The 46806-nt window shown below is 71.7% G+C and carries 43 protein-coding genes and 8 tRNA genes; 15 read left to right on the top strand and 36 right to left on the bottom strand.

The window, feature by feature from the left end; genetic code table 11:
* Positions 1–119: 119 nt before the first annotated feature.
* The 4 genes from AB0E98_RS28965 to AB0E98_RS28950 all read right to left on the bottom strand — a co-directional run bounded on the left by AB0E98_RS28965 (position 120) and on the right by AB0E98_RS28950 (position 4264).
* Positions 120–1469: a replication-associated recombination protein A gene (locus tag AB0E98_RS28965; RefSeq protein ID WP_361708211.1), complete on the bottom strand. Its 1350-nt coding sequence runs from the start codon at positions 1467–1469 to the stop codon at positions 120–122.
* Positions 1470–1574: 105 nt separating this feature from the next.
* Complete coding sequence (locus AB0E98_RS28960; protein WP_361708208.1) at positions 1575–2219, bottom strand: vitamin K epoxide reductase family protein; 645 nt, start codon at positions 2217–2219, stop codon at positions 1575–1577.
* Positions 2220–2279: 60 nt separating this feature from the next.
* The gene (gene hisS, locus AB0E98_RS28955) at positions 2280–3542 is read right to left on the bottom strand and encodes a histidine--tRNA ligase (RefSeq protein ID WP_361708206.1); all 1263 of its coding nucleotides are present in this window, start codon (positions 3540–3542) and stop codon (positions 2280–2282) included.
* Between the two features lie 11 nt (positions 3543–3553).
* On the bottom strand, positions 3554–4264 hold the full coding sequence (locus AB0E98_RS28950; protein ID WP_361708203.1) for an MBL fold metallo-hydrolase: 711 nt from the start codon (positions 4262–4264) through the stop codon (positions 3554–3556).
* A 199-nt stretch (positions 4265–4463) separates the two neighbouring features.
* On the opposite strand from AB0E98_RS28950, the gene AB0E98_RS28945 reads away from it, so the two are divergent.
* Entirely contained in the window at positions 4464–5273 is an 810-nt protein-coding gene (locus tag AB0E98_RS28945; protein WP_361708201.1) for a peptidylprolyl isomerase, read from the top strand.
* A gap of 213 nt (positions 5274–5486) precedes the next feature.
* Entirely contained in the window at positions 5487–6716 is a 1230-nt protein-coding gene (locus AB0E98_RS28940; protein ID WP_361708199.1) for a DUF349 domain-containing protein, read from the top strand.
* A gap of 67 nt (positions 6717–6783) precedes the next feature.
* On the opposite strand, the gene AB0E98_RS28935 is transcribed toward AB0E98_RS28940, so the two are convergent.
* From AB0E98_RS28935 to AB0E98_RS28880, 12 genes are all read right to left on the bottom strand, one after another.
* A complete protein-coding gene (locus tag AB0E98_RS28935; protein WP_361708197.1) occupies positions 6784–9342 on the bottom strand; it encodes a bifunctional (p)ppGpp synthetase/guanosine-3',5'-bis(diphosphate) 3'-pyrophosphohydrolase in 2559 nt (852 codons plus the stop codon).
* Positions 9343–9508: 166 nt separating this feature from the next.
* Positions 9509–10057, bottom strand: a complete 549-nt coding sequence (locus tag AB0E98_RS28930; RefSeq protein WP_361708195.1) for an adenine phosphoribosyltransferase — start codon at positions 10055–10057, stop codon at positions 9509–9511.
* On the bottom strand, positions 10054–11172 hold the full coding sequence (secF, locus tag AB0E98_RS28925) for a protein translocase subunit SecF (RefSeq protein WP_361708192.1): 1119 nt from the start codon (positions 11170–11172) through the stop codon (positions 10054–10056). The genes AB0E98_RS28930 and secF overlap by 4 nt, the downstream gene beginning before the upstream one ends.
* Position 11173: 1 nt before the next feature.
* Positions 11174–12970 carry a protein translocase subunit SecD gene (gene secD, locus AB0E98_RS28920; protein ID WP_361708189.1) on the bottom strand — a complete coding sequence of 599 codons (1797 nt, stop codon included), beginning with the start codon at positions 12968–12970 and terminating at the stop codon, positions 11174–11176.
* A gap of 148 nt (positions 12971–13118) precedes the next feature.
* On the bottom strand, positions 13119–13622 hold the full coding sequence (gene yajC, locus AB0E98_RS28915) for a preprotein translocase subunit YajC (protein WP_361708186.1): 504 nt from the start codon (positions 13620–13622) through the stop codon (positions 13119–13121).
* Between the two features lie 163 nt (positions 13623–13785).
* Positions 13786–14859 (bottom strand): Holliday junction branch migration DNA helicase RuvB, encoded by a 1074-nt coding sequence (gene ruvB / locus AB0E98_RS28910; RefSeq protein ID WP_361708184.1) that lies wholly within the window; start codon positions 14857–14859, stop codon positions 13786–13788.
* Positions 14860–14980: 121 nt separating this feature from the next.
* A complete protein-coding gene (gene ruvA / locus AB0E98_RS28905; RefSeq protein ID WP_361708182.1) occupies positions 14981–15598 on the bottom strand; it encodes a Holliday junction branch migration protein RuvA in 618 nt (205 codons plus the stop codon).
* Positions 15595–16146 (bottom strand): crossover junction endodeoxyribonuclease RuvC, encoded by a 552-nt coding sequence (gene ruvC / locus AB0E98_RS28900; RefSeq protein WP_311610372.1) that lies wholly within the window; start codon positions 16144–16146, stop codon positions 15595–15597. The genes ruvA and ruvC overlap by 4 nt, the downstream gene beginning before the upstream one ends.
* Before the next feature lie 125 nt (positions 16147–16271).
* On the bottom strand, positions 16272–17024 hold the full coding sequence (locus AB0E98_RS28895) for a YebC/PmpR family DNA-binding transcriptional regulator (RefSeq protein ID WP_361708181.1): 753 nt from the start codon (positions 17022–17024) through the stop codon (positions 16272–16274).
* 60 nt (positions 17025–17084) lie between these two features.
* On the bottom strand, positions 17085–17678 hold the full coding sequence (gene pdxT / locus AB0E98_RS28890) for a pyridoxal 5'-phosphate synthase glutaminase subunit PdxT (protein ID WP_361708178.1): 594 nt from the start codon (positions 17676–17678) through the stop codon (positions 17085–17087).
* Positions 17679–17813: 135 nt separating this feature from the next.
* Positions 17814–18725: a pyridoxal 5'-phosphate synthase lyase subunit PdxS gene (gene pdxS / locus AB0E98_RS28885; protein WP_311610680.1), complete on the bottom strand. Its 912-nt coding sequence runs from the start codon at positions 18723–18725 to the stop codon at positions 17814–17816.
* 82 nt (positions 18726–18807) lie between these two features.
* Positions 18808–19350 (bottom strand): hypothetical protein, encoded by a 543-nt coding sequence (locus AB0E98_RS28880; protein WP_361708176.1) that lies wholly within the window; start codon positions 19348–19350, stop codon positions 18808–18810.
* Positions 19351–19567: 217 nt separating this feature from the next.
* Here AB0E98_RS28880 and AB0E98_RS28875 point away from each other — a divergent pair, with 217 nt between their 5' ends.
* Positions 19568–20266 (top strand): VC0807 family protein, encoded by a 699-nt coding sequence (locus AB0E98_RS28875; protein ID WP_361708173.1) that lies wholly within the window; start codon positions 19568–19570, stop codon positions 20264–20266.
* A 176-nt stretch (positions 20267–20442) separates the two neighbouring features.
* Here AB0E98_RS28875 and AB0E98_RS28870 read toward each other — a convergent pair whose 3' ends face one another.
* Genes AB0E98_RS28870 through pgsA form a run of 3 tightly spaced genes read right to left on the bottom strand, consistent with a single transcriptional unit; the run spans position 20443 to position 23185 of the window.
* Entirely contained in the window at positions 20443–21603 is a 1161-nt protein-coding gene (locus tag AB0E98_RS28870; RefSeq protein WP_361708171.1) for a glycosyltransferase family 4 protein, read from the bottom strand.
* On the bottom strand, positions 21600–22529 hold the full coding sequence (locus tag AB0E98_RS28865) for a phosphatidylinositol mannoside acyltransferase (protein WP_361708168.1): 930 nt from the start codon (positions 22527–22529) through the stop codon (positions 21600–21602). The genes AB0E98_RS28870 and AB0E98_RS28865 overlap by 4 nt, the downstream gene beginning before the upstream one ends.
* Entirely contained in the window at positions 22526–23185 is a 660-nt protein-coding gene (pgsA, locus tag AB0E98_RS28860) for a phosphatidylinositol phosphate synthase (RefSeq protein WP_361708165.1), read from the bottom strand. Before pgsA ends, AB0E98_RS28865 begins: the two co-directional genes overlap by 4 nt.
* Positions 23186–23428: 243 nt before the next feature.
* Between pgsA and AB0E98_RS28855 the strand changes: the two genes are divergently transcribed.
* Both AB0E98_RS28855 and AB0E98_RS28850 read left to right on the top strand, forming a co-directional pair.
* The gene (locus AB0E98_RS28855; protein ID WP_361708163.1) at positions 23429–25636 is read left to right on the top strand and encodes an elongation factor G-like protein EF-G2; all 2208 of its coding nucleotides are present in this window, start codon (positions 23429–23431) and stop codon (positions 25634–25636) included.
* A 166-nt stretch (positions 25637–25802) separates the two neighbouring features.
* Positions 25803–27458: a hypothetical protein gene (locus AB0E98_RS28850; protein ID WP_361708161.1), complete on the top strand. Its 1656-nt coding sequence runs from the start codon at positions 25803–25805 to the stop codon at positions 27456–27458.
* 70 nt (positions 27459–27528) lie between these two features.
* Here the strand turns inward: AB0E98_RS28850 and AB0E98_RS28845 are convergent, their stop codons facing one another.
* The 8 genes from AB0E98_RS28845 to AB0E98_RS28810 all read right to left on the bottom strand — a co-directional run bounded on the left by AB0E98_RS28845 (position 27529) and on the right by AB0E98_RS28810 (position 38224).
* Entirely contained in the window at positions 27529–28785 is a 1257-nt protein-coding gene (locus AB0E98_RS28845; RefSeq protein ID WP_361708158.1) for a YncE family protein, read from the bottom strand.
* Positions 28782–29594 carry a polysaccharide deacetylase family protein gene (locus tag AB0E98_RS28840; protein WP_361708155.1) on the bottom strand — a complete coding sequence of 271 codons (813 nt, stop codon included), beginning with the start codon at positions 29592–29594 and terminating at the stop codon, positions 28782–28784. Before AB0E98_RS28840 ends, AB0E98_RS28845 begins: the two co-directional genes overlap by 4 nt.
* Before the next feature lie 152 nt (positions 29595–29746).
* Positions 29747–30001, bottom strand: coding sequence for a hypothetical protein (locus AB0E98_RS28835; RefSeq protein ID WP_361708152.1), 255 nt, complete (start codon positions 29999–30001; stop codon positions 29747–29749).
* Positions 30002–30081: 80 nt separating this feature from the next.
* Positions 30082–33468, bottom strand: a complete 3387-nt coding sequence (locus tag AB0E98_RS28830; RefSeq protein ID WP_361708151.1) for a hypothetical protein — start codon at positions 33466–33468, stop codon at positions 30082–30084.
* 284 nt (positions 33469–33752) lie between these two features.
* Positions 33753–34313, bottom strand: a complete 561-nt coding sequence (locus AB0E98_RS28825; RefSeq protein WP_361708150.1) for an HIT domain-containing protein — start codon at positions 34311–34313, stop codon at positions 33753–33755.
* 67 nt (positions 34314–34380) lie between these two features.
* Positions 34381–36357, bottom strand: coding sequence for a threonine--tRNA ligase (gene thrS, locus AB0E98_RS28820; RefSeq protein WP_361708147.1), 1977 nt, complete (start codon positions 36355–36357; stop codon positions 34381–34383).
* Positions 36358–36458: 101 nt separating this feature from the next.
* Positions 36459–37625 (bottom strand): hypothetical protein, encoded by a 1167-nt coding sequence (locus tag AB0E98_RS28815; protein WP_361708144.1) that lies wholly within the window; start codon positions 37623–37625, stop codon positions 36459–36461.
* Positions 37625–38224, bottom strand: a complete 600-nt coding sequence (locus AB0E98_RS28810; protein WP_361708142.1) for a DUF4365 domain-containing protein — start codon at positions 38222–38224, stop codon at positions 37625–37627. The genes AB0E98_RS28815 and AB0E98_RS28810 overlap by 1 nt, the downstream gene beginning before the upstream one ends.
* Before the next feature lie 175 nt (positions 38225–38399).
* On the opposite strand from AB0E98_RS28810, the gene AB0E98_RS28805 reads away from it, so the two are divergent.
* Entirely contained in the window at positions 38400–39125 is a 726-nt protein-coding gene (locus tag AB0E98_RS28805; RefSeq protein ID WP_361708139.1) for a 3'-5' exonuclease, read from the top strand.
* Positions 39126–39199: 74 nt separating this feature from the next.
* On the opposite strand, the gene AB0E98_RS28800 is transcribed toward AB0E98_RS28805, so the two are convergent.
* The 4 genes from AB0E98_RS28800 to AB0E98_RS28785 all read right to left on the bottom strand — a co-directional run bounded on the left by AB0E98_RS28800 (position 39200) and on the right by AB0E98_RS28785 (position 40460).
* Positions 39200–39271 (bottom strand) — tRNA-Val (locus AB0E98_RS28800).
* A 61-nt stretch (positions 39272–39332) separates the two neighbouring features.
* Entirely contained in the window at positions 39333–39812 is a 480-nt protein-coding gene (locus AB0E98_RS28795; protein ID WP_361708136.1) for an SRPBCC family protein, read from the bottom strand.
* A gap of 69 nt (positions 39813–39881) precedes the next feature.
* Positions 39882–39953, bottom strand: a tRNA-Val gene (locus AB0E98_RS28790).
* Between the two features lie 75 nt (positions 39954–40028).
* Positions 40029–40460, bottom strand: a complete 432-nt coding sequence (locus AB0E98_RS28785) for a TIGR02611 family protein (RefSeq protein ID WP_361708134.1) — start codon at positions 40458–40460, stop codon at positions 40029–40031.
* A gap of 191 nt (positions 40461–40651) precedes the next feature.
* Between AB0E98_RS28785 and AB0E98_RS28780 the strand changes: the two genes are divergently transcribed.
* Positions 40652–41065 carry an SsgA family sporulation/cell division regulator gene (locus AB0E98_RS28780; RefSeq protein WP_003959770.1) on the top strand — a complete coding sequence of 138 codons (414 nt, stop codon included), beginning with the start codon at positions 40652–40654 and terminating at the stop codon, positions 41063–41065.
* Positions 41066–41270: 205 nt separating this feature from the next.
* On the top strand, positions 41271–41804 hold the full coding sequence (locus AB0E98_RS28775) for a CGNR zinc finger domain-containing protein (protein WP_361708131.1): 534 nt from the start codon (positions 41271–41273) through the stop codon (positions 41802–41804).
* Between the two features lie 21 nt (positions 41805–41825).
* Here AB0E98_RS28775 and AB0E98_RS28770 read toward each other — a convergent pair whose 3' ends face one another.
* Together AB0E98_RS28770 and AB0E98_RS28765 are read right to left on the bottom strand one after the other, a co-directional pair.
* The gene (locus tag AB0E98_RS28770; protein ID WP_164737750.1) at positions 41826–41966 is read right to left on the bottom strand and encodes a hypothetical protein; all 141 of its coding nucleotides are present in this window, start codon (positions 41964–41966) and stop codon (positions 41826–41828) included.
* Between the two features lie 79 nt (positions 41967–42045).
* Positions 42046–42489, bottom strand: coding sequence for a hypothetical protein (locus tag AB0E98_RS28765; RefSeq protein WP_361708128.1), 444 nt, complete (start codon positions 42487–42489; stop codon positions 42046–42048).
* A gap of 167 nt (positions 42490–42656) precedes the next feature.
* Between AB0E98_RS28765 and AB0E98_RS28760 the strand changes: the two genes are divergently transcribed.
* The gene (locus tag AB0E98_RS28760; RefSeq protein WP_361708125.1) at positions 42657–43163 is read left to right on the top strand and encodes a DsbA family protein; all 507 of its coding nucleotides are present in this window, start codon (positions 42657–42659) and stop codon (positions 43161–43163) included.
* A gap of 93 nt (positions 43164–43256) precedes the next feature.
* On the opposite strand, the gene AB0E98_RS28755 is transcribed toward AB0E98_RS28760, so the two are convergent.
* The 3 genes from AB0E98_RS28755 to AB0E98_RS28745 are packed head-to-tail and all read right to left on the bottom strand — an operon-like array spanning position 43257 to position 45998.
* On the bottom strand, positions 43257–44078 hold the full coding sequence (locus AB0E98_RS28755; protein ID WP_361708122.1) for a GNAT family N-acetyltransferase: 822 nt from the start codon (positions 44076–44078) through the stop codon (positions 43257–43259).
* Positions 44079–44136: 58 nt separating this feature from the next.
* Positions 44137–44958 carry an aminodeoxychorismate lyase gene (locus tag AB0E98_RS28750; protein ID WP_361708121.1) on the bottom strand — a complete coding sequence of 274 codons (822 nt, stop codon included), beginning with the start codon at positions 44956–44958 and terminating at the stop codon, positions 44137–44139.
* Positions 44955–45998, bottom strand: a complete 1044-nt coding sequence (locus AB0E98_RS28745; RefSeq protein ID WP_361708228.1) for a chorismate-binding protein — start codon at positions 45996–45998, stop codon at positions 44955–44957. Before AB0E98_RS28745 ends, AB0E98_RS28750 begins: the two co-directional genes overlap by 4 nt.
* A gap of 230 nt (positions 45999–46228) precedes the next feature.
* Here AB0E98_RS28745 and AB0E98_RS28740 point away from each other — a divergent pair.
* The 6 genes from AB0E98_RS28740 (at position 46229) to AB0E98_RS28715 (ending at position 46764) form a co-directional block, all read left to right on the top strand.
* Positions 46229–46301 (top strand) — tRNA-Gly (locus AB0E98_RS28740).
* Positions 46302–46336: 35 nt separating this feature from the next.
* Positions 46337–46410: transfer RNA gene (locus AB0E98_RS28735), tRNA-Cys, on the top strand.
* A 1-nt stretch (position 46411) separates the two neighbouring features.
* Positions 46412–46486, top strand: a tRNA-Val gene (locus AB0E98_RS28730).
* Between the two features lie 19 nt (positions 46487–46505).
* Positions 46506–46577: transfer RNA gene (locus tag AB0E98_RS28725), tRNA-Val, on the top strand.
* A 21-nt stretch (positions 46578–46598) separates the two neighbouring features.
* Positions 46599–46673 (top strand) — tRNA-Val (locus AB0E98_RS28720).
* Positions 46674–46692: 19 nt separating this feature from the next.
* Positions 46693–46764, top strand: a tRNA-Val gene (locus AB0E98_RS28715).
* Positions 46765–46806: the final 42 nt, after the last annotated feature.

The raw sequence follows: 46806 nt of genomic DNA, 5'->3' as shown, positions 1-46806 counted from the left end.
CTCTGGGCGGGGGCCCACCCACCGTGGCGCCCCGGGGTTGTTTCTCACACACACCCCCCCCGCGCGGCGCTCACCCCCCCCCCCCCCCCGGCCTCCCAGGACCGGGGTCCGGGGCGAGATCACTCGCCGCGCAGCCGGGCACGCACCCGGTCCACGACATCCGCGTACCGGGCCTCCGCCCCGTGCCGAGTGGGCTCGTAGTACCGCTTGCCGTGAACCGCGTCCGGCGCGTACTGCTGGGCAGCGATCCCGCCGGGGAGGTCATGGGGGTACTGATACCCCTCCCCATGCCCCAGCTTCTCCGCCCCCTTGTAGTGGCTGTCCCGCAGATGCGCCGGCACCGGCCCCGCCAGCCCCGCCCGTACATCCGCCAGCGCGGCGTCGATCGCCAGATACGCCGCGTTGGACTTCGGGGCCAGTGCCAGCGCCACCGCCACCTGGCTCAGCGTGATCCTCGCCTCGGGGAAGCCGATCAGGGCGACGGCCTGCGCCCCGGCCACCGCCGTCTGGAGGGCCGTGGGGTCCGCCAGGCCGATGTCCTCGCTCGCCGAGATCATCAGCCGGCGGGCGATGAAGCGCGGGTCCTCGCCCGCCTCGATCATCCGCGCCAGATAGTGCAGCGTCGCGTCCACGTCCGAGCCCCGGATCGACTTGATCAGGGCGCTCGCCACGTCGTAGTGCTGATCGCCGTCGCGGTCGTACTTCACGGCCGCCCGGTCGACCGCGTCCTCCAGCGTCTCCAGGGTGATCTCGTCCTCGCCCTTGGCGATGGCCGAGCCCGCGCCCGCCTCCAGCGCCGTGAGCGCGCGGCGGGCGTCGCCGCCCGCGATGCGCAGCAGATGGGCCTCGGCGTCCGCGGAGAGGGAGACCGCCCCGCCCAGCCCGCGCTCGCCGGTGAGGGCGCGCCGGATCAGGCCGCGCAGATCGTCGTCCGTCAGCGCCTGGAGCGTCAGCAGCAGGGAGCGCGAGAGCAGCGGGGAGATGATCGAGAAGTAGGGATTCTCCGTCGTGGCCGCGATGAGCGTGACCCAGCGGTTCTCCACGGCGGGCAGCAGGGAGTCCTGCTGGGCCTTGCTGAAGCGGTGGATCTCGTCCAGGAAGAGGACGGTCTCCTTGCCGTAGCCCCCGGAGGCGCGGCGGGCGCCGTCGATGACGGCCCGTACCTCCTTGACGCCGGCGGTGATCGCGGAGAGCTCCACGAAGCGCTTGTTGGTGGCCTGGCTGACCACATAGGCGAGCGTGGTCTTGCCGATGCCGGGCGGGCCCCAGAGGATCACCGAGGAGGGCCCGGCGGGACCGCCGCTCCCCTCCCCCACCAGGCGGCGCAGTGGGGAGCCCGGCTTGAGCAGATGTCCCTGCCCCACGACCTCGTCGAGGGTGCGGGGGCGCATCCGGACGGCCAGCGGGCTGCCCGCCGGATCCTTCTCCTGGCGGTCTTCCGCGGCGGCGGTGAACAGGTCGGGCTCCACGCTCGAAACCCTATGCCACCCCACTGACGACGCCGCCCGAACGAGCGATGCCGCCGGTCCCCGAAGGGTCCGGCGGCATCGTTCACGAGCCTGGTGCGGGGCGGATCAGGCCGTGCCGCCCGTCCAGAACCACCACCACTTGGTGAGGATCAGCATCCCGATGATGCCGACGTGCAGCACCGGCAGCACCCAGTGGAACTCCAGCAGCGCCCGCTTGAGCCCGTCCGGCGCGGGGATGAAGCCGTGCCGGACGTTCTGCACGGTGACATACCAGAACATCACGATGGTGGCGACCCAGGCCAGGCAGCACCACAGGCAGAGCGAGCCGATGGCGTACAGCGACTGGTACTGGAGCCAGGTGACGAAGCCGACGCCGAAGAGGCAGCCGGCCTCCATGCCCAGCCAGTACCAGCGCGGGAAGCGGGCGCCGGAGAGCAGCGCCAGCCCGATCGCGATGATCGCGCCGTAGCAGACCAGGCCCAGCATCGGGTTGGGGAACCCGAAGGCCTCGGCCTGCTCGCTCTGCATGATGCTGCCGCAGGAAACGATGGGGTTGAGGCTGCAACCGGGCTTGAAGTTCGGGTCCTTGAGGAGCTCGATCTTGTCCAGTGTGATGACCCAGGAGGCGAGCAGGCCCATGGCGCCAGTGATCACCAGCATCAGCGCGAACGCACGGCTCGCGCCACCACGGCCGGGGCCGTCCCGCTCCGTGCCGTCGAGGTCGGAACGGTCGAGTGCCGAAGTCGTCATAGCGCTGTCGATCCCATCAGTAGGTCGTTGCCGCCCCATTCTGCACCAGTAGCCTGTGAATCAGCCCTGGGCCGAAAGGACCTCACCCACAACGGTGTCGAGGGCCACGGCCTTCTGCTCACCGCTCTCCAGGTCCTTCAGCTGCACCACGCCCTCGGCGAGATCCCGCTCGCCGGCGACGAGCGCGAAGCGCGCGCCGGAGCGGTTGGCCGACTTCATGGCGTTCTTCAGGCCCTTGCCGCCGAAGGCGAAGTCCGTCGCCACACCGGCCCGGCGCAGCTCGGTCACCACGCCGAAGAGCACCCGGCGGGCCTCCTCGCCCAGCGGCACCGCGAAGACCTGGGTGGCGGCGGGCAGTTCGAGGTCGATCCCCTCGGCCTTGAGGGCCAGCACCGTGCGGTCCACGCCGAGCGCCCAGCCGACGGACGGCAGGGCGGGGCCGCCGATCATCTCGGAGAGGCCGTCGTAGCGGCCGCCGCCGCCGACGGCGGACTGCGAGCCGAGGCCGTCGTGGACGAACTCGAAGGTGGTGCGGGTGTAGTAGTCCAGGCCCCGGACCAGCTTCTCGTCGTCCTCGAAGGCGACGCCGGCGGCGGTCAGCAGCGTGCGGACCTCCTCGTGGTACTCCTTGCACGCCTCGCACAGGTGGTCGCGGAGCATGGGGGCGCCGACGAGCTGCTTCTGGACGTCCTCGCGCTTGTCGTCGAGCACGCGGAGCGGGTTGATCTCGATGCGGCGGCGGGTGTCCTCGTCCAGGTCCAGGTTGCGCAGGAACTCCTGGAGGATGTCGCGGTAGGCCGGTCGGCACTCCTTGTCGCCGAGCGAGTTCAGCAGCAGGCGGAAGTTCTTCAGGCCCAGCGACTTGTAGGCGTCGACGGCCAGGATGATCAGCTCTGCGTCCAGCGCCGGGTCCTCGGCGCCGATGGCCTCGGCGCCGACCTGCGAGAAGTGGCGGTAGCGGCCGGCCTGCGGGCGCTCGTAGCGGTAGTACGAGCCCGAGTACCAGAGCTTGACGGGCAGGTTGCCGGCCTTGTGGAGGTTGGCCTCCAGGGCGGCGCGCAGCACGGAGGCGGTGCCCTCGGGGCGCAGCGCGAGCTGCTCCTTGCCGCGCTGCGTGAGGGTGTACATCTCCTTGGTCACGATGTCGGTGGACTCGCCGACACCGCGGGAGAACAGCTCGACCTGCTCGAAGCCGGGGGTCTCCGCGTAGCCGTAGCCGGCCCGCTTGAGCGGAGCGGAGATCGCCTCGCGCACGGCGAGGTAGGTCGCCGACTCGGGCGGGAGGAGGTCGTAGGTGCCCTTGGGGGCCTTGAAGGTGCTCACGGAAACTCTCGTCACATTCCTCGTCGCGGAGCCGGGTGCGGGGCTCCGAGGCCGGCGGCCACTTCCCGAAGGTACGGGTTGGCGGCGCGCTCCTGGCCGATGGTCGTCTGGGGGCCGTGGCCGGACAGCACCACGGTCGAGTCGTCCAGGGGCAGGCACACACGGGCCAGCGACTGGAGCATCTCGGCATGGTCACCGCCGGGCAGGTCGGTGCGTCCGATGGAGCCGGCGAACAGCAGGTCGCCCGAGAAGAACACCGAGGGGATCTCGGTCGTCTCGGGCATCCTGAAGGTCACCGACCCCTTGGTATGGCCGGGCGCGTGCGCGACGGAGAACTCCAGCCCCGCGAGTTCCAGCCGGCTGCCGTCGGAGAGCTCCTTGACGTCGTCCGGCTCCCCCACCGTGAGCTCGCCCATGAGCCGCTGCCCGATGGAGCGGCCCAGGGCCTTCTCCGGGTCGCTCATCATGTAGCGGTCGGCGGGGTGGATCCAGGCGGGGACGTCATGGGCGCCGCACACCGGGACGACCGAGGCGACGTGGTCGATGTGGCCGTGGGTGAGGACGACGGCGACGGGCTTGAGCCGATGCTTCTTGAGCGCTTCCTCGACGCCCTGGGCCGCCTGGTGGCCCGGGTCGATGATCACGCACTCCTCGCCGGCGGCGGGGGCGACCAGATAGCAGTTGGTCCCCCAGGCCCCGGCGGGGAACCCGGCAATGAGCACGTTCGTCCTTAATGATCGGCGAGTTCTTGCAGGCGGTCTTGCAGGCGGTCATTCCGGCGGACGCCCCCGGGCGGGGACACCCGACCGCCTCAGAGCCTACCGGCGGCACTCCCACCACGGCGAACCCGTATACGGTACGGGCGACACTTGCGATTCGTGGCTCATGACATGCACAGCGACGGCACGAGGAGAGGACCCGGTGGTCACTAACGAGCAGCGGCGGCGCCAGCTCGCCCGGGAGAAGTTCGAACGGCAGCAGCAGCGCCGCGAGGCGGCCCGCCGCAAGGCCCACCGCAGGAACGCGGTGATCGCCGCCGGGGTCGCCGTGGTGCTGGCCGCGGGCGCGACCGCGTACGCCACCGGCGCCCTGGTCGGCGACAAGAAGAAGGACACCGCCGCCGACGCCGCCCCCACGCCGAAGAAGGGTCCGGACCCCTGTGCGAAGCCCGCGCCGGGCACGCCGTCCGCCAAGACGTGGAAGTCCGAGCCGGAGATGACGGTCGACAAGTCGGCGTCGTACACGATGAACCTCACGACCACGTGCGGTGCCATCGACCTCAAGCTCGACGCCGCGAACGCCCCGCACACGGTCAACTCCTTCGACTTCCTGGCAAAGGAAGGCTTCTTCGACCACTCGAAGTGCCACCGGCTGACCACCGCCGGGATCTACGTCCTCCAGTGCGGCGACCCCAAGGGCACCGGCCAGGGCGGCCCCGGCTACACGATCGAGGACGAGAACCTCAAGGACTCGAAGCTCAAGGGGAACGTCTACCCCGCGGGCACGGTCGCGATGGCCAACACCGGCCAGCCGCACACCGGCGGCAGCCAGTTCTTCCTCGTCTACCAGGACAGCCAGCTGCCGCCGCAGTACACGCCGTTCGGCACCATCGGCGCCGAGGGCCTGAAGACGCTGAAGAAGATCGCCGCCGCGGGTGAGCAGTCCGGGGCCGGCGACGGCGCGCCGAACGCCACCGTCGTCATCGACAAGGCGGCGGTGACCAGAAGCTGACGCCCGTACGGCGAAATTTCGGTCGCGCGGGATACGGACAGCCGGGCCGCCGTTCGCCTATGTTGGCGTTGTGTAGGGTGCCTGCTCCGACGGTTCTGCGCACCCGAACGATCAAGCCGTCGGACCGGCCAGGGCGCGGCCCTGCCCGGCAACAACTGTGGACGATGCGCGCGGGCCGCGACGACGGCCCCGCCATCATGTGGAGGAGGCGCTGTGAGCAGCGACCCGTGGGGCCGCGTCGATGAGACGGGCACCGTGTACGTGCGTACTGCCGACGGCGAGCAGGTCGTCGGCTCGTGGCAGGCGGGGTCCCCGGAGGAGGCCCTGGCTTACTTCGAGCGCAAGTACGAGGGCCTGGTCGTCGAGATCGGCCTCCTCGAGCGGCGGGTGAAGACCACCGATCTGTCGGCCAAGGACGCGACGGCCGCGATCGACCACATCCGCACCCAGGTCGACGAGCACCATGTGGTGGGCGACCTGAACGCGCTGCGGGAGCGGCTGGACAAGCTGGTCGCCACCGTCGAGACGCGCCGCGAGGAGCGCAAGGCGGTCAAGGCCAAGCAGTCCGAGGAGGCCCGTACGGCCAAGGAGTCGCTGGTCGCCGAGGCCGAGGAGCTGGCGGCGAGCGAGCAGTGGCGCTCGGCCGGCGAGCGGCTGCGCGCCCTGGTGGACACCTGGAAGGGCCTGCCCCGGCTGGACCGCAAGACCGACGACGAGCTGTGGCACCGCTTCTCGCACGCCCGGTCGGCGTTCTCCAAGCGGCGCAAGGCGCACTTCGCCTCGCTGGACGCGCAGCGCGAGGAGGCCCGCAAGGTCAAGGAGAAGCTGGTCGCCGAGGCCGAGTCGCTCTCGGGCTCGACGGACTGGGGCCCGACGGCCGCGCGCTACCGCGACCTGATGGCCGACTGGAAGGCCGCCGGGCGCGCCCAGCGAGAGGCGGAGGACGAGCTGTGGGCCCGTTTCCGGGGCGCCCAGGACGTCTTCTTCCAGGCGCGCGGCCACGTCTTCGCCGAGCGCGACGCGGAGCAGTCCGGCAACCTCACGCTCAAGGAGGAGCTGGTCGTCGAGGCCGAGAAGCTGCTCCCGGTGACCGATCTGAAGGCGGCCCGGGCCGCGTTCCGTTCGATCAACGAGCGCTGGGAGGCCATCGGCCATGTGCCGCGCGACGCCCGCCCGAAGATCGAGGGCCGGATGCACGCGGTCGAGCGGTCCATCCAGGAGGCCGAGGAGTCCGAGTGGCGGCGTACGAACCCGGAGGCGCGGGCCCGTGCGGCCGGGCTGACGGGTCAGCTCCAGGCCGCCGTCGACAAGCTCCAGGAGCAGGTCGACAAGGCGCGCGCCGCGGGCAACGACGCCAAGGCGAACAAGCTCTCGCAGGAGCTGGAGGGCCGCAAGGCGCTGCTGGACCAGGCTCTGAAGGGGCTTGAGGAGTTCGGCGGCTGATCGGTCCGCCACGAAGCAAGAAGTAAGGGGCTCCGGCTATTGCCGGAGCCCCTTACTCATGTGCGGTTTACGGCCTGCGGGCCGACGTCACGCGGTAGACGTCGTAGACGCCCTCCACACCGCGGACGGCCTTGAGCACATGCCCCAGGTGCTTCGGGTCGCCCATCTCGAAGGTGAAGCGCGAGGTGGCCACCCGGTCGCGGGAGGTCTGCACGGCGGCCGACAGGATGTTGACGTGCTGGTCGGACAGCACCCGGGTGACGTCCGAGAGCAGCCGGGAGCGGTCCAGCGCCTCCACCTGGATGGCGACGAGGAAGACCGACGACTGTGTCGGCGCCCACTCCACGTCGAGGATCCGCTCGGGCTGCTGCGAGAGCGAGTCGACGTTGACGCAGTCCGCGCGGTGCACGGAGATGCCGTTGCCCCGGGTGACGAAGCCGATGATCGGGTCGCCGGGGACGGGCGTACAGCAGCGGGCCAGCTTCACCCACACGTCGTCGACGCCCTTGACGACCACGCCCGGGTCGGCGCTCGACCGCCGCTTGGAGCGGCCGCGGATGGGCGTGGCCTCCTCGATGTCCTCGGTGGCCGCGTCCTCGCCGCCGAGGGCCTGGACGAGTTTCTGCACCACGCCCTGCGCCGCGACATGGCCCTCGCCGATGGCGGCGTAGAGGGAGGAGATGTCGGGGTAGCGCATCTCGTGCGCGAGGGTGACCAGCGAGTCACCGGTGAGGATCCGCTGGATCGGCAGGTTCTGCTTGCGCATGGCGCGCGCGATGGCGTCCTTGCCCTGCTCGATGGCCTCGTCGCGGCGCTCCTTGGAGAACCAGGCGCGGATCTTGTTGCGGGCGCGCGGGGACTTGACGAAGCCCAGCCAGTCGCGGGAGGGACCGGCGCCGGTCGCCTTGGAGGTGAAGACCTCCACCAGGTCGCCGTTGTCGAGGGTCGACTCCAGCGGGACGAGCCGTCCGTTGACCCGGGCGCCTATCGTGCGGTGGCCGACCTCGGTGTGGACGGCGTAGGCGAAGTCGACGGGGGTGGCGCCCGCCGGAAGCGCTATGACATCGCCCTTGGGCGTGAAGACGAAGACCTCGTTGCGCGAGAGGTCGAAGCGCAGGGACTCCAGGAACTCGCCCGGGTCCTCGGTCTCCTTCTGCCAGTCGAGCAGCTGCCGCAGCCAGGCCATGTCATTGACGGTGTCCTGGTTCTTGCCGGCGTTCTTCGGCACATCCGTACGGACCTTGGAGGCGCCGGCGACGGCCTCCTGCTTGTACTTCCAGTGCGCGGCGATGCCGTACTCGGCGCGGCGGTGCATGTCGAACGTGCGGATCTGGAGTTCGACGGGCTTGCCGCTGGGCCCTATGACCGTCGTGTGCAACGACTGGTACATGTTGAACTTGGGCATCGCGATGTAGTCCTTGAACCGCCCCGGGACCGGATTCCACCGCGCGTGGACGGTGCCGAGCGCCGCGTAGCAGTCGCGGACGGTGTCGACGAGGACGCGGATGCCCACCAGGTCGTAGATCTCGGCGAAGTCACGGCCCCGCACGATCATCTTCTGGTAGACGCTGTAGTAGTGCTTCGGGCGGCCGGTGACGGTCGCCTTGATACGGGCGGCGCGCAGGTCGGCCTGAACCTCGTCGGTGACGATGGCCAGGTATTCGTCGCGCTTGGGGGCCCGCTCGGCGACGAGACGGACGATCTCGTCGTACATCTTGGGGTAGAGGATCGCGAAGGCGAGGTCCTCCAGCTCCCACTTGATGGTGTTCATGCCCAGCCGGTGCGCCAGCGGGGCGTAGATCTCCAGCGTCTCGCGGGCCTTCTTCTCCTGCTTCTCCCGCTTGAGGTAGCGCATGGTGCGCATGTTGTGGAGGCGGTCGGCGAGCTTGATGACCAGGACCCTGGGGTCCTTGGCCATGGCGACGACCATCTTGCGCACGGTCTCGGCCTGCGCGGCCTCGCCGAACTGGACCCGGTCCAGCTTGGTGACGCCGTCGACGAGCAGGGCGACCTGGTCGCCGAAGTCGCGGCGGAGGTCCTCCAGGCCGTACTCGGTGTCCTCGACGGTGTCGTGCAGCAGGCCGGCCATCAGGGTGGCCGGATCCATGCCCAGCTCGGCGAGGATCGTGGTGACGGCGAGGGGGTGGGTGATGTACGGGTCGCCGCTCTTGCGCTTCTGGCCGCGGTGCCAGCGCTCGGCGACCTGGTAGGCCCGCTCGATCTGGCGCAGCGTGCCGGCGTCGGCCTTCGGATCGTTTCCGCGCACGATGCGCAGCAGCGGCTCGAGGACGGGGTTGTACGGGCTGGAGCGCTGGACGCCGAGGCGGGCGAGGCGGGCGCGGACGCGGCTGGAGGAGCCGGGCCGGGGCGCGGGGCCCTGCGGGGGCGTGGGGCGCGCCGGGACCGGGGCGGCCGCCGGCTGGGGCCGGGCCGTGGTGGGCTGCTGGCCGGCCTTGTGCTGCGGGGTGCCCGCGGCCTGCGGACGGCTCCGCTCCCCGTCCGTGCCCCGGTCGGGCCCGTCCGCGCCGCCGGGGCGGCCGGAGGGCGTGCCCGTGACCGCCGCGGCCTCGGGAGACGGCTTCTTGTCCTCGTGAGCGGCGGTGAGCGGCTGGACCTCGTCTGGCAAGAGCACTCCTCATGCGTACCGGCCCCCCGTTCAGGTCCGGACTGCCATGGTATCGATCCCGGCCACCGGACCGCCGCGCACGGGGCGCCGACTGGAACAACAGCGGCGGGCACCGGGGTCTTCCCGGTGCCCGCCGTAGCGTCGCGCCCACCCGTCACCGGGCGGCTCAGACGGTGATCAGCGCCTCCAGGGGCGCGCCGTCGAGGACGGGCTCCAGACGGGCGCGGCCCGGCAGGAAGCCCAGCTCCATCAGCACCGCGACGCCCGCGACCTGGGCGCCGGCGCGCCGGATCAGCTTCAGCGACGCTTCGGCCGTGCCGCCGGTGGCCAGCACGTCGTCGATGACGAGGACACGGTCGCCGGCGACGAGCGCGTCGGCGTGCATCTCGATCTCGGCGGTGCCGTACTCCAGGTCGTACGACTGGGCCAGGGTGGCGCCGGGGAGCTTGCCCGCCTTGCGGACGGGTACGAAGCCCAGGCCGGCGCGGACGGCGACCGGGGCCGCCAGGATGAAGCCGCGGGCCTCCAGGCCGACGACCTTGGTGGCACCGTGGCGCTCGCAGAGCCCGGCGAGGGCGTCGGTGAGCGCGGCGAACGCCTCGGCGTCGGCGAGCAGCGGGGTGATGTCCTTGAACATCACGCCCGGCTTCGGGTAGTCCGGCACGTCGATGATGCGGCTGAGCAGCAGCTCGCGCAGCTCCTGCGGGGCGCTCATCGGCGCTTCCCCGAGGGACGGCCGCCGCGGCCGCGGCTCTGGCGGCGCTGGGTGACGACCCCTGCGGGGGAGGCGTCCTCCGGCTCCTCGTCGTCCTCGTCGGACGGCTCGCGGTCCTCGACCGCCCCGCCCGTCTCGGCCTTGGCGGCGTCGGCGGCACGGCGGGCGCGCACCCGCTTGGCCAGGGCCTTCATCTGCGGCTCGCGCTCCTTGAGGTCGGCGACCAGCGGAGTGGCGATGAAGATCGAGGAGTAGGCGCCGGCCGCGAGGCCGACGAACAGGGCGAGCGAGATGTCGTTGAGCATGCCCGCGCCGAGGAAGCCGCCGCCGATGAACAGCAGGCCGGCGACCGGCAGCAGCGCGACGACCGTGGTGTTGATCGAGCGCACCAGGGTGCCGTTGAGGCTGCGGTTGGCGACCTCGCTGTAGGTGAAGCGGGTCTGCTTGGTGAGGTCCTTCGCGCTCTCCTTCAGACCGTCGAAGACGACGACGGTGTCGTAGAGGGAGTAACCGAGGATCGTCAGCAGACCGATCACGGTGCCCGGGGTGACCTCGAAGCCGACGAGCGCGTAGACGCCGACGGTGATGGTGAGGTCGTGGACCAGGGCGATCAGCGCGGCCACCGCCATCCGCCATTCGAAGGCGATGGCCAGGTAGATGACCACGAGGATCATAAAGATGCCGAGGCCCGTCCAGGCCTTGTTGGCGATCTCCTCACCCCAGCTGGGACCGACGATGTCGGTGTTGACCTTGTTCAGGTCGACGTCCAGCTTCTTGGCCAGCGCTTCCTGGGTCTTGCGGGACTGCTCGGGGGTGAGGTCGCTGACCTGGACGCGCAGCGTCTTGTCGCCGAGCTTCTGGACGACCGCGGGGTGACCGGAGACGTCCTGGGCCGTCTTGCGGGCGGTCTCGGCCGAGACCGAGGTCTTGGGGGTGGTGAAGACCGCGCCGCCGGAGAACTCGATGCCGAAGTTCAGACCACGCACCGCCAGGCCGACGATGGCCGTGATGGTGATCAGGATCGAGATGCCGTACCAGATCTTCCGCTTGGCCACGAAGTCATAGCCGACCTCGCCGCGGTAGAGCCGGGCGCCGAGATTGCCGAGTCGCGACATCTCACGCCTCCTTCGGGTCGACGGTGGCGGAGGAACGGCGGCGGGAGGCCCGCAGCGGCGGCTTCACACCGAGACGCTGGGGGTCCAGACCGGACCACGGGTGGCCGCTGGCGAAGAACTTGCGGCGGGCGAGGATCGTCATGAGGGGCTTGGTGAAGAAGAAGACCACGACGACGTCGAGGAGCGTGGTCAGGCCAAGGGTGAACGCGAAGCCCTGCACCTTGCCGACGGTGACGATGAAGAGCACCGCGGCGGCGAGGAAGGAGACGAAGTCCGAGACGAGGATCGTGCGGCGGGCGCGCGGCCAGCCGCGCTCCACCGCGGGACGCAGGGTGCGGCCCTCGCGGATCTCGTCGCGGATGCGCTCGAAGTAGACGATGAACGAGTCGGCGGTGATACCGATGGCGACGATGGCGCCGCAGACGGCCGGCAGGTTCAGCGCGAAGCCGATGGCCGGGCCGAGCAGGACCATGATCGTGTAGGTGAGCGCGGCGGAGCACGCGAGGCTCGCGAGGGCGACGAGCGCCAGACCGCGGTAGTAGATCACCAGGTAGAGGACGACCAGGGCGAGGCCGATGGCGCCGGCGATCAGACCGGCCCGCAGCTGCTCACCGCCGAGCGCGGCGGTCACCGACTGCTCGGTGACGACGTCGAAGGACAGCGGCAGGGCGCCGTAGGACAGCACGTTGGCGAGGTCCTGGGCGCTCTCCTGGGTGAAGCCGCCGGAGATCTCCGCCTGGCCGCCGACGATGGAGGTGCTCACGGACGGGTCGGAGACGACCTCGCCGTCGAGGACGATCGCGAACTGGTTCTGCGGCGACGGCTTGCCGGCCAGCTGGCCGGTGACCTGGGCGAACTTCTTGGCGCCGGAGGAGTCGAACTTCAGCTGGACGAGCCAGCCCTTGCCGCCCTGGGCGTCGAAGACGGCGTTGGCGTCCTTGATGGCCGTGCCCTCCACGGCCACCGGGCCGAGGATCTCCTTGACGGAGCCGTCCTTGCGGCACGCGACGACGGGGTCGGTGGGCTTGGCGAAGGACGCGGCCTCGTTGGCCTTGGCGCGGCTCTCCTTGGTGGAGCAGTCCAGGGCGTCGAACTGCTTCTGGAGGGCGGCCATGTCACCGGTGGCCGGCGTGGGCGTCGGGGTGGGCGCCTTCTTGTCGTCCTTCTTGGCGTCCTTGGCATCGTCCTTCTTGCCGTCGGACGCGGTGGCCTGCGGGGTCGGGGTGCCGTCGGCCTTGAGGGCGTCGGTCACGGGACGGCCCTGAGGGCTGGCGGACGTGGAGGGCGAGCCCGAGGGCTTGTTCTTGTCGCCGGACTTGTCGCCCTTATCCTGGTCGCCCTTGCCCTTGCCGGCCGAGGAGCCGGGCGTCGGCTGGGGCGCCTTGACGCCGGCGGTCGCGGTGAGGACGGGCCGGAAACCGAGCTGAGCGGTGGTGCCGACCTGCTGGCGAGCCTGCTTCGCGTTCGTCCCCCGGGGGATGTTCACGATGATGTGCTTGCTGCCCTGCGTCTGGACCTCGGCCTCGGTCACACCAAGACCGTTGACACGCCGCTCGATGATGCCGACGGCGGTGTCCATATTGGTCTTGTTGATCGCGTTGGGCCTGCCCGGCTGGTTCTTGGCCTCCAGCGTGAAGCTGGTGCCGCCCGCGAGGTCGATGCCCAACCGCGGTGTGGTGTGCCCGGAGGCGAACATCCCCCCGGTGAGCGCCACCATGGCGATCAGGATCAGGGCCAGGACTCGTCCCGGCCTGCCCTGGCCGCCCGGGGACCTACGGCCCTTCTTCGGTGCTGCCACCTTGTCGTTTCTCCCTGTCCAACCGCCGGGCGTCGGGTGTTCGCCGGGCGGCCACGAAATGATGTGGGGACCTGCCCCCGCCGGAGCCTAGACCGTAACGGAACCGCGGCGCACCGCTCAGTGGGTGCTCCGCGGTTCCGGAGAAGGGCTACTTGGCGTCGGTGTCGCCGTCCCGCTTCGCGTCCTTGTCCTTCGGCTCGGTCGCCTCGCCGGACTTCTCGGCCCCCGCCTCGGCGTCCTTGGTCTCGTCCGCGGCCGGAGCGGCGTCCTTGCCGAGGTCGATCTTCTTCTCGACCGGGGGCTCGCCGGCCTCGACGGCCTCGGTGAGCGAAGAGGCGTCGTCGGGCACGACCGGGGTCTCCTCCGGCTCCAGGCCGTGGACGATGCGGTTGTACTCGCTGTCCTCCAGGACGGCGCCGATGGCGTTCTTCGCGTAGATGGCGTGAACGCCCGGGGCGACCTCCAGGAGAACCGTGTCGTCGTGGATCTCCTTGACGGTCGCGTACATGCCGCCGATCGTCCGGACACCGGTACCCGGCTGCATCTGGTCGCGCATCTGGACGGCCTGGCGCTGCTTGTTCTTCGCCGAGCGGGTCATCAGGAACATGGCCCCGATGAGCACGATGAACGGCAGGAGAGTCACGATATTCACGGGACGGGGATTCCTTCACACGACCGCTGGGGAAACGGCCTGGTCTACGGGGGTGGTATGCCGCACATTACGGGCGGCATCGGCGGAGTCTAAGCGAGTCCGCGCCTATGGAACAACGCCCAGCATGGCACCGGGGTTCCTGACCGGACCAGCCCCCGCGCCGTCACTCCCCGAAGAGACCCCGCTGGCCGGGGCCCCCGCCCTGCTGCGGCGGCACCAGCCCGAGGTGCGACCAGGCCGCCGGCGTGGCGACCCGGCCCCGGGGTGTACGGGCCAGCAGCCCCTCCCGGACCAGGAAGGGCTCGGCGACCTCCTCGACCGTCTCGCGCTCCTCCCCCACGGCCACGGCCAGGGTGGACAGCCCGACGGGGCCGCCGCCGAAGAGCTTGAGCAGCGCCGTGAGCACGGCCCGGTCCAGCCGGTCCAGGCCGCGGCCGTCCACCTCGTACACCTGGAGGGCCTGGGCGGCGATCTCCTGGGTGATCACACCGTCGGCCTTGACCTGCGCGTAGTCGCGGACGCGGCGCAGCAGGCGGTTGGCGATACGGGGCGTGCCACGGGAGCGGCCGGCGATCTCGGCGGCGCCCTGGTCCTCCAGCTCGACGTCGAGGAGCCGGGCGGAACGGTGGACGACGCGCTGGAGCTCGGCGGGCGAGTAGAACTCCATGTGGCCGGTGAAGCCGAAGCGGTCGCGCAGCGGGGGCGGCAGCAGGCCGGCCCGGGTGGTGGCGCCGACGAGGGTGAAGGGCGGCAGCTCCAGGGGGATGGCGGTGGCGCCGGGGCCCTTGCCGACGATGACGTCGACGCGGAAGTCCTCCATGGCCATGTAGAGCATCTCCTCGGCGGGCCGGGACATGCGGTGGATCTCGTCGAGGAAGAGGACCTCGCCCTCGGTGAGGGAGGAGAGGATCGCGGCCAGGTCGCCGGCGTGCTGGATGGCGGGGCCGGAGGTGATGCGGATGGGGGCGCCCATCTCGGCCGCGATGATCATCGACAGGGTGGTCTTGCCGAGGCCGGGGGCGCCGGAGAGCAGGACGTGGTCGGCGGTGGCCCCCCGGGCGCGGGCGGCCTTCAGGACGAGGTCGAGCTGCTCGCGGACGCGCTCCTGCCCGATGAACTCGCCCAGGTCCTTGGGCCGCAGGGCGGCCTCGACCGCCTGGTCCTCCCCGTCGGCGACGGTACCGACGAGGCGGTCGGCCGCGGGGGAAGCATATGTGGACTCGTCGTCCCAGTTCACGAGTTGAACCTCACGGTTGGAGATGTTTGTGGGCGGGCGTTCCGCAGGCTGGGGGCACCTCCCAGCGGTAGCTGGGGGAGGGCGGGCACAAACCCACCCACCGGCCCGCGCCGAACCCCGCTCAGCGGGCGCGGTTCAGCGTCTGCAACGCCGCCCGCAGCAACTGCCCCACTTGCGGCGTACCACCCTCGGCGGCGACCGACTCGGCCTGCGGCGCGACCGCCGACACAGCGTCATCCGCCTCGCGGCTCGCGTACCCGAGCCCGACGAGCGCCGCATGCAGCTGATCCCGCCACCCTCCCGCAGGAGCGGACACGGCCGCCCCGGCGGAGCCGACCGGCTCACCCAGCCGGTCCCTGAGCTCAAGGAGCAGCTTCTGCGCCCCCTTCTTCCCGATCCCCGGCACGGCCGTGAGTGCCTTCTCGTCCCCGGCGGCGAACGCCCGCCGCAGCGCGTCCGGCGTGTGGACGGCCAGCATGGCCTGGGCGAGGCGGGGGCCCACCCCGCTGGCGGTCTGGAGGAGCTCGAAGGTCTGCCGCTCGTCGTCGTCGGCGAAGCCGTAGAGCGTCAGGGAGTCCTCGCGGACGACGAGGGAGGTCGCGAGTCTGGCGGGCTGCCCGACCTTCAGCCGGGCGAGGGTGCCCGGGGTGCACTGGACGGCCATGCCGATGCCGCCGACCTCGACGACGGCGGTGTCCGGGGCGAGGGCCGCGACCGGCCCGGAGACGAAGGCGATCATCGGGTGCCCTTCGGGATGCGTACGGGGGTGGGGGTGCGGCGGTGGGCGGCGGCGAGCTCCTGCAACCGGTTGGTCGCGGGCGCGCGCCAGATGTGGCAGATGGCCAGGGCCAGGGCGTCGGCGGCGTCGGCCGGCTTGGGCGGCGCGTCGAGCCTCAGCAGTCTGGTGACCATGGCGCCGACCTGGGCCTTGTCGGCCCGGCCGGAGCCGGTGACGGCGGCCTTGACCTCGCTGGGCGTGTGCAGGGCGACGGGGAGCCCGCGCCGGGCGGCGCACAGCATGGCGACCGCGCTGGCCTGGGCGGTGCCCATGACCGTACGGACGTTGTGCTGGCTGAAGACCCGCTCGACCGCCACGTACTCGGGGCGGTATTCGTCGAGCCACTGCTCGATGCCGCGCTCTATGAGGACGAGGCGGTCGGCCACGTCGGCGTCGGCCGGGGTGCGGACGACGCCCACTCCGGCCATGCGCAGCGGGCGGCCCGCGACGCCTTCCACCACTCCGACGCCGCATCGCGTCAGTCCCGGGTCCACACCCAGTACCCGCATCGCGCCCCTCCCTCCGCTCACCTGCTCGGGCAGGCTATCGGCTACCACTGACAACGGCCGCTCACGCCGACGGGCCGGCGGGACATGTGTCCCGCCGGCCCGTCGGCCGACCGCAGCCGGAACGCTTACGCGTCGACCTTGGCCATGACCTCGTCGGAGACGTCGAAGTTGGCGAAGACGTTCTGGACGTCGTCGCTGTCCTCGAGCGCGTCGATCAGCTTGAAGATCTTGCGGGCGGCCTCTTCCTCGAGCTCCACCTGCATGGTGGGCACGAAGTTGGCCTCGGCCGAGTCGTAGTCGATGCCGGCCTCCTGGAGGGCGGTACGGACCGCGACCAGGTCGGTGGCCTCGCTGAGGACCTCGAAGCTCTCGCCGAGGTCGTTGACCTCTTCGGCACCGGCGTCCAGGACGGCGTCGAGGACGTCGTCCTCGGTGAGCTCGCCCTTGGGGACGATGATGACGCCCTTGCGGTTGAACAGGTACGACACCGAGCCCGGGTCGGCCATGGAGCCACCGTTGCGGGTCATGGCGACGCGCACGTCGGAGGCGGCGCGGTTGCGGTTGTCGGTGAGGCACTCGATGAGGACCGCGACACCGTTGGGGCCGTAGCCCTCGTACATGATCGTCTCGTAGTCGGCGCCACCGGCCTCGAGACCGCCACCGCGCTTGACCGCGGAGTCGATGTTCTTGTTCGGAACCGACTGCTTCTTGGCCTTCTGGATGGCGTCGTAGAGCGTCGGGTTGCCCTCGATGTCAACGCCGCCCATGCGGGCCGCGACCTCGACGTTCTTGATCAGCTTCGCGAAGAGCTTGCCGCGCTTGGCGTCGATCACGGCCTTCTTGTGCTTCGTCGTAGCCCATTTAGAGTGGCCGGACATCTCGCCTGTCTCCTTCGCGTAACCAAATTCAGAGCGAACGACAGAGATCCTACCGGGATCTCACGAGCGGGTGGCGCGGACCATCTCCACAAACAGCTCATGGACCCGGTGGTCGCCCGTGAGCTCCGGGTGGAAGGACGTGACCAGCACGTTTCCCTGCCGGACGGCGACGGTGTGGCCGTCGTGGACGGCGAGAATCTCGGCCGCGGCGCCGACGGACTCGACCCAGGGGGCGCGGATGAAGACGCCCTCGACCGGGCCGCCCTCGATGCCGGCCACCTCGACCGACGCCTCGAAGGACTCGTTCTGCCGGCCGAAGGCGTTGCGGCGCACGATCATGTCGATGCCGCCGAGGGTCTCCTGGTCCTCACGGCCGTCCAGGATCTTGTCGGCGAGCATGATCATGCCGGCGCAGGTGCCGTAGACGGGCATCCCGGTCCGGACGCGCTCGCGCAGCGGCTCCAGCAGACCGAAGATCACCGCGAGCTTGGACATGGTGGTGGACTCGCCGCCGGGTATGACCAGGCCGTCGACCTCGGCGAGCTCCTCGGGCCGGCGCACGGGCCGGGCGAGGGCGTCGGCCGACGCCAGGGCCACGAGGTGTTCACGGACGTCGCCCTGGAGGGCGAGGACGCCGATGGTGGGGGTGGACACGGTGGGTCTGCCTCTCGGGTCGGGTACGGCGGGGCGGTGGGGCCGGCCGGTGGGCCGCACCCTCCGGCCGCCGGTGGTACGCCCGGTGGGCGGCCCGCATGTCGTCGCGGACCGCCCACCCGGGATGAGCGTGTGCTACCAGCCGCGGTTGGCGTAGCGCTCGGCCTCGGGCAGGGTGTCGCAGTTGATGCCGACCATGGCCTCGCCCAGGTTGCGGGAGGCGTCCGCGATGATCTTCGGGTCGTCGTAGAAGGTGGTGGCCTTCACGATGGCGGCGGCGCGCTTGGCCGGGTCGCCGGACTTGAAGATGCCGGAGCCGACGAAGACGCCCTCGGCGCCCAGCTGGCGCATCAGCGCGGCGTCGGCCGGGGTGGCCACGCCACCGGCGGAGAACAGCACGACCGGCAGCTTGCCGAGCTCGGCGACCTCCTTGACCAGCTCGTACGGGGCGCGCAGCTCCTTGGCGGCGGCGAAGAGCTCGTGGTTGTCGAAGCCGCGCAGCTTGGCGATCTCGTTCTTGATCTGGCGCAGGTGGCGCACGGCCTCCACGACGTTGCCGGTGCCGGCCTCGCCCTTGGAGCGGATCATGGCCGCACCCTCGGCGATGCGGCGCAGGGCCTCGCCCAGGTTGGTGGCACCGCAGACGAAGGGGGTGGTGAAGGACCACTTGTCGGAGTGGTTGACCTCGTCGGCCGGGGTGAGGACCTCGGACTCGTCGATGTAGTCGACGCCGAGGGACTGGAGGACCTGGGCCTCGACGAAGTGGCCGATGCGGGACTTGGCCATGACCGGGATGGAGACGGCGTTGATGATGCCCTCGATCATGTCCGGGTCGGACATCCGGGCCACGCCGCCGTCCTTGCGGATGTCGGCGGGCACCCGCTCCAGAGCCATGACCGCGACCGCGCCGGCGTCTTCGGCGATCTTCGCCTGCTCCGGGGTGACGACGTCCATGATCACGCCGCCCTTGAGCTGCTCGGCCATGCCGCGCTTGACGCGCGCGGTGCCGGTCTCGGGAGTCTGGGGCGTGCTGGGGGTGGACACGATGTGACCTCGCTATCAAGGGCCGGTGATGCTGCATCGTCATCAAACCGGCGTGCGAGGCACGGGAAAAAGGGCCAATCCGGGGTCAGTGGCCTGCCCGGTCGGACAGGGCGGCCGGAGGCTCGTCGTCCATCTCGAAGGCCATCGGGAAGGGGGCGTGACCGGCCAGCCGGAACCAGCGCACCTTGCGGTGCCGGCGCAGCGCCCGGGCCGCCCGTACCGCGTCGTTGTGGAACCGGCGGGCCATGGGCACCCGGCGGACCGCCTGGGTCAGCTCGGCCAGCGACTCCTCGCCGCCGGGCGCCTGCCGTACGGCCTCCACCTGCGGGACCTCGGCGAAGACGGCCCGCAGCGCCTGGCTGAGCTCGCTCTCGGCGACCTCGCGGTGCTCCTCCTCGGCCTGCCGGGCCGCGTGGGCGGCCTGGTACATCACCATCGAGGCGGCCGGATCGAGGATCCCGGCGGTGGCGAGCTCCTGGGCGACCGAGGCGCGCCGGAGCAGCTGGGCGTCCAGGGCCGCGCGGGCGGCGTCGATGCGGCTGTGCAGCCGGTCCAGCCGGCCCGCGGTCCAGCTCAGGTAGACGCCGATGACGACCAGGGCGGCCGCGATCCAGATCAGTGTGGTCACGCCGGGTCACGTTACCGTCCGGCTCCCGGGCGGATGCCCGGCAGCCGCCGGAGCTCTCCACCCGGGGGTGGAGGGCGGGGTGGAGGCGGCGGTCGGGAAACCGGCCCTGGCTCCGATCCGTCTCCACCCGCCCGGCTCCTAACGTCGAAGCAGATCGCCGGATCGCCGCGCCGGACCGTACCGGCCGGCCTCGCCGCCGAACCGCTGGAGGCATCTCATGGACCGAATGGAATCGCGTGGTGCGCGCCCCGCGCGGGCGCTGCTCGTGCCCCTCGCCGTCAGCGTCGCGCTGCCTCTCGCCGTGTACTACGCGCTGCGCGCCCATGGCACCGCCCAGTGGCAGGCCCTGCTGCTGAGCAGCGCCATACCGGCGGCGCACGCGCTGGTCACGGCGGTGGTGCGGCGGCGGGCGGAGGTCTTCGACCTGCTGATCGTGGCGCTGCTCGCGGTGTCGGCGGTGACGTCGCTGATCAGCGGCAGCCCCCGGGTGCTGCTGCTGAAGGACGCGGGGCTCCCGGCGGTGCTGGGGACATGGATCCTGGGGACCTTGTTCGCGGCGCGGCCCTTCGCCTTTCAGTTCGGGCGCCGGCTGAGGGGGCCGACGGCGGAGCAGGAGGCCGAGCGCCTCTGGGACGGGATGCCGGAGTTCCGGGCGGCGCTCCAGGGGCTGACGATGCTGTGGGGTGGGATCGAGCTGCTCGACGCGGCACTGAGCACGGTGGAGGCGCTGTCGCTGCCGGTCGATGTGGTGCCGGTGCTCGGCAGGTTCCAGTCGATCGCCCTGATCGCCCTGATCGTGGCCGTCACGATCAGGCGCAGCCGCGGCTTCCAGGCCCGCCATGGGGTGGGGCTCTTCGGGGTCCGGCCCGCGGAGTCGCCGGCCGGCGAGGAGATACCCGGCCGGATCGGGGCCTGACGGGGGGACGGGCCCGGTCGGACCGCCTACGGGGGTGGCGGTCCGGCCGGGTCGCACCAGGTGCCCGTAAGGGGCGCGGGACAGTGTCGATATGCGGCTACCGCCGCGTGGGCGCGATCAGCCCCCACCGGGCGGCACCGAACCGGACCGCGCACCCCGCGCGGAGCGCGAACCGCTCAGTCCCGGGCGAGGCCGAAGCGCGCCCGAAGACTGGTCCGCTCGTCGGCGGCGACCGACGCCGCACCGGCCGTGACCGTCTCGTAGACGGCCAGGATGTCGGCGCCGACGGTCGACCAGTCGAAGCGGCGGACGTGCCGGCTGCCCCGCTCGCTCAGCTCCGCCCGCCGGGCGGGGTCGGCCAGCAGTCGCAGGGCCGCGCCGGCGAGGGCGTCCGCGTCCTCGTTGGCGAAGAGCTCGCCGGCCGCTCCCTGGTCGAGGACCTGCGCGAAGGCGTCCAGGTCACTGGCGAGGACGGGCGCCCCGGCCGACAGCGCCTCGACGAGGATGATGCCGAAGGACTCGCCACCGGTGTTGGGGGCCATATAGAGGTCGACGCTGCGCAGCAGACGCGCCTTGTCCGCGTCGCTGACCATGCCGAGGAATTCGACCTTGCCGCGCATCTCGGGGGGCAGTCCCGCGACGGCCTCCTCCTCGTCGCCACGGCCGGCGACGAGGAGCCGGGTGTCCGGGCGCTCGGTGAGGATCCTCGGCAGGGCGCGCATCAGCACGGGCAGGCCCTTGCGGGGCTCGTCGATCCGGCCGATGAAGCCGATGGTCCCGCCCTGCCACTCGGGCCGGGGCTCGGCGGAGGCGAAGAAGTCCACGTCGACGCCGTTGGGGATGACGACGGCGTCGCCCCCCAGGTGCTCGACCAGGGTGCGGCGGGCGTATTCGCTCACGGCGATACGCGCGCTGATCTTCTCCAGGGCGGGCTGGAGGATCGGATAGGCCGCGATCATGGCGCGGGAGCGGGGGTTGGAGGTGTGGAAGGTCGCCACGATGGGGCCCTGTGCGGCCCAGCAGGACAGCAGTCCCAGGGAGGGGGAGGTGGGCTCGTGGATGTGGATGACGTCGAAGTCGCCCTCGTGCAGCCAGCGGCGCACCCGCGCGGCGGACAGGAAGCCGAAGTTCAGCCGGGCCACGGAGCCGTTGTAGGGCACGGGGACGGCCCGGCCGGCGGAGACGACGAACGGTGGCAGCGGGGTTTCGTCGTCGGCGGGCGCCAGTACCGACACCTCGTGGCCCAGCCGGATCAGGTGCTCGGCCAGGTCCCGGATGTGGAACTGGACGCCACCGGGGACATCCCAGGAATACGGGCAGACGATCCCGATCCTCACGGTTTCTCCGTTCCGGAGCTCTCGGCGGGGGGCCGGGGACGCCGGTCGAGATCGGCGAGCCACAGCCGCTGGAGCATGTGCCAGTCCTGGGGGTGCTCGGCGATGCCGGAGGCGAAGGCGTCGGCCAGTCGCTGGGTCATGGCGGCGGCCTTCTCGGCCCGGGTGCCCGTCGTGGGCACCTCGATGGGCTCGTGGATCCGGCCGCGCAGCACCGGGGACCGGTCGTACCAGAGGGTGGCGGGCAGCAGGATGGCGCCCGTCTGGACGGCCAGCACGGCGGGCCCGGCGGGCATCTTCGCCGGTTCGCCGAAGAAACTGACCTCTATCCCGGAGGAGGACAGATCGCGGTCGGCCACCAGGCAGACCACCCCACCGGCGCGCAGCCGCCGGGCGAGGGTGCCGAAGGCGCTGCCGCCCGCGTGGGGCAGCACCTCCATACCCAGCCCTTCGCGGTAGGCCACGAAGCGGTCGTAGAGCGTCTCGGGCTTGAGCCGCTCGGCGACGGTGGTGAAGGGCTGGTTCATCGCGGTGGTGAGCCAGGCCCCGGCGAGGTCGTAGTTGCCCATGTGGGGCAGGGCCAGGACGACGCCCCGGCCCGAGGCCAGCGCCTCCTCCAGATTGTGGCGGTCCTGGGGGGCGAATCCGGTGCGGAGGCGCTCCGTGCTCCAGGAGGGCAGCCGGAAGGATTCCATCCAGTAGCGCATGTACGAGCGCATACCCGCACGGGAGAGTTCAGCGAGCCGGCGCGCGTCCGCGTCGGGGACGACCCGGGCGAGGTTGGCCTCCAGGCGCAGCACGCCCTTGCCGCGCTTCTTCCAGGCCAGGTCGGCGATCCGGCGGCCCAGTTCGGCGGCGACGGGTTCGGGCAGCTTCTTGACCGTGCCCCAGGCGAGCCCGTAGAGGGTGTCGGTCAGCCGTTCCCTCACGCGCCCTCGCCCCCGCCGGTGGCCACGGCGTCCGCCTCGGCGGCCTCGCGGCGTACGGTCACCACGCGCTGGATCAGGGTGACCAGGCTGCCGACGGCCACGATCCACAGGGCGATGGGCAGCAGGATCTCGATGTGCGGCACGCCGAACTTGTGGAGGCCGGAGAAGCCGCAGGCCACCAGGGAGATCACCAGGCGTTCGGCGCGTTCGACCAGGCCGTTGACGTTGACGGGCAGGCCGATGCTCTCGCCGCGCGCCTTGGTGTAGGAGACCACCTGACCGCTGGCGAGGCAGAAGATCGCCACCGCGCACAGCAGGGTGTCGTCGCCGCGCCCCGCGTACCAGAGGGCGAGGCCGCCGAAGATGGCCGAGTCGGCGACCCGGTCGAGCGTGGAGTCGAGGAAGGCGCCCCAGCGGCTGGACCGGCCGAGCTGACGGGCCATATTGCCGTCGACGAGGTCGGAGAAGACGAAAAGGGTGATGACGACCGTGCCCCAGAAGAACTCTCCCTGGGGGTAGAAGACCAGCGCTCCCGCCACCACACCACCGGTACCGATGAGGGTCACCGCGTCGGGGCTGACGCCGAGGCGGATGAGCAGGGCGGCGAACGGCGTGAGAACACGCGTGAAGAACGCACGCGCGTACTTGTTCAGCATGGCCTTCCCGGAGGGTCGTGTGCGGGCCGGATGGTCGGAAGGACACCGGCTGGCCCATCGTAGCCAGGCGGCCGGGGGCCGCCGCGCACACGTCGTGCACCTGGCCCATGGCGCGGGTCACGCCGCTCCCCGGCCGGGGGCGCGCCGACTGGCGGGTTGCGTTCGCGTGTGCGACGTATGGACGCAGCGTGACCACGGTGGAAAGCTCGAAGGACCGCAGGTGTCGACCGGGAGGCAAGACACATGGGCGAGAAGACGAGTACGCATCCAGGGGCCGCCGGCAGGGCCGTGACGGCCGACCGGCCCGGCAACATCCGGAACGTGGTGCTGGTCGGCCACAGTGGCTCCGGCAAGACGACGCTGGTGGAGGCGCTGGCCCTGGCCACCGGCGCGGTCAATCGCGCGGGCCGGGTCGAGGACGGCGCGGCCGTCTCCGACTACGACGAGATCGAGCACCGCCAGCAGCGCTCGGTCCAGCTGTCGCTGGTGCCGGTCGAGTGGGCCGGGATCAAGGTCAATCTGCTGGACACACCGGGTTACGCCGATTTCGTCGGCGAGCTGAGGGCCGGTCTGCGCGCGGCGGACGCGGCCCTTTTCGTCGTCTCGGCGGCGGAGGGCGTCGAGGGCATCACCGGGCCGACCCGGATGCTCTGGGAGGAGTGCGCGGCGGTGGGCATGCCGCGCGCGATCGTGGTGACGCACCTGGAGGCCGCGCGGGCGGACTTCGAGGTGATGACGGAGGCCTGTCGCGCCGCCTTCGGCGGCGACTCCGCCGACAGCGTCCTCCCCCTGTACCTCCCGCACTACGGACGGGAGGCCGGCGACGGGCACCGCCCGGTGACCGGACTGTCCGGGCTGCTCACCCGGCGGGTCTTCGACTACTCCTCCGGTGCCCGGACCGAGTCCGAGCCCGGCGCCGAGGCGCTGCCGGGCATCGAGGAGGCCCGTAACCGCCTCATCGAGGGGATCATCGCCGAGAGCGAGGACGAGACCCTCATGGACCGCTATCTCGGCGGTGAGGAGATCGACGTCAAGACGCTGATCGAGGATCTGGAGCGGGCCGTGGCGCGCGGCAGCTTCCACCCCGTGCTGGCCGCGGCTCCCGCGACCGACGGCGCCCGGCAGGGCCTGGGCACCGTGGAGCTGCTGGAGCTGGTCACCGGTGGCTTCCCCACGCCCCCCGAGCGCGCGGTCCCCGTCGTCACCACCCCCGGCGGCGCGGCCCGCCCGGAGCTGGCCTGCGACCCCGACGGACCGCTCGCCGCGGAAGTCATCAAGACCGCTTCGGATCCCTACGTCGGCAGGATCTCCCTGGTCCGGGTCTTCTCCGGCACGCTGCGCCCCGACGAGACCGTGCACGTCTCGGGCCACGGCCTGGAGGACCGGGGGCACGAGGCCCATGACGTGGACGAGCGGCTCGGCGCCCTCTCCTCGCCGTTCGGCAAACAGCAGCGCCAGCTCGCCCAGGCCATCGCCGGGGACATCGCCTGCGTGGCCAAGCTCGCCAGCGCCGAGACCGGCGACACCCTCTCCGACCGGGCCGATCCGCTGCTGATGGAGCCCTGGCTGATGCCCGACCCGCTGCTGCCCGTCGCCATCCAGGCGCACAGCAAGGCGGACGAGGACAAGCTCTCCCAGGGCCTGGCCCGGCTGGTCGCCGAGGACCCCACGATGCGGCTGGAGCACAACCAGCACACCCGCCAGGTCGTCCTGTGGTGTCTGGGCGAGGCCCATCGCGAGGTGTGCCTGGAGCGGCTGCGCACCCGCTACGGCGTCCAGGTCGACGTGGTGCCCCACAAGGTCTCGCTGCGGGAGACCTTCGGCACCCGGGCCGCCGGCCGCGGCCGGCACGTCAAACAGTCCGGCGGCCACGGCCAGTACGCCATCTGCGAGATCGAGGTCGAGCCGCTGCCCGGCGGCTCCGGCATCGAGTTCGTCGACAAGGTCGTGGGCGGCGCGGTGCCGCGCCAGTTCATCCCCTCGGTGGAGAAGGGCATCCGCGCCCAGGCCGCCCGGGGTGTGGCCGCCGGGTGTCCGCTGGTGGACGTGCGGGTGACCCTCGTCGACGGCAAGGCCCACTCGGTGGACTCCTCGGACGCCGCCTTCCAGACCGCGGGCGCCCTGGCCCTGCGCGAGGCCGCCGCCGAAGCCCGTATCCACCTCCTGGAACCGGTCGCGGACATCCAGGTCCTCGTCTCCGACGAGTACGTGGGCGCGGTCATGAGCGATCTGTCCGGGCGGCGCGGCCGCGTCGTCGGCACCGAGCAGTCCGGCTCGGGCCGCACCCTCGTCCGCGCCGAGGTCCCGGAGATCGAGATCGGCCGGTACGCGGTGGACCTGCGTTCCCTCTCCCATGGCACCGGCCGGTTCAGCCGCTCCTACGCCCGGCACGAACCGATGCCCCCACAGGCCGCCGAGCGCATTCGCGAACAGGCGGAGAACGGGGCATAGTTCGCGAGCCGCCCGTATCAACTCGCCTGGTGCGGGCGGCTTTCCGATCTCCCACGACAGCCGGCACCCCGCCCCGTTACGCTGAGCACGCGACTCATGACACAGGCGGTGGGCGGCAGTCGGGAGCACACCGGCGCACCGGACGCGCACGGTATTGGGGGCGGCAGTGGCAGCAGGGGATCCGTACGACTTCAGCCCGGGAGCACAGATCCCGGTCTCCGGCGGCGCCGGGGCGACCGCGGCGACCCAGGCCCTGGCCTCGGCGGCCTACCGGGACGGCCCGGTCGACGAACTGCTCAAGGCCAACTCCGACTGGGCCACCTCCGAGGTGAAGAAGGCCCGGATCTCCCTCTTCGAGCCCAACCTCGGCGAGGCCTTCGCGCGCGCCGTGCAGAACCGGATGCTCGGCGGCGGACGCAAGCCCATCATCCAGTCCTTCGGTCTCGAACCGCAGGTCATCGTCGAGCACTGCCTGGCCTCGTCCCGCATCCGCAAGCAGCGCGACGCCAGGCTCACCTTCATCATGGTGGTCTTCGGGCTGCTCTTCCTGCCCGGCGTGCTGCTCTGGCTCGGCGCGTTCCAGCTGCGCCGCACCCTCGCCGGCGCCCAGGACAAGCGCGCCGGTGCGCTCGGCACGGCGCTGCTGGTGGGCCTCGCCGGCGTCGCCGCCATCCTCCTGGTCAAGCTGCCGTTCAGCGGCTTCCTCAATCTCTATGTACGCGCGATGGTGATAGCCCCCCTCATCGGCGGCTTCTGGGCCAAGGCCGTCTGCGAGCGCACGGCCAAGGACCTGCGCGAGCGCTGGACCGGCCTCCTCGACGGCGGCACCGTCGCCGCCAAGATCCCCGAGGCCGTGCCCTCGACGCCCGGCGAGAGCGCCGCCGAGCAGCTCCGGCTGAACCTCGCGAAGCTCTCCGCCGAGCAGCGCAGCAACATCGCCTTCTACGCCGGCCCCAAGGGCATCCTCGGGATGGGCACCCGCTGGGGCAGCTGGCAGCTGGCCGAGGACCTCGTCCCCGCCGTCCCCGGGAAGGACATCAACCCCTTCCGCAGCTGGGACATCGTCCGCGCGGTCCACGACCAGCTCAAGCTGCTGGAGCGCACCCCCATCAACACCGGCGGCCTCACCCCGCCCCAGGTCGAGCACTGGGTGGTCTCCCCCATCGGCGAGGGCGCGGGCTCCGTGTCCCGCCCCGGCGGCACCGACGCCTCGTTCCAGATAAGGGGCTCCCAGCTCCAGGAGATCTGCGACAAGCAGCACTTCGGCAGCGGCGACCGCCACTACCTCGGCGTCCAGTTCGTCCTCTGGGACGGCCAGCTGGTCATCACCCTGCTCGTCAATGTCACCGTCCTCCACAAGACACTGCGCATCGAGGTCACGGGCCACGCCCTCGGCCCCACCCACGGCCTCTTCAACGGCCGCCCCAAGAACCGCACCCAGACCTTCAAGAAGGGCCTGAAGTTCTGGGACACCTACACCCGCACCCTCCCCGTCGTGCCGCCCAAGGAGGTCGTCCGGCTCGCCGCCCGGGCGCCGCTGACCTGGTATCCGCCGTTGCTGGAGTACTGGGGCGGCAAGCTGGTGCTCCCCGAGCCCTTCGGGCTGCGCCACGCCTGGGCCGACAAGCCGTGGCGCCACCGCTTCATGGCCGACGACGCCCTGCGCGCGGCCACCCCGGTGCTGCGCGTCGTCCATGAGGCGACGCTGCGCGTCCTCGCCGACAACGGCGTCGACACCGAGCGTTTCGCCAGCCGCGCGGGCAACCTCAGCGGCGCGATCCAGGACCCCACGCCCCGCCAGGCCGACGTCTACAACGCCTGACGGGACGCCCCCGAGGACCCTCGCCGGGGCGCGCCGGACCTAACGGAAGATCACCGGACCTAACGGAAGATCAACGGAAGATCCCGGTGTGCCCCAGCGAGTAGCGTCCCGGCTGCGGATAGACGGCCAGCCCGTGCGGTCCGTCGCCCACCTTGATCCGGGCGATCTGGTGCCCGTCGGTGGTGTCGATCGCGTACACCTCGCTGTTGTAGCGCCCCGAGAGCCACAGCACCTTGCCGTCGGCCGACACCCCGCCCATATCCGGGCTGCCGCCGTCCGGCAGTTCCCACTTCTTCACCAGTTTGCGGCTGGGCAGGTCCAGCACCGAGATCGAGCCCTCGCCCCGGTTGGAGATGTACATCGACTTGGAGTCGCGGCTCACATAGAGGCCATGGGCGCCCTTGCCGGTGGGCATCAGCCAGGGCTCGGTGAACTTGTCCCCGTCCAGCACCCACACCCCGTCGGCGATCATGTCGGCGATGTACCAGGTCCTCCCGTCCGAGGAGATCTTCACGTCCTGGGGCATGGCCCCGTCGAAGGGCAGCTTCTGTTTGTCGATCACCTTCATCCTGGCCGTGTCGACTTTCAGCAGCTCGCCCGAGAACTCGCAGGAGACGATGAAGTACCGGCCGTCCGGCGAGAAGTCGGCGTGGTTCACCCCGAGGCAGTCCACGTGCTCCGTCTTCATCCGCTTCATCGTGTGGGCGTCCCGGAAGACCAGCTCGCGGTCCATGGACGCCATCACCACGGCGTACTTTCCGTCCGGCGTGAAGTAGAGGTTGTACGGGTCGTGGACGTCGACCGTCCTGCCCGCCTTGCCGGTGGCCGGGTCGATGGGGGTGAGGGTGTGGCCGCGGTCGTTGTTCACCCAGAGCGTCTTGAGGTCCCAGGAGGGCACGACGTGCTGCGGCTGGTTGCCCACCGGGATGGTCTCGATGACCTTGTACGTCCTGGGGTCGATGACGCTGACCGTGTCGGACTCCGTGTTCGGCACGTACACCCGGGAGGGGAAGTCCTTCACCACCGGTGAGAGGGCGTTCGGCCGGTCGGCGGCGTAGAGGTCGTTCGGGTCGAGCAGCGGGGGCATGCCCGGCAGCCCCTCGGGCATCCCCCGGGCCGCGCCCTGGCTGTGCGGGCCCTGCGCGGGGCGCTCGGCGGGGCGGCTGTCGTCGCCTCCCCCGCAGCCGGCCGCCAGCAGGGCGCAGAAGGCGGTGAGCAGGACGGCTCCGCGCGGCCGTCCCGGGCGGCGGGAGGAGGGCGGCCGGAGACGCCGCGGGAGAGAGCCGGACCGGAGGCGTCGAGGACGGTGATGCGGGGTGCGATTCATCGTGTCAGCAGCTCCGTAGTCGTCACCGCGCGCAGACCGCGGCGGTGCAGGCCGTCGAGGATCGCGGGCAGCGCGGCCACCGTGCCGGCGTGCCCGAAGTGCAGACTGACGACCGAACCTGGCCGCACCGCGCCCAATACGGTACGCCGGACCGCCTCGGCGCCGGGGTCGGTGAAGTCGAGCGAGTCCACGTCGTACGACAGGATGTGGGGGTATCCGGCCTGTCGCGCCAGCCGTGCGACCTGGTCGGTGGCCCGCCGGGCGCGGGACGGCCGGAACCAGCGGCCGATGCCGCCCGTCAGTCTGCGCAGCCGCTCGGCGCACTCGGTGATCTCGGCGTAGGCGGCCTTCGCGGGCATCGAGCAGATGCTCAGGTGCCGCATGGTGTGGTTGCCCAGCTCGTGCCCGCCGTCGAGCACCCTGCGGGCCATCCGGGGCTCGGCGTCCAGCCAGTCGCCGACGGCGAGCACCGTCACCCGGGCGCCGGCCCGCTCGGCCTCCGCGAGCACGGCGGTCGCCGACTTCGCGTCGCCCCTGCCGTGGAAGGTGAGCGCCACCGCGTGCGCCCGCCGGGGGCCGTGCTCGATCTGCGCGGGCAGCCCGGCCGGCAGCGCGGGCAGGATCAGCGGCGGCCCCGGCAGCGCGGGAGCCCGGGCCGCCGCGCCCCGGCCCGTGCCGTGGGATGCGGGCGAGGAGGGACCGGCGGCCGTCCGGTCCCCGCCGCAGCCCGCGGCGGCAGTACCGGCGGCCCCGGCCAGGGCGCTGCCCGCGGCCGCGCGCAGCACGGTGCGACGGTGAAGGAAAGTCACCGTCCTATTAGAGCTTCTTTAAAAAGAAGTGGTGTGATTTGCCCGTTTCAACTGGATCGTGTCCTCTGCGGCTGACGCCCCGCCAGAGGACCTGCGACGCACGAAGCCCCACCGGGAGGGATCCCGGTGGGGCTTCGTAGCGAGGTGTCCGGCTATGCCTCGGGGGCCTGCCGGTAGCTGAGGAAGTGCAGAGCTCCTTCGACGGCGTCGCGGAGGTGATGCCGGGCGCCGCCGGCATCGGCCTTTTCGAGGAGGACCGGGAGGAACACCTCGTTGGGGTACCCCTCTCCCGGCACCTCCCCGGAACCCGAGAACTGGGCCCAGACGACGAGCATCATCTCGTTGCAGGCCCGCGCCTGCTCCAGGCACTCCGGGCCGCCTTCCCTGAAGATCAGCCGGGCGGACAAGCAAAGCCCGTGCCCGAGGGCCTGCAGGAACGTCTCGCGGAGAGGGGACTCGAGGACCGATCGGACCTCATCCTGAACACTCATTGAGGGATATCCCAAAGTTCCTCGTCGGTCATCGGGCGCTTGCCACCGTACAGCTCGCGCGGCAGGGAATCGACATCGTGGCCGCGCGAGCGCAGCACCGAGATCCGGGTGTTCCCGTCCATGACGGTGCCGTTCGGCTTCACCGTCAGCGGCTTGCGGGTACCCGGCCGCAGGGAGTTGACGATGCTGTCCGTGTCCTGCGTGTGCCAGTAGTCCAGTGAACTCTTGTCAAGCGAGCTGTCGGGGTGCAGCGGCGTCAGCGGAACGCCGCAGACGTCCTCGTCCCCGAAGCCCATCGCGAACGACGTCCGGCGGGCGAGGCCGCGCTTCAGTCCCGTCCTCTTGCACGCCTTACCGAGCTTGCTGCCCTTGACATAACTGACGCCCTTCTCGCTCCACCTGGCGAGCTTGGCCGCAGTCGCCCCCTCACCCGCAATGGGGATGGCGGCGAGACAGGACATGCCGGCGTTGACGTAATCGCCTTCCGCCCCGTACCAGGCGCAGTTGATGCCGTTGGTCACCGTGCCCAGGCCGGGCACGGCACCCGCGACGTCGAGCAGGAAGTGGCCGCCCTCGCGGAGCCAGCCCCACCGGCCGGCCTTCTTCTTCTCCTCCGCCTCCCGGCGGGCCTGCTCCTTCTTGGCCTGCTCGATCCGCTGCTTGCGGGCCTCCTCGTCGCGGCGGCGCTGCTCGTCCTCAGCGCGCTGCTTGGCGACCGCGACGGCGAAGGCCTCCTTCGCCGCCGTGCCGGCGGCCGTGGCGTCCTTGCCCGCCGCAGCGGCCGAGGCACGCGCCGCACCGGACGCGGAGTACGCCTCGTCGGCGGACGCACGCGCCCACTGGGCCGAGGCTCCGGCGCGGCGGGCGGAGTCGTCGGCGTCCCGGGCGTCCCGGCGGGCCGACGCGGCGGCCTCGCGGGCGGTCTTCGCCGACTTGGCGGCCTCGGCCGCCGAGGCCTCGGCCTGCTGGGCCGACGTCTTGGCCTGGTTCGCGTAGTCCTTGGCCTGGTCGGCGGACTCCTTGGCCTGCTTGGCGTAGCCGTCCGCCTCGGCCGACGCCTTGCGGGCGACGGCCGCGACGCGGGCGGCCTCGGCCGCGTCCTGCTGCGCGGTCGCCGCGACACCGGCGGCCTCGGCGATGACGCGCTGCACCTCGGCGACGTGCGAGGCCGTCAGCTGGTCCTTGCGGGCCGCCTTGTACTGCCCGGCCTGGACGAATCCGTGCAGCAGTGCGGCCGGCCCCTCCAGGGCCACCTGGGCCGCGGCCTTGGTCTCGGCGCCGCCGCTGGTGAACAGCTGCACGGCCCGTACGCGCTCGTCGGACTCCCGGGCGGTGTACTGCCCCTCGTTGAGGAACGCGCGGAGCCTGTCGGTCGAGCCGTCCTTCAGCGCGGCCTGGGCCGCCTGCTGGATCTGACGGTCGCTGCCATTGGCGATCTGGACCACGCGGATGCGGTAGTCGTTCGCCGCGGCCTGGTGCTGACCCGTGCGGAGGAATTCACTGATCCGGGCGGCGTCGCCCTTGAGAGCCTCCTCCGCGGCCTTGCGCACCGGCTCCGAGTCGGCCTCGCCGGCCAGGGTCTCGACGCGGGCGCGCTCGTCCTGCTGAGCGGCCTCGTTCCAGCCCGACTGCACATACGCCCGGACCTCGTCGTCCGTCCCGGCGAGAGCGGCCTCGGCAGCGGAACGGCTCCACGGGCCACGGACCTTCATGGCGGCGAGAGCCACCTTGCGGCCCTTGGCGGCGACGTCCTTGCTGTCCGAGCCCGGCTTCGCGGCCTCGGCGGCGAGGCCCGCGGCCCGGTCGTCGAGGTCCTTGGCATCCTTGACGGCGCGGGCGGAGACGGCCTTGCGGTCCTCGTCGTCGGCCTTGAGGTCCCTGGCCTCCTCGATCGCAGCAGCGGTACGGGCCTTCAGCTCCTCGGCCTCGACCCTGCCCGCCAGCTCGTGCACGTCGCGGGCCTTCTCGACCGCAGTGGACGCGGCATCGGCAGCCTTCTTGGCCGCCTCGGCGTGAGCGGTGGACTCACTCGCCGCCTTCTTCGCGTCACCCGCGTACTTCGCGGCCCGTTCGGCCTCGTCCGCCGCCTTCTCGGCGTGCTCGGCAGCCGAGTTGGCCGCGTCCCGCGCCTGGTAGGCCGCGCTCGCGGCCTCCCGCGCCAGGGACTCGGCAGCACCCGCGGCACGTGTGGCCTCCCGCGCGTGCCGGTGGGCCGACGCGGCGGCCTGACGGGCCCGTGCCGACTGCGCACCGGCCGCCTCGGCCAGGCCGTTGGCCTGGTCCGCGGCACCAGCCGCCGCCTCGGCGTTGGCACCGGCACTGGCCGCCGCCGACGCCGCCTCACCGGCCGCCGTCGCCGCGGCACCCGCCTGCACGGCCGCCTGGGCCGCCAGCCGGGCGCCCTTCGCCGCCGTACGGGCGTCCTCCGCCGCCTTGCGCGCCGCGGCCGCCTGACCGGCGTCCGTGGCCGCGGCCGACGCCGCGCCCCGGGCCCGCGACGCCGCCTGGGCGGCACCCGCCGCGGCGGACGCGGCCTGGGACGCGGCGCTCGCCGCGATACGGGCGGAGTTGTTCGCCGCACGGGCCGCGCTGATGGCTTCCTGCGCGGCCTCGGCCGCGCTGCTCGCCGCATTGGCGGCACGGCCCGCGGCATTCGCCGCACGCTGGGAGTCCTTCTTCGCGGCCTCGGTCTCGGCCGACGCCGCCTTGGCGGCCTCCTTCGCCAGCTGCGACGCGGCCACCGCCCGCTCCGAGGCGTCCTTGGCCGCCTCGGTCTCGCGCTTGGCCGTCTTTCCCGCCTCGGCGGCCTGCTGCGCCAGCTCGGCGACGGAGGCCCGCTCCTCGTCCCGGGCACGCGCCACGTACTGGCCACGGTCGAGGAACTCGCGCACGTCCTCCGAATCGCCGTTCAGCGCGACCTTGGCAGCTTCCTTGGTCGCCGGGCCGCCGGCCGTGAGGATCTGAACGAGCCGAACGCGGTCGTCCTGCTCCCGGGCGGTGAACTGGTACTCACTGAGGAAGCCGCGCACGTCCCCGGCCGTGCCGGCGAGCGCGGCCTTCGCCGCCTCCTGGACCTTGCTGCCGGCACCGTCCGCGATCTGCGTGACGCGTATCCGCTGGTCCTTTTCGAGCGGCTCCCACCACCCGTCCGTCAGGAACTTGCTCAGGTCCTCGCGGGACCCGGCGAGCGCCTTCTGCGCGGCTTCCCTCACCATCCGGCCGCCGATGCTGAACAGCTGGACCGTCTGTACGCGGTCGTCGTGCGTCTCGGCGATGTCCTTCTCGCTACTCAGGAAGCGACGCACGTCGTCGTCGTTGCCCGTGAGAGCGGCTTCGGCTGCCGCGGTAACTCCCGGGCCACCTGTTTTCCACAATTCGACCACGCGAGCGCGGTCATTCGCCGCCGGCGACCCCTCCGCCGCAGTGGCGGGGCTCGTCCCGAGAAGACCCGCGACAAGCGCCCCGGGAAGCACCCCGAGGGACAGTAATCCTGTACCCAGAGGCCGTTGTCTCTTCGCTCACGCGAAAGAGGCACCTGTTCTCACCACGCCGACCTTTCCTATCAGTTGCATACGCCACGCACAGGCGCGGCGTGAATACTGACAGGTAAGTTCGGAATAAATAAGTCCGTTATTGCCGGAGCAAACGGTCGGCTAAACGGAACCCCTTAGACCGTCTGCCAGACGTCGGCGAGCATCTTCCGGGTGTCGGCGAGGAGCTGCGGCAGCACCTTGGTGTGTCCCACGACCGGCATGAAGTTGGTGTCCCCGCCCCAGCGGGGCACGACGTGCTGGTGCAGATGGGCGGCGATGCCGGCACCGGCGGTCGAGCCCTGGTTCATGCCGATGTTGAAGCCGTGCGCGCCCGAGGCCGTGCGCAGCGCGCGCATCGCGCGCTTGGTGAACGCCGCGAGCTCGGCGGTCTCCGCCTCGTCCAGCTCCGTGTAGTCGGCGACGTGCCGGAAGGGGACGACCATGAGGTGCCCGCCGTTGTACGGGTAGAGGTTGAGCACGGCGTAGACGAGCTCGCCCCGGGCGACGATCAGTCCGTCCTCGTCGCTCTTCGCCGGGATCGAGCAGAACGGGCAGCCGTCGTCGGCCCCCGGTCCGGTCGGCTTGTTCTCCCCCTGGATGTACGCCATCCGGTGGGGTGTCCACAGGCGCTGAAAGGCGTCCGGCGCCCCCACTCCGAACTGCTGCTCCGGCTCACTCGTCATGGTGTGAAGCATATGGGCCCCGGAGCGTCGGCGACGCTCCGGGGCCCATGCGGTCCGGTCAGAGGCCCATGCGGTCCGGTCAGACCTGGACGCGGTCCTCGACGGCCTTCGCGATCTCGGCGATGGCCTCGTCGCGGGGGATGCCGTTCTTCTGCGAACCGTCGCGGTAGCGGAAGGAGACCGTGCCCGCGTTCATGTCGTCGTCACCGACGATGATCATGAAGGGGACCTTCAGCTTCTGGTGGTTGCGGATCTTCTTCTGCATGCGGTCGGACGAGGCGTCGACGTCGACGCGCAGGCCCTTCTTCCGCGCATCGGCGGCGAACTCCTGCAGGTACTCGACGTGGGCGTCGCCGATCGGGATGCCGACCGCCTGCACCGGGGCCAGCCACGCCGGGAAGGCACCCGCGTAGTGCTCCAGCAGGACCGCGAAGAACCGCTCGATCGAACCGAACAGCGCCCGGTGGATCATGACCGGCCGCTGCCGCGAGCCGTCTGCCGACGTGTACTCGAGGTCGAAGCGCTCCGGCAGGTTGAAGTCCAGCTGGATGGTCGACATCTGCCAGGTGCGGCCGATGGCGTCCTTCGTCTGCACCGAGATCTTCGGGCCGTAGAAGGCCGCGCCACCCGGGTCGGCGACGAGCTCGAGGCCCTGCTTCTCGGCCACCGCGCGCAGCGTCTCGGTGGCCTCCGCCCAGGTCTCGTCCGAGCCGACGTACTTCTCCGGGTCCTTGGTGGACAGCTCCAGGTAGAAGTCGTTGAGGCCGTAGTCGCGCAGCAGGTCCAGGACGAAGGTGAGGGTGCGGTCGAGCTCCTCCGCCATCTGCTCACGGGTGCAGTAGATGTGCGCGTCGTCCTGAGTGAAGCCCCGGGCACGGGTCAGGCCGTGGACGACGCCCGACTTCTCGTACCGGTACACGGTCCCGAACTCGAACATGCGCAGCGGCAGCTCACGGTACGACCGGCCCCGCGCGTCGAAGATCAGGTTGTGCATGGGGCAGTTCATGGGCTTGAGGTAGTAGTCCACGCCCTCGTCGAGCTGCATGGGCGGGTACATGCCGTCGGCGTACCAGTCCAGGTGACCCGAGGTCTCGAAGAGCTTCCCCTTGGTCGCGTGGGGGGTGTAGACGAACTCGTAGCCCGCCTCCTCGTGCTTGCGGCGCGAGTAGTCCTCCATGACCCGGCGGATGATGCCGCCCTTGGGGTGGAAGACGGCGAGGCCGGAGCCGATCTGCTCCGGGATGGAGAAGAGATCCAGCTCGGAGCCGAGGCGGCGGTGGTCGCGCTTCTCGGCCTCGGCCAGGAACTCCAGGTGGGCCTTCAGCTCGTCCTTCGACGGCCACGCGGTGCCGTAGATGCGCTGGAGCATCGGGTTCTTCTCACTGCCGCGCCAGTACGCGGCGGCGTTGCGCATCAGCTTGAAGGCCGGGACGACCCGGGTGGTGGGCAGGTGGGGACCGCGGCAGAGGTCCTTCCAGCACAGCTCGCCGGTCTTGGCGTCCAGGTTGTCGTAGATGGTCAGCTCGCCGGCGCCCACCTCGACGTCCGCGCCGTCGTCGTGCGAGGCGGAGCCCTTGAGGCCGATCAGCTCCAGCTTGTACGGCTCGTCGGCCAGCTCCTCACGGGCGGCCTCGTCGGTGACCACGCGGCGGGAGAACTTCTGCCCGCGCTTGATGATCTCCTGCATCTTCTTCTCGATGAGCTTGAGGTCATCGGGGTGGAAGGGCTTCTCGACGTCGAAGTCGTAGTAGAAGCCGTCCTTGACCGGCGGGCCGATGCCCAGCTTGGCCTCGGGGAAGAGCTCCTGCACGGCCTGGGCCATGATGTGCGCGGTCGAGTGGCGCAGGATGTTCAGGCCGTCCTCGGAGGAGACCTCGACGGGCTCGATCTCCTCGCCGTCGGCGACGACGTAGGCCAGGTCCTTGAGCTCGCCCGCCACACGCGCGGCGACGATGGTGCGCTCACCGGAGAAGAGGTCGGCGGCGGTGGTGCCCGTCGTCACCACGCGCTCTTCCCGCTCGGAATCGCGTTGGATGATCACACGGACGTCTGACACCGGTCTCTCCTGACATCTGGGGCGCCACAGCGGTCGCTGCGCGCCTGAATCGTACCGAGCCCGGCCAGGTGGTCGCTAAATGGTTATGGCTCGTCGGCGGGCTAATCGGCGTCGCGCCGGTCCCCGAAGAGGTCGAGGTTCTCCTGGAGGTACTTCAGCAACCGGTCCCGCTCCGCCTCGTCGACCTGGACGGGCAGGACGCCCCGGGCCTCGGCCAGCCGTCGGAAGCCGCCCCGGCTCTCCAGCCGGCCGTCGACGGTGACGGGCACCCCGGCCAGGTGGGCGTGGCCGGCGACGCGGTAGTCCTCCTCGTCGAGGGTGATCCGCACCTGGGCGACATCGGCCCCGTCCAGCACCCTCAGCCGCACCACGCCCGCGCCGCCCGGCGTCTCGCGCCGCATCCGCACCACCGTCCCGGTGAGGCGGACGGGCACCGAGGGCTCGTCGCGGATGTAGCGGGCCCCGGCCTCCCGCAGGGCGGGCAGATCGCCGGGCGAGAACTCCACCGGCTCGGGGCGGGTGGCGAAGCCGTGCGGTGTCCCCGCCACGGGCGCCCACTCCACCGCGATCCGGATCCCCTCGGAGCCGCCGACCAGGGTGGCCAGGGCCTGGGTGAGCTCCTGGCAGACCCCGGCCTCCACAGCGGCGTCGAAGGCGTCCATCCGGCCGGTGGCGCGCCGGTAGTCGGTGGCGTCCCGGGCCGCCTGGAGGGCCCTGAGCAGCGCGCCGACCAGCGCGCGGCCGCCCTCGGGGGGGCCGCCGACGGGCACGAAGGCGCTCAGCTCCCGCCCGCCGGCCGCGGGCCCGGCGAGCACCGCGGCCAGGGCCGCCTCGGCCTGCCGGCGGCGCCGGGCGCCGTGGAACCCGGCCCGGCCCCCGGCGGTCTGGGCGGCGGCCAGCAGCATGGCGCGCGCCCCGGTGCGCAGCCGTTCCTGGGCGCCCCACGCGGCGGCCGGGGCCCGGGTCTCGGGGACCTCCCGCCACCAGCGGATCTCGTCGCTGGGCACCCGCAGCGCGACGAGGATGTCCCGGGCGGAGGGCACAGCACAGCGCTCCAGCGCGGTGAGGGCCTCGGCGAGCAGATCGGCGCTGTCGGGATAGGCGCGGCTCTCGGGCACCAGGAGGCTGGTGCCGGGCCCGTCGGGGGGCGTCCAGCGGCCGTAGCGCCCGGTCTCTCCCCCGCGCCGCCGCCAGCCGTGGCGGGCGAGCAGGGCGCCGAGGACGGCGGGGTCGGGGTGGTGCGGGGGTTCTTCGGTCGGCCGGTGCATCAGGGTCTCCCTCCCGCCCCGACCCGGGTCATGATCTCGCAGAGCGCTCGGTCGTCGAAGACCCGCGAGGTCGGGATCCGCACGGTGGTCCTGTTCCTGCCGGTCACGGGGTGGCCGGCGAGGTTGGTCCAGTAGCAGCAGTGGCGCAGCGCCAGGTGGTCGTGGCCGGCCCGCAGCCAGTCGTCCCTGGCCCGGGGCACGATCATCACGACGAGGATCTTGTGGACCGAGACGGGGGTGCGGGCCAGCTTGACCAGGTGATCGTTGTCGAGGGTGAAGCCGAACGTCCGGGGCGCGCCCGGGCCCGGCGGGCCGGGGGGCCGGGGGGCCAGCTGGTAGGTGCTCTTGAGCTGCACCTTGATGGTGACCTCGTCGTCGACTTCATGGCCGGGGGCGCTGTGGCTGACGTGCCAGTCGATGCCGTTGTCGGGGAACGGCTGGGCGAGTGAGCAGCCCGCGGCGGCCGCGACGGCGTGCAGATAGCCGATCTGGAGGGTCTCCATGCAGGCGGTCGTGGCGAGGGTGCCGCGCCGGGCCGTGAGCGGCCCGGCGGGCGGGCGGGTCACGGGGGCGGCCGGGTCGGGCTGAGCGAGCGCCATGTCCGAAAAACCTTCCGGGCTCGCCGGTGCTGGGTGCGTAAAGGGTCGTACATCTGTGTTGTCTCCACACGAACTCACCGGCAAACAGGGGCGGTTCGGGTACGGGGATGCCCGGGTATCACCAGGCGGGGAGGGGAAACACGCCATGTGTCGGACAAGCGCGAGGAGTTGTGCCATGCCGTGCTGGTTCGAGGGGCCGCTCGCGGCCTTCGACACCGAGACGACCGGGGTGGACGTGGAGCGGGACCGGATCGTCTCGGCGGCCTTTGTGACGCAGTCGCAGCCGGGGGCGGTGCCGGTCGTCACCCGATGGCTGGTGAATCCGGGGGTTCCCGTGCCGGAGGAGGCCACCGCGATACACGGGCTGGACGAGGAACATCTGCAACGGCACGGCCGGTGGCCGGCGCCGGTGATGGAGGAGGTCGCCCGGGCCCTGTCGGGTCACGCGGCGCGCGGGATACCCCTGGCGGTGATGAACGCGCCGTTCGACCTGACGATGCTGGACCGGGAGTTGCGGCGGCACCGGGCGTCGTCGCTGGCCGGTTATCTGGGGGGCGCCGCGCTGTGCGTGCTGGATCCCTGGGTGCTGGACAAACATCTGGACCGCTACCGCAAGGGCCGTCGCACCCTGTCGGACCTGTGCCGGCAGTACGGGGTCGAGCTGACGGGCGCCCATGACGCGGCGGCGGACGCGGCGGCCACGCTGGAGGTCGTCCGGGCGGTGGGGCGGCGGTTCGCCTCGCGCCTGGAGCGGCTGAGCCCGCCCGAGCTGCACACCCGGCAGGCGGTGTGGCACGCGGCGCAGGCGCGCGGTCTCCAGGCGTGGTTCGCGCGCAACGGTTCCGAGGAACAGTGCGATCCGGCGTGGCCGCTGAGGCCGGAGCTGACGGCGGCGGCGTGAGGCCCGGGGCCCCGGGGACGGCCGGCAACGCGGAAGGCCGGTCCGTCACTTGACGGACCGGCCTTCCGGTGATGTGGGCGATACTGGGATCGAACCAGTGACCTCTTCGGTGTGAACGAAGCGCTCTCCCGCTGAGCTAATCGCCCGGGATTCGCACCGGGTTCCCCCGGCGACGCACTGAACAATACAGGTCGCGGCGGCCGTCCTTCAAATCCCCGGGGTCCGGCGCTCCAGCAGGGCCCGCAGTCCGCGGCGGCCGGCGCGCATCATCCAGGCGTGGTTGGCGAGGAAGAGGGGGCGGCCGGGGAGGGCGAGGCGGCGCATCAGGGGTTTGCGGACGTCGACGTCCTGCTCGAAGCGGGCGACGCTGCCGCCGGCGCCGTGGGGGCGGACCGTCCAGCGGGCCCAGCCTTCGAGATCGCCGGTCATGACGATCTCCAGGACCCGCTCCGCCGGGTCGCGCCGGCTCTCCCGGGCGGCGATCACGAGCTCGTAGGGCAGCAGGGAGCGGAAGCGCACGGTGCCGCTGACGTCGTCGGCGCGCCCGACGCGACGGACCTGGGGCCACCAGGCGGGGTAGCCCTCCGCGTCCTCCAGCACGGCGTAGACGGCGGCCGGCGGCGCGGGCAGGATCCACTCGTCGTGGAAGCGGTAGTGGTGCACGGAGGGCGTGCGACGACGTGGCATGCCTGCCAGGGCATACGAAAAACCGAGGGTTCGCAAGGGGTGAACCTCGCGGACCCTCGGTCCGTTACGTGGGCGATACTGGGATCGAACCAGTGACCTCTTCGGTGTGAACGAAGCGCTCTCCCGCTGAGCTAATCGCCCGGGCGCACCGCAAACATTACCGCATGTCAGACGGTGCTCCGAACCGCGCGTGCCTGGTCAGGGGCGCGGCCGGGGTCAGCCGCCGGCCCGCCACGGCATCTCCAGCCCGTACTGGGCGACGTACGCGGCCACGAGCCCGGCGACGATCACCAGCCCGGCGACGGTGAGGGCGATGTTGCGGCGGCGCACCTTGGGGTCGAGCGCGCGCCGGGCCGCCTCGGTGACCTTGCGCCTGGTCCAGCGGAGCACGAGCTGGGCCCAGACGAACTCGGTGGCCCAGATCGCCATGCCGGCGAAGATCACCAGCCAGCCGGGGCCGGGCAGGGGAAGCATCACGATCCCCGCGACGACCACCGCCAGCCCGACGACGAAGACGCCGGCCTGCCAGCTCAGATGCAGGGTCCGGGAGCGCCGGACGAAGTGCGGGGCCCGGGAGCCGAGCCGCTCCCGGTCGGTGCCGGAGCCCTCGGGCCCGGCGGCGGTCCGCTGGTCACTCTCCGCGTTCATACGACCCAACGTACCGGAAAGTCCGGAACTCACCGGTTCGGCGGTACCCGCGCCGGAACGACTCGGCCGTCCGAGGTATCCGAACAGTCTCAAAACGGTCAGAGGGGTTTACAACGGCACCGTAGGTGGCATGTCGATTTCGCCGACGTGCGAATCCCCGAGCGCACACTGAGCGAAAGGCCCTGGCGCTTATGAACACCACGGTCAGCTGCGAGCTGCACCTGCGCCTCGTTGTGTCGAGCGAATCCTCACTGCCTGTTCCCGCAGGCCTGCGGTACGACACGGCCGATCCGTATGCCGTGCACGCCACCTTCCACACCGGAGCCGAAGAGACGGTCGAATGGGTCTTCGCCCGAGACCTGCTCGCGGAGGGTCTTCACCGACCCACCGGCACGGGCGACGTCCGGGTGTGGCCCTCCCGCAGCCACGGGCAGGGCGTCGTCTGCATCGCGCTGAGTTCACCGGAGGGCGAGGCCCTCCTGGAGGCCCCGGCGCGAGCCCTGGAGTCGTTCCTGAAGCGGACCGACGCCGCCGTGCCGCCAGGCACCGAACACCGTCACTTCGATCTGGACACCGAGCTCTCGCACATCCTGGCCGAGAGCTGACGCCGGACCGGAGCTGACCGGGCGCGCCGGCCCACTCGGGGAGGCCACGCGCCACATGTCCCGTCCTGTACGGGCACGACACCGCGCCGTCACCGTGGAACCACCACGGGCGACGGCGCTGTCGCGCTCCCGAGCCGCTAAAGTCTGCTCCCCGCGGTCGAACACTTGCCGCCTTCGTCCGTCCGGCCAGGGGAGCGAACGATCCGTGCTGATCAACCACGACACCCGGCGCACGCTCGACAGCGTCGTCGATCTGCTGAACACCGACCTCGACGGCCTGCCCGCGCTGCGGGGGTTCGCCGGGCGGCACGAGATCAACGGCATCGGAGCGCTCGGGGAGCAGGACCTGACGGCCGTGCGGTCCATACGCGACCGGCTCACCCAGGTGTTCGACGCCCAGGACGCGACGACCGCGGCGGGCCTGCTCAACTCCCTGGTCGCCGAGGCGGGCACCACCCCCCGGCTGACCGACCACGACGGCCACCCCTGGCATGTCCACTACTTCGCGCCCGGCGCCTCGCTCGCCGAGCACCTCGCGGCCGACGGCGGCATGGCGCTGGCGTTCCTGCTGGTCGAGGGCGAACTGGAGCGGCTGCGGCGCTGCGTGGCGCCGGGCTGCGGACGCGCCTTCGTCGACCTCTCCCGCAATCGCTCCCGGCGCTACTGCGACGGCCGCACCTGCGGAAACCGTCTGCACGTCGCCGCCTACCGGGCCCGCCGCCGGGAGGCCGGGGACTGACCGGGCGGCGGTCGCGGCGCGTCACCAGCGGTAGAGGTCGTGCACGGCGGTCAGCAGGATCAGCGTCCCGACAAAGGCCAGGAAGAACATCAGCGGCGGTTGGGACAGCGCGAACAGACAGCCGCGCGGTTCATCGGTGATCTCGGCCGGTTCGTCGTTCATCTCCCCGAGATCATGGCGTAGCCGTGCCGCCCGGGCTCACCAACACGTCACTCATGCGAGGGAGTTCGGCAGAAGTTCGTCAGATTCCGTGTTTCTTCAGTATCGCTTCGATATCGGAGAAGTCCTCGTCGCCCGAGGCGGGCTTCCCCCGGCGGGCGGACCCGAGCGAGGGCGCGGAGGCGGCGGGCGCCACGACGTCACGGCCCGGGGCGCCGGCAGTGGCCTTGCGCTCCTTACGGCCGCCGCCCCGGCGGCCGGCCCGGCGGTCGGCCCGGCGGTCGGCCGCCCGCCCGGCGAGGAAGAGCAGGGCCGACAGCGCCAGCACACCGAAGCCCGCCCACACGGTCGGCTTGAGGACCAGCCCGGTGAGCCAGTCGACGACGCCCGTCATGACCAGCCCGACGGGGATGAGCGACCACGCCGCCAGGCGGATCGCGGCGCGGAAGCGCTTGCGGTACGCCGTCACCAGGGCGATGCCCAGGCCTGCGGCGGACACCGCGGCGCATACGGTCGAGGTCAGCATCCGGGTCCTCCCGCCGGTGACGTCCTTTCGCCTTCCATCGTGCACCGGACGCCCCCGGAACGGCCATGAACAGGCCCGGGATCGGGGAGATCTCCGGGTCACCCGGAGCCCGCCTCCTCCCCGGGGGCGAGACGGCACCCCGCGGCACGGGCTGGAAGACTGGCCCCATGAGCGATTCCGACACCCCCCGCGCCGTGCTCGACGTCTTCTGCGAGCTCCAGTGCCCCGACTGCCACCAGGCCCTCGACGACATCCGGGCGCTGCGCGCCCACTACGGCGACCGGCTGGAGATCCGGCTGCGGCACTTCCCGCTGGAGAAGCACAAGCACTCCTACGCGGCGGCCCAGGCCGCCGAGGAGGCGGCCGAGCAGGGCAAGGGCTGGGAGTACGCAGAGGCCGTACTGGCCCGGACCGAGGAGCTCGGCGCCCGGGGGGAGCAGGTGCTGGTCGCGGTCGCGAAGGAGCTGGGGCTGGACGCCGAGGAGGTGGACATCGCGCTCATCGACGGCCGGCACATGCTGATCGTCGACGCCGACCAGGCCGAGGGCAAGGCGATCGGCGTCACCGGCACGCCCACGTATGTGATCGGCGGGGAGCGGCTGGACGGCGGGAAGAGCCAGGAGGGTCTGCGCGAGCGGATCGAGGAGATCGCGGACCGTCTCCTGGCGGGCTGAGCGCCCCGAAGGGGCGCGGGGCAGATTCGATATGCGGCTACCGCCGCGTGGGCGCGACCGGCCACGGACGGCCCGCAGGCGCCCCACAACCCCTCAGAACAACGGCTTGTACAGGTCGATCTCAGTGGCCTCGTAGCCCAGAGACTCGTAAAGCCGCAGCGCCGCCGCGTTCCCGGCGAAGACGTTGAGACCCATCGTGCGGGCGCCGGCCGCCCTGCCCTCGCGTTCGGCGAGGTGCATCAGGCTGCGGCCGTGGCCCCGGCGCCGGTGGGCGCCGGCCACCTCGACGTCGTAGACGAACGCCCACCCGTCGCGGAGCACCACCCACAGCGTGCCGACGTCCACGCCGTCGTGGGCGAGGACGCGGAAGACGCAGCCCGGGCTGGCCAGCCCCCGGGGCTGCGACGAGGCGTCGTCCCGGGCCACCCGGTCCTCGGCCTGGTCGCGGGGCACGCCGCGGTCGGCCCAGTCCTGGGCGTAGGCGGCCCGGGCGCGCGAGCGCCAGCTCCGGTGGAACTCCTCGTCCATGGGCCGGGCCGCGCTGCCCGCCGGGAGGCCGGGGGTGGCGCCCAGTGGTTTGGCCATGCCACGGGCGCGCTCCGTGTAGCCGAGCGCGCCCATCAGCCCCAGCGCCGTCGCCGCGTCGGCGGGGACCGTCGCAAGGACCTGTCCGCAGCCCCAGCCGCGCAGCACCTCCTCGGCGGCCAGCAGGGCCACCGTGCCGCGCCCCCGGTGGCGGTCGCGTTCGTCGACGGCGAGCCGGGCGATCCTGCCGAAGGCCGGGCCGAAGCGGGTGTCGGTGGTGAGGTCGATCCGGCCGACGGGCCTGCTGTTGACGCAGATGTCGTAGGAGCGGGACCTCCGGCCGTCCGGATCTCGACGCTCGGGTGCGGTGGGGCGCAGCGTGGTGGTCACGTTGGTGTTGTACCGGGCCCCGGCCGCGCCGTCACCCACGTCTCGTCGATTGGAGGGGCTACGGATCGATGTCGGCGGCCGAGCGCTCTTCGAAGATCCGCATCGCCTTTGCCGTCACCGGGCCCGGGGCGCCGGGCAGTTGACGGCCGTCGAGGGTGCGGACGGCCTGGACGTCGCGGAGGGAGGAGGTCAGGAAGACCTCCTCGGCGCGCTCCAGGGCGTCGAAGGGCAGCTCGGTCTCCTTGGCGCCGGCCCACTCGACGACGAGGGCGCGGGTGATGCCGGGCAGGCAGCCCGAGGAGAGCGTCGGGGTGTGGAGCTCGCCGTCGAGGACGACGAAGACGTTGGAGCCGGTGCCCTCGCAGAGCGCGCCGACGGTGTTGGCGAACAGCGCCTCGGTGGCGCCGTGGGCGCGGGCGTGGGCGAGGGCGACGACGTTCTCCGCGTACGAGGTGGACTTGGCGCCGGCGAGGGCGCCGCGCTCGTTGCGGGTCCAGGGGACGGTCACGGCGGCCGTGGCGGGGGCCGGGGCCGTGTGCTCGGCGAGGGCGACCACGAGGGTGGGCCGGGCGGTGCTGCGGTCGGAGCCGAGCGGGGCGATGCCCCCGGTGTAGGTGACGCGCAGCCGGCCGAGCGGCATGCGGTTGGCCTCCAGGACCGCCGCGCAGGCCCGGCCGACCTCGTCGAGGTCGGGCTCGGGCAGGCCCAGGAGGCGGGCCGAGGAGGCGAGCCGGGCCAGATGGCGGGTCATGGCGAAGGCCTTGCCGTCGGTCGTCCTGAGGGTCTCGAAGACGCCGTCGCCGACCGTGAGTCCGTGGTCGAACACCGAGACACGCGCGCTGTCCGCGTCGCGGAGCGCGCCGTCGCTCCAGATCATCACCGTTCCGTCCCTCCTGCCGGCTGATGTGTGCCCGACGCTATCGCGAGGAGGCGGGCGGCCTTGAGTTCCGTCTCGGCCCACTCGCGCTCCGGGTCGGAGCCCCAGGTGATGCCCGCGCCGGTGCCGAAGCGCAGCACCGGGCCGCCGGTGGCCGTGCGGTCGATCCAGAAGGTGCGGATGCCGACGGCGAGCTCACCGGCGCCCCGGTCGGCGTCCACCCAGCCGATGCCTCCGCAGTAGGGGCCGCGGGGCGCGGTCTCCAGGGCCTCGATGATCCGCAGGGCGCTGCTCTTGGGGGCGCCGGTGACCGAGCCGGGCGGGAAGGTGGCGGCGAGCAGCTCGGGCCAGCCCGCCCTCTCCGCGAGTTCGCCGCGCACGGTGGAGACGAGGTGGACCAGGCCGGGGTGGGGTTCGACGGCGCAGAGCTCGGGGACGGTCACCGATCCGGGGGCGCAGACGCGGCCGAGGTCGTTGCGGACCAGGTCCACGATCATCACGTTCTCGGCGTGGTCCTTCTCCAGCAGGTCGGCGGCGGTGCGGCCGGTGCCCTTGATGGGGCCGGAGGTGACCGTCGTGCCCTCGCGGCGGAGATAGAGCTCGGGCGATGCGGTGGCCACCTCGATGCCGTGGGCGGGCAGCCGGACCGTGCCCGCGTAGGGGGCGGGGTTGCCCCGGGCCAGCAGGGCGGTGAGGGCGTCGACGTCGGCGCGGTCCGCGTCGGGCAGCGGCGCGCTCAGCACCCGGCAGAGGTTGGCCTGGTAGACCTCGCCGGCCGCTATGTGCTCGCGGACGCGGCGTACGCCCGCGACGTAGCCGTCGCGGTCCAGGGAGCTGGTCCAGGTGTCCGGGGCGGGGCCGTGCCAGGAGTCGCCCGCATCCGGGCCGGGCGCGGGGGCGGGACGCACGTCGCCGAAGCGGGCGCAGCACAGCCCTCCCTCGAAGTCGGCGACCACGGCCCACCAGCCGGTGGACTCCAGGGCCGCCGGGTCGGTGGTGACGTCGCGCAGATCGGTGGCGAGGAGCCCGCCGAAGCGAGCCATCGGGGAGGGCGTCGGGAGGAGGCTGTGCACGTCATCGAGTCTATGGCGGGGCCCGCGGACGGCCTCCGGACGACGGCCGGACGACGGCCCCGGGAACGATCAGCGCAGCATGCTGGGCAAACGGAATTTGAGCTGGCGCCGGAATCCGCTAAAGTTCAACACGTCGCCGGGACGCGGAAGCGAAACGGCGGAGAGCAGCTCTCGGGTGAAACCCCCGAGGGAGGCCAAATGCGGACGTAGCTCAGTTGGTAGAGCACCACCTTGCCAAGGTGGATGTCGCGAGTTCGAGTCTCGTCGTCCGCTCGAGTTGGGGGATCTTCCCGAACCCCCGCACTCCTGGTGGAGTGGCCGAGAGGCGAGGCAACGGCCTGCAAAGCCGTCTACACGGGTTCAAATCCCGTCTCCACCTCCAAGGACGATTAGCTCAGCGGGAGAGCGCTTCCCTGACACGGAAGAGGTCACTGGTTCAATCCCAGTATCGTCCACCAGGTCCGCAAGGACCTTCCCGCGCGATTAGCTCAGCGGGAGAGCGCTTCCCTGACACGGAAGAGGTCACTGGTTCAATCCCAGTATCGCGCACGCAGTACGCAGCACCATCCCGGACGATTAGCTCAGCGGGAGAGCGCTTCCCTGACACGGAAGAGGTCACTGGTTCAATCCCAGTATCGTCCACCAGGTCCACATGGGCCTTCCCGCGCGATTAGCTCAGCGGGAGAGCGCTTCCCTGACACGGAAGAGGTCACTGGTTCAATCCCAGTATCGCGCACACGACCGGCCGGGGCCGGAGCTCGGAAGAGCTCCGGCCCCG

This window comes from Streptomyces sp. NPDC037389 (assembly GCF_040636475.1).
Lineage (GTDB): Bacteria > Actinomycetota > Actinomycetes > Streptomycetales > Streptomycetaceae > Streptomyces > Streptomyces hesseae.
The sequence above is the reverse complement of the archived record's forward strand: the minus strand, read 5'-3'. Positions and strand labels throughout refer to the sequence as shown.

Excerpts from the sequence above, each read along its gene's own strand:
- AB0E98_RS28960 (WP_361708208.1), bottom strand. The coding sequence starts at position 2,219 with ATGACGACTTCGGCACTCGACCGTTCCGACCTCGACGGCACGGAGCGG.
- AB0E98_RS28930 (WP_361708195.1), bottom strand. The coding sequence starts at position 10,057 with ATGAGCGCCCCGCAGGAGCTGCGCGAGCTGCTGCTCAGCCGCATCATC.
- secF (WP_361708192.1), bottom strand. The coding sequence starts at position 11,172 with ATGTCGCGACTCGGCAATCTCGGCGCCCGGCTCTACCGCGGCGAGGTC.
- ruvA (WP_361708182.1), bottom strand. The coding sequence starts at position 15,598 with ATGATCGCCTTCGTCTCCGGGCCGGTCGCGGCCCTCGCCCCGGACACC.
- ruvC (WP_311610372.1), bottom strand. The coding sequence starts at position 16,146 with ATGCGGGTACTGGGTGTGGACCCGGGACTGACGCGATGCGGCGTCGGA.
- AB0E98_RS28895 (WP_361708181.1), bottom strand. The coding sequence starts at position 17,024 with ATGTCCGGCCACTCTAAATGGGCTACGACGAAGCACAAGAAGGCCGTG.
- AB0E98_RS28875 (WP_361708173.1), top strand. The coding sequence starts at position 19,568 with ATGGACCGAATGGAATCGCGTGGTGCGCGCCCCGCGCGGGCGCTGCTC.
- pgsA (WP_361708165.1), bottom strand. The coding sequence starts at position 23,185 with ATGCTGAACAAGTACGCGCGTGCGTTCTTCACGCGTGTTCTCACGCCG.
- AB0E98_RS28855 (WP_361708163.1), top strand. The coding sequence starts at position 23,429 with ATGGGCGAGAAGACGAGTACGCATCCAGGGGCCGCCGGCAGGGCCGTG.
- AB0E98_RS28845 (WP_361708158.1), bottom strand. The coding sequence starts at position 28,785 with ATGAATCGCACCCCGCATCACCGTCCTCGACGCCTCCGGTCCGGCTCT.
- AB0E98_RS28825 (WP_361708150.1), bottom strand. The coding sequence starts at position 34,313 with ATGCTTCACACCATGACGAGTGAGCCGGAGCAGCAGTTCGGAGTGGGG.
- AB0E98_RS28815 (WP_361708144.1), bottom strand. The coding sequence starts at position 37,625 with ATGCACCGGCCGACCGAAGAACCCCCGCACCACCCCGACCCCGCCGTC.
- AB0E98_RS28810 (WP_361708142.1), bottom strand. The coding sequence starts at position 38,224 with ATGGCGCTCGCTCAGCCCGACCCGGCCGCCCCCGTGACCCGCCCGCCC.
- AB0E98_RS28805 (WP_361708139.1), top strand. The coding sequence starts at position 38,400 with ATGCCGTGCTGGTTCGAGGGGCCGCTCGCGGCCTTCGACACCGAGACG.
- AB0E98_RS28795 (WP_361708136.1), bottom strand. The coding sequence starts at position 39,812 with ATGCCACGTCGTCGCACGCCCTCCGTGCACCACTACCGCTTCCACGAC.
- AB0E98_RS28785 (WP_361708134.1), bottom strand. The coding sequence starts at position 40,460 with ATGAACGCGGAGAGTGACCAGCGGACCGCCGCCGGGCCCGAGGGCTCC.
- AB0E98_RS28780 (WP_003959770.1), top strand. The coding sequence starts at position 40,652 with ATGAACACCACGGTCAGCTGCGAGCTGCACCTGCGCCTCGTTGTGTCG.
- AB0E98_RS28770 (WP_164737750.1), bottom strand. The coding sequence starts at position 41,966 with ATGAACGACGAACCGGCCGAGATCACCGATGAACCGCGCGGCTGTCTG.
- AB0E98_RS28765 (WP_361708128.1), bottom strand. The coding sequence starts at position 42,489 with ATGCTGACCTCGACCGTATGCGCCGCGGTGTCCGCCGCAGGCCTGGGC.
- AB0E98_RS28760 (WP_361708125.1), top strand. The coding sequence starts at position 42,657 with ATGAGCGATTCCGACACCCCCCGCGCCGTGCTCGACGTCTTCTGCGAG.
- AB0E98_RS28745 (WP_361708228.1), bottom strand. The coding sequence starts at position 45,998 with ATGGCTCGCTTCGGCGGGCTCCTCGCCACCGATCTGCGCGACGTCACC.